Below are 57,671 nucleotides of genomic sequence, written 5' to 3' on the forward strand. Positions count from 1 at the left end.
AATTCAGGTTTAATTATGGAACACCTAAGCATCAACTAAATATACTGAAAAATTGGACTCAAATTTAATCTGATCTACTACAGCCCCCTTAATTTTTATACTTGGGTCTCTTTTATGTGAAAGATTTTTGATCAACTCCCTTAGCTTGCTCAAATAATCGGATATGTAATACCACTCCTGCTCAAAATCATCTGGATGAATGTTAAAGTAATCTACATAATATAATCCATCGAAGTCTAAACTGACCATCGAGCTGATAGTTCTGTGATTGCTCAGGCCAGGAGAGCGTTCAAACCCAGCATCATCAAGTATTTTGCCGTCTAATATAACACGCGGGTATCCAGCCAAACATTCAAGAGCAACAGCTTCATTTAATGCAGGACCAAAAATGAATGTGTCATCGTGGTATAAAAGTCCCGATGTAATAGCACCTCTTAGTAAGATGCCTCGTTTAACAAGCTCCAATTGCAAACGATGAACATCCAAAATAATGCTAGAAACGCCAGATCCATAAGGTTCATTTTTAAGGTATGAGATGACAATAGAATCTGAAAATTGTGTAACTTGTCGAGATGTTGGTGCAATTTTTCCTTGCATTGCAATACCATCACGGTAATTAACCCCTCTTGATATTTCGGATAATGCAGCTTTTAGCTTAGAAAATGACATTGCTTTTGAGTCTGAGCTTGTTGTATTAATACTTTCATTAACGTGCGATTTAAAACCAAGAATATCCAGAAATAAGCAGTACCGTTCTTGATAGTTGCCGACAGTCATATTATTCATCATCCAGAGTTGGACTCATCAATTTGTTGATCATATCAAATTTTTAAATCTTCCAAGATTTGGTAGAAATTAGCAAAAAAGCTATCGTCATCATCCTGTCACAAAACTTTATTATCGTATCCAGTATTCAATTTTCATGCTGGAGTCAATGTATGCTGGATGTCGATGCGATGTTGAAGGATTATTTTCCGGATACGGAGGCGCAGAGCGATAAGCCGCTGATGAAGGCGGCGTCTTCGATGTTGAAGAAGCTGCTGCATCAGGAGGAGATCAATCGTTTTATCGAGACGCACCGGCATTTGGAAGGATTGGAATTCAACGATGCGGTACTGGAGCATTTTAATTTTTCGTTCCAAGTGTCCAGCAAGGACCGGGCGCGGATTCCCGATCAACGCCGGGTGTTGATTGTGGCCAATCATCCCCTCGGCTCACTGGATGGATTGGCATTGTTGAAGCTGGTATCGGAGATTCGCACCGATGTAAAGATTGTGTCGACGAGTTTGCTGAATTGCATCGATCCATTGAAAAGTTTGTTTTTGCCAATAGATAATTTTTCCAAGGTGGCAAAGCATCGCGACAATTTAAACTTGATTGTCGCGGCGCTGGAGGCGGAGCAAGCGGTGATTGTGTTTCCCACCGGCGAAGTGTCGCGCATTTCTCCGTTGGGGGTTCGTGACGGTAAATGGAAATCCGGATTTATCTCGTTGGCCAAGAAAACCAAAGCGCCAATTGTGCCGGTGCATATCGGTGGCAAAAATTCTGCGATGTTTTATGGTTTGTCGAGTATTTACAAGCCACTCGGCACGATGATGCTGGTCAACGAAATGTTCAACAAGAAGGGCGGTGAAGTTTCGTTCCGTATCGGCAAGCCGATTCCGTGGGAATCGATCGCGGCGATGGATTTATCCAAAAAAGCGGCGGCAAAGTTGATGCGCAAGCAAGTTTACTTGCTCGGCGAAAAGAAAAAGAAGGAACTGTTCAAGCCGATTGAAAATATCATTCATCCTGTTCGCACCAAACTGATCCGCAAGGAGCTGAAAGCATCGCGGCTGATCGGCAAAACTCAGGATGGCAAGCATATCTATCTGTTCGACTATCTGCCGAATTCCAGCGTGATGCGCGAAATCGGGCGGTTACGCGAATTGTCGTTCCGCCAGGTGCAGGAAGGCACGGGCAATGCGCTGGATATCGACAGCTACGACCGCTACTACCGCCATCTGATTCTGTGGGACGAAGATGAATTGGAGATCATCGGTTCGTATCGCATCGGCGAAGCGGCAAAAATTCTCAAGACACGTGGCGCAGAAGGGCTGTACACGCATAGCTTATTTGAATTCAATCCGGCATTTTCGCCGTACCTGGAGCAATCGATCGAACTCGGGCGCAGTTTTATTCAACCTCGCTACCAGAACAAGCGCAGCTTGGATTATTTATGGTACGGCATCGGCGCTTATCTGTATCAGCACCCGGAAATTCGCTTTATGGTCGGGCCGGTTTCGATGAGCACGGCGCTGCCGGAAGTGGCGCAACAGACGATTGCAAACTTCTACCATCAGCTGTGCGGCAATGACCAACAGCTGGCCGCTCCCAGGATTCCGTTTGAATTTGATGCCGCAGCGGATTTTGCATCGTTCAGCAAAGCCGCTGATGAGACGGAGTACAAACAAGCGTATTCGCTGTTGAAAGAGAAGCTGGAGGCATCCGGTGTTAAAGTGCCGGTGCTGTATAAGCAGTACGTTGAATTATGCGAGCCGGGCGGTTGCGAGTTTCTCGGTTTTAATATCGACCCGCAATTCTCAAACTGCGTGGATGCGTTGATTCTGGTGCATGTCGGTGCGATTAAGGAGAAGAAACATCAACGCTATATCGAGAGTCACGCGGCCGCTATGCTAGAGCGGAATTCCGCATAGCGGTTACGATGGACACTCGCGATTGTTATGGACGATGGACGAATACTTGATTACATCCGTTTGATTTAGCGCGATCGGCCGCTTCCGTCGCGGCTTTCAATAAATCGGAAAAACCATCGGACGAATTGGATTGCAATTCGGCGACACCCAGGCTTGCGGTCACATGGATGCCGGAAGGGTGCAGATGCTCGATGGAGTGGTGTATTTTCTCGGCGATCATCGCCGCACCCGCAAGATCACAATGTGGCAGTAGCAGGGCGAATTCTTCCTCACCATAACGTGCCACGATATCTTCTCTACGAATGGAACCGGTGAGTGTCGCGGCGACTTCTTTCAATACTTTATCCCCGCTAGCGAGGCCGAAGTTATCGTTGATCGATTTGAAACGGTCGATATCCAATATAATCAGGCTGCATGCAATGCTGTGCCGGGCGGCCTCGCTCAATTTCGATGGCGCTGTTTCCAGCAGGAAATAGCGATTATACAAACCGGTGAGCGGATCCTTCATCGCCAGTTCGTGCATCTGGCTTTGCTGCATGATTGCTTTATTTAACAACTTCTTATTACTGATCAGCGTGTTGATTCTTGCCAGCAATTCTTCCTGAATCAGCGGCTTACTAACGTAGTCATTGACACCGGAACGTAGCAGTTCAACTTTACGCGTAGCATCATCAAGAACTGAAAAAACCAATAGCGGCACTTCTTTTTTGTCATCCTCAAGACTGCGAATCGCTTTTACAATGGCGTGACCGTTCAATCTTCCTTTCAGTAAAGTGTCCGCTAACACCAAATCGTAATCATTGTTTTGCAGCGCCAGTAATCCTTGTTCGCCATTGCTGAAATGATCTACCGTATAACCGCATCCGGTGAGCAATGCAGTCACTGCGCTTGCCATGGATGTGCTGTCTTCAAGATACAAAATATGACCGCTCATGGATTTGTTGCAGCGTTTTCTTGAGAACTGCACGGTATAACTGGTGATTTTATCCAGTTCATGTTTGGAAAATATTTCTGTTACACCGGCTGAAAATGCTTCGTCCTGAAATTCCTTATTGTCGTTTGCGGTAATCATCACCAGCGGAATTTGCCGGGTGCGGGAATCGGCGCGTAATTGCGATGAAAACATAGGACCATCCATGTCCTGCAAGTGAGTGGCGATGAATACCAGATCAAAAGGCTGTTTTCTCAGCAATGTGAGCGCTTCACCACCCGTAGAGACTTGTCTGGTACCCAATCCGCCCGATTCGATCGCGGTGGATAGCAGTTTTTGGTATGTTCTGGATGGTTCAACGATAAGTCCTTCCATATTTCGATACTCCCTCAATGACATCGAGCCGTTACAAGCGACAGCAATTTTGCGGTTTACGTTACGTTTTGCCAGGAACATGGATATCGACATTCCGGATGGGTTTTTTAGGAGATTTATTTTTTACTGAGTTCAATTGCTGAATCGGCGCAATCGCTTCAATGTGCACGGATTTGTCTGATTACCCATGAAGAGGTAAACTGCGGAGGAATTTTTGCTTGTTTTCTTATCAGGGCAAAAATCAATTTCTAAAAAAACTGAATAAAGGAGATTTTTTGATGAGAAGCATTGTAAAACTGTTCTGGGTGCTTTCGATATTATTCCTTTTCTCGTCTCAAGCGATTGCTTCGGACAGCTATGTTAATAACTCAGCCGAGAAATTTGCCAGCGGTGTAGCGAATGCAGTGACCGGATGGGTGGAACTGCCCAAGAATATTATTTTAACCAGCCAAAAAGAAGGACCGGTTTATGGGATTACCATCGGGTTGGGGATGGGTATCATGCATACGGTAGGCCGGAGTTTGATCGGTGTGCTGGATGCCGCGACTTTCTTTATTCCCACTAAACCATCGGTTAATCCACCCTTTATCTGGCAAGATTTTTCGCGCGAAACTTCCTATTGATTCATAGGTGAAGCAGTAGGCAACGTAGTCTTATTTATTTCGGCACCATAAAAGCAAAACGCCGTACCGGTTTACCGGTACGGCGTTTTGCTGTGCGTTTCAGAAATGCTGACGCTACTGTTCTATTGTTGCGCTTGTAATGCCGCGATTCTTTCTTCCAGAGGCGGATGCGACATGAATAGCCGTGAAAATCCGTTACTGCCGCCGGAGATACCAAAAGCAGCGAGTTGATCCGGTAAATGCGCTTGTTCATGAACCAGCTGCAAGCGGCGGAGCGCAGCAATCATTTTTGCTTTTCCAGCCAGACTGGCGCCGCCTGCATCGGCGCGAAATTCACGCTGACGGCTGAACCACATGACGATAATACTGGCCAGCACACCGAGTACGATTTCGGCAACGATATTAGTAATCCAGAAAGCGGGGCCGTGACCTTCTTCCGTTTTGAAGATGACACGATCAACGGTATGGCCGATGACGCGCGACAGGAAAATGACAAACGTGTTGACCACACCTTGGATCAGCGCCAGGGTCACCATATCACCGTTGGCGATATGACTGACTTCATGCGCCAGCACTGCCTCGGCTTCATCCTGGCTCATGGTGTTGAGCAGGCCGGTGCTCACCGCGACCAGCGCATCATTTCGCGACATGCCGGTGGCGAAGGCATTAACGTCCGGCGCATCGTAAATAGCGACTTCCGGCATACCGATTCCAGCCGCTGCCGCTTGCCGCTGTACTGTAGTGAAAAGCCAATGTTCTTGCGCGTTTCGCGGCATTTCGATCACTTGAGCACCAGTGAAACGTTTTGCAGTCCATTTGGACAAAGCAAGCGACATGAACGAGCCGCCAAAGCCGAATACCGCTGCGAATATCAGCAGGGAGTTGATATTCAGACCGGTTCCTTGCGCATCGAGGATTTTCTCAACGCCAAGCAATCGCAATGTGATGCTTAGAACAACAACAATCGCCAAATTAGTTGCTAAAAAAAGAAGAATTCTTTTCATTCTTTTACTCCATGGTGTTTATCGAATACAAAACAAGACTGGTATTGATATATGAATTCCTTATCAATTTTCAAGCAAATTATAGTCAAAATTTCCTGATCAAGCCGGGTGATTGTAAGCGAGTTGATGCAGGCACCCGGCTTGGTTTTAGGCGTGCAATTTTCTGAAGAGTTCGCAGAAATTTATTGTGCAGGATTCGATTGCGTGGATTTAGGCTGGGTATTTCTGACGATCTGAAAGAGAATCTCGCCTTCCTTGATCATGCCCAAGTCGCTACGGGCGCGTTCTTCAATGGCTTCAAGTCCTTGCTTCAGATCGTTGACTTCGGCTTCGAGCATGTTGTTACGATTCTGCAGTTGCAGATTCTCCGCCCGCGCCGTAATAACCTCCTGATCTACTTGCCAAACCCTGAGCCAGCTTGCTTTTCCAAGCCATAAAGGGTATTGCATTGCGGCAATGGCAACGAGCAGGAGGAAACTCAATAGCTTCATTATTTGAGTTGGTAGAATGCTCTCCGGCCGGCATAGCTGGCCGAATCTCCCAGATCTTCTTCAATCCGCAACAGTTGATTGTATTTTGCGAGACGATCGGAACGGGACAATGAGCCGGTTTTAATTTGCAGCGCGTTGGTAGCAACAGCAATATCAGCGATGGTGGTATCTTCAGTTTCGCCGGAACGATGCGAAACGACCGCTGTGTAACCGGCGCATTTCGCCATCTCAATCGCAGCAAAGGTTTCGGTCAAGGTACCGATCTGATTCACTTTGATCAAAATGGAATTGGCGATATTGCGTTTAATGCCTTCCTGCAGAATTCTGGTATTGGTCACGAAAATATCGTCACCGACCAATTGGATCGATTTACCTAATTTCTCGGTCAGTAATTCCCAACCGTTCCAGTCAAGTTCGCTCATACCATCTTCGATCGTGATAATCGGGTATTTATCCACCCACGACGCCAGATAATCCGCAAACTGCGCGGAGGTCAGTTGTAGGCCCTCGGATCCTAAATGGTATTTACCATCGTGGTAAAACTCCGAACTGGCGTAGTCTATGCCGATGGCAACGTCTCTACCCGGTTGATATCCTGCTTGATCGATGGCTTGCACGATCAATTGCAAAGCGGCTTCATTGTTTTCCAGATTGGGGGCAAATCCGCCTTCATCGCCGACGGTTGTCGGCATGCCTTTGTCATTGATGAGTTTTTTTAACGTGCTGAAAACTTCCGCGCCACAGCGGATCGCATCGCGGAAATTGGCAATTCCCAGCGGAACAATCATGAATTCCTGCATGTTGATATTGTTGTTGGCATGCGCGCCGCCATTGATCAAATTCATCATCGGCACCGGCATCGACATCGAAGCCGCGCCGCCGAGGTAACGGTACAGCGGCAAGCCGGATTCTTCCGCAGCCGCTTTCGCAACCGCGAGAGATACCGCCAGAATCGCATTGGCGCCAAGCCTGGATTTGTTTTCGGTGCCGTCCAGGTTGATCAGTTCTTGATCGATGAAGCTTTGATCGACGGCATCCAATCCCATGAGTGTTTCGGAAATTTCGGTATTCACATTCTCCACGGCTTTCAGCACGCCTTTGCCCGAATAGCGCTGCGCATCGCCATCGCGTAATTCCACCGCCTCCCGGGTGCCGACGGATGCGCCGGAAGGAACCGAAGCGCGTCCTAGCACGCCGGATTCCAGCAATACATCCGCTTCAATGGTTGGATTACCGCGAGAATCCAGAATCTCGCGGGCGATGACATCTACTATTGCACTCATGCTACATTTTCCCTGTTGTTGACGGTTGTTAAATGGTTGTGGTTATTGTTCTATCTTTGGTATGACGGGTGGTAATTTCTAGTCTTTTCAGCTGTGCTGCCGGAAATTTTCTGTTGAATTAATTGGTTCGTACGGCATGTATTTTTTCATCTCCGGCAAGCTGATGCTCCTGGGTAAAACGAATCGCAGCCTGAACGTAGGATTTGAACAGCGGGTGACCTAACCGGGGTGTGGACGTGAATTCGGGATGAAATTGACAAGCAAGAAACCAGGGATGATCGATTTCCGGGAGTTCTATCATTTCACACAAGTTCTCTTCCTTGGAGAAACCGCTGATGCAAAGCCCCGCTTTTTCCAATTTTGGAATATAAAAACTGTTAACTTCGTAGCGGTGACGGTGACGCTCGCTAATGGTATCTGCGCCATAGGTTTTCCAGGCCAGCGAATCCTTTTTCAACATACATTCCTGTCCGCCCAAGCGCATGCTGCCGCCGATATCGGAATTCTCATCACGCACTTCGATTTGTCCGTCGCGCGTCCGCCATTCGGTGATCAAGCCGATGACCGGGTAGGGTGTATCCGGATTAAACTCGGTGCTGTGCGCGCCTTTCATGCCGGTTTTGTTGCGTGCATATTCAATCACCGCCAATTGCATGCCCAAACAGATCCCCAGATATGGAATGCGGTGGGTGCGGGCAAAATTGATCGCCATGATTTTGCCTTCCACGCCACGCTTGCCAAAACCGCCAGGAACCAAAATCGCATTCATATCGATCAAGCAATCCGTGCCTTCTTTTTCGATATTTTCAGAATCGATATAGACGATATTAATCCGGCTGTTGGTATGAATTCCCGCGTGAATCAAAGCTTCGGAGAGCGACTTGTAGGACTCGGTCAAATCGACGTATTTGCCGACAATGGCAATGGTCACGGTATGTTTCGGATGTTCCAGCGCATACACCAATTTCTTCCACACGCTCAAATCAGCCGGTTTTGCCAGAATACTCAATTTATGGCAAATGATTTCGTCGAGCATTTGCTCATGCAGTAAGCCCGGGATTTTGTAGATACTGTCGACATCGATAGCGGAAATAACGGCTTCTTCCTGGACGTTGGTGAAAAGCGCGATTTTTCTGCGCTCTTCCTTGGGTACTTCACGATCCGAACGGCATAGCAACACATCCGGTTGAATGCCGATTTCGCGTAATTCCTTGACCGAATGCTGCGTCGGCTTGGTTTTTAATTCCCCGGCCGAACCAATATAGGGCAGTAAAGTGAGGTGAATGAAACAGGTATCCGTGCGTGGATTTTGCACCGCCATTTGCCGGATGGCTTCCAAAAACGGCAGCGATTCAATATCGCCAACCGTGCCGCCGATCTCGATAATCGCAACTTGCGCATCGCCCACGCCTGCTTGAATATAGCGCTTGATCTCATCGGTGATATGCGGGATCACTTGCACCGTGCCGCCGAGGTAATCGCCGCGCCGTTCCTTGCGGATCACGCTTTCGTAGATTTGCCCGGTGGTAAAGTTATTATGCCGCGTCATGCGCGTGCTGATAAAACGCTCGTAATGCCCCAGATCCAGGTCGGTTTCAGCGCCGTCTTCCGTAACAAAAACCTCGCCATGCTGGAACGGGCTCATGGTGCCGGGATCCACATTAATGTAAGGATCCAGCTTGAGCATGGTTACTTTAAGCCCGCGCGACTCCAGCAACGCACCTAGGGATGCAGCGGCAATTCCTTTGCCCAGGGAAGAAACAACACCGCCAGTCACAAAGACATACTTGGTCATGAGCGGTTATCGCAATGAGAAAAATTCATGAGATCGGTAAAATTGAATTGCATGGCTCCGAGCGGATAGGGCGTCCAGTATTTATTAACGAATTTCAGCGAGTAACGTATTGATCGTTTGTTCAGTTTGATGCCGGTAACTGCTACCAAAAAGATTCAAATGATTAAGAATATGATAGAGGTTATAAACCAATTTGCGAATATTATAACCGGAATCCAAAGGATAATCATACCGGTAAGCAGAATAAAAATCGGCGGGGAAACCGCCGAAAAGTTCGGTCATGGCAATATCCGCTTCCCGGTCGCCATAATAGACCGCCGGATCGAATAATACCGGATTTCCACTATCGTCATAAGCATAATTGCCGCTCCATAGATCGCCATGCAACAGCGCGGGAAGCGGCGCTGCACCAGGGAAAAATTTATCCAAATCGATCAATAATTGTTCTCCCAGTTTTTGCAGTTTGCCGTTATGCCCATTGGTTTTGGCCAGATCCAATTGAAAACCAAGCCGCTGCATGCGCCAGAAATTGACCCAGTCGGAGGATAGCGTATTGATTTGCAGGGTTTGCCCGATCGTATTGTCGCGCACCCAGCCGAATTGTTTTGAAGTTGTGCGATGCATGGCGGCCAATTGCATGCCTAAATCCGCTGCACGGCCGCGCCCGCCGCCGTTTAAAGATAGATATTCCAGAACCAGCCAGGCCGCCTGATCATTGTGGCCATAGCAGACAGGTAACGGAACGCGCAATGTTTGCGACTGATGAATTTCCACAAGACCGGCGGCTTCCGCCTCGAACATGATCAAGCTCTCAGCGGTATTGAGTTTGACAAAATAGCGTCGCGCGCCATCCGTAATGCCATAAGTCTGATTGATACAGCCGCCGCCAATCGAGCGGGATTCTTTTATTTTGAAAAGTGTATTTGTGACAGCGGAAATTTGTGCACTGATGTCATGCCATACCTGCATGTTTCACACTTTCCACGATAACCATGCCTGGGCTTTCTGAATCGCTGCCTGCACTTGCTCCGGTGCGGTGCCGCCGGTGTGATTCCGGCTATTCATCGAACCTTCCAGCGTCAATACGGTAAAAATATCGGATTCAATGCGTATCGAGAATTGCTGCAATTCATTCAACGCAAGCTTACTGAGATCGCAGCCTTTTTGTTCCGCATACTGCACCGCTTTCGCCACGATTTCATGCGCATCGCGAAAGGGAATCCCTTTCTTAACCAAATAATCGGCCAGGTCCGTGGCGGTGGCGTAACCGCGCAATGCCGATGCACGCATAGTTTCCTGATTGACACGGACACCGCCCAGCATGTCGGCATAAATCCGCAACGTGTCCACCAAGGTGTCGACGGTATCGAACAGCGGTTCCTTGTCTTCCTGATTATCCTTGTTGTAAGCCAGCGGCTGCGCTTTCATCAAGGTGAGCAGCGCCACCAGATGACCGTTGACGCGCCCGGTTTTGCCGCGCACCAGTTCCGGCACGTCCGGATTCTTTTTTTGCGGCATGATGGAAGAACCGGTGCAGAAACGGTCGGCCAATTGAATAAAACCGAACGCCGGATTCATCCATAAAATGAACTCTTCCGACATGCGCGACAAATGCGTCATGATGAGCGCTGCACAGGCACTGAATTCGATCGCAAAATCGCGATCCGAAACGGCATCCAGTGAATTCTGACAAACAGCTTCAAAATCGAGCAGTTGCGCAACCCGCTCGCGATTGATCGGATAACTCGTGCCAGCCAGCGCGGCGGCGCCGAGCGGCAGCTGATTGACCCGTTTGCGGCAATCGGCCAAGCGCTCAACATCGCGTTTCAGCATTTCAAAATACGCCATCAGGTGATGGCCGAAAGACACCGGCTGCGCCACTTGCAAATGGGTGAAACCGGGCATGATCGTATGAATATGCTGTTCCGCCAAATTGAGCAAAGCGTGTTGCATAGCTTTGATCAGACTGATAATTTCGTCGATTGCAGTGCGTAAAAACAAGCGAATATCGGTCGCCACCTGATCATTGCGTGAGCGGCCGGTATGCAGCCGTTTGCCGGCATCGCCGACCAAGGCAGTCAGGCGTTTTTCAATATTCAAGTGAACGTCTTCCAGTTCCTGCAACCAGACAAACTGATGACTATGGATTTCGTCACGGATTTGCTGCATCCCTTGCTGGATAGCGGTTAAATCCGCAGTGCTGATAATGCCCTGTTCCGCCAGCATCTGCGCGTGCGCCAGCGATCCCTGAATGTCGTATTCTGCCAAGCGTTGGTCAAAGCTCACGGAAGCGGTATAACGTTCCACCAGGGCTGAAACCGGTTCGTTGAAACGGCCCGACCAGGTTTTTTTATGGTCATCTTGTTGCAATGCAGGGTCATTATTCATTACGTAGCTCTTTATTCCTTTGTTTTCTGATCAAAACATTAACAGGCGGCATTATAAAACATAAATACCCAGCCGGTTATTTTGTGCTGGTGCGATTTTTGCCCATTTTCCGGTCCGCAGCGCGCAATCATTTCAGTTAATTGATACACGCCACTTTTCCTTCTATACGTATTAGTGGATAATTCGCGTTTTCCTCTGCCACCCATAACACAAGGAGTTATTCATGTCGGATTACAATAGACAAAATCCAAACCAACAATCTAAAGCTGATAATTTATTCTCACAATTCAATTCGAAGTTCGAATGGATGGCACAGATCCCGACGATGCAATTGCCTGCAAAGTATGCCGGTGTATTGATTGGGCTTATCATCGTGGTCATCGCATGGAAAATGATCGCCGTCAGTAAAGTGGAATCCGATATGGCGAAGAAACTTGAAAGCGAACGCGCGATTATCACACAACAAGCCCGGGAATACGCCGATCAGCAATACGTGAAGGAAGAAGAACGCTTCGGACAAGTTTTATCTTGGGCGGTACGTGGCGAATTAATCCGCAACAATATTGACCAGATCGATCAATATTTGAGTGAAATCGTCAGAATGAAAGATACCGAACGTGTGGTATTGATCGGTGAAGATGGGCAATTGCTGGTTTCCACCGATAAACGCCTGGAAGAAACAAAAGGCACGGAAATATTTCCGAAAGAAATTCTGAATCTGCAAAAGATTTCGGTTAAATCGGATGTCGGTGGTAAAAAAATTCTGGTTGTTCCAGTCATGGGGCTGAACAAGAAAATCGCCACTTTGGTAGTCAGCTACAAACAACCTAAATTCTAATAAAGAATAACCGCGCACGCGGTTTAAGACGGGTTGCAATGAATGAAAGGCTTTTGCGATGGCAGAAGCCTTTTTTATTGGATACGGCGGATTTGTGCACCCAGCGCGGACAGTTTTCCTTCGATATTTTCATAACCGCGATCCAAGTGATAGATACGGTCAATCACGGTTTCGCCTTGCGCGATCAATCCGGCAATCACGAGACTGGCCGAAGCGCGTAGATCGGTTGCCATCACATTGGCGCCGTCCAAGTGAGCAATGCCGGTGACGATGGCGGCGTTGCCTTCGACTTCGATACTGGCATTCATACGCTTCAATTCCTGCACATGCATCAGGCGGTTTTCAAAAATGGTTTCGGTAATGATGGCGGTACCGTCGGCAATGCAATTCAACGACATGAATTGCGCCTGCATATCGGTCGGGAAAGCCGGGTAGGGGGCGGTACGCACATTCACGGATTTGGGTTTGGTGTGCATTTTCAGATTGATCCAGTTTCCGTTGGAATCAATCCGCGCACCGGCTTCGGTTAATTTATCCAGAACCGCATCGAGAAGATGCGCATCGGTATTTTTCAAGTGAATTTCGCCGCCGGTGGCGGTAGCCGCGACTAGAAAAGTACCGGTCTCAATACGATCGGGCATGACCGTGTGCTCCGCGCCATGCAGCGACGGTACACCTTCAATGGTGATGATGTCGGTGCCCGCGCCTTGAATTTTCGCGCCCATTGCTTTCAGGCAGTTAGCCAGATCGATAATCTCCGGTTCTCGCGCGGCATTTTCAAGAATTGTCGTGCCTTCGGCGAGAGTTGCCGCCATCATCAGATTCTCAGTGCCTGTGACCGTCACGATATCGAAAACGATACGTGCGCCATGCAGTTTTTTCGCTACCGCATGAATGTAGCCATGCCGGATATGAATGTCTGCGCCCATTGCTTGCAGGCCTTTGATATGCAGATCTACCGGACGCAAACCGATGGCGCAGCCGCCCGGCAGTGAAATCTCCGCTTCACCGGCACGCGCGAGCATAGGTCCAAGCACCAGAATGGCAGCGCGCATGGTTTTAACCATCTCATACGGCGCCACGAGATGAGTCAGCGTAGCGGCTGACAACGTTACCTCACCGGCACCAGATGCGCTAACGGTTGTTCCCATTTGCTTGAGCAGTGACAGCATGGTGGTGATGTCATGCAATGCCGGAACATTATTGATTTTGAGCGATTCTCCGGTGAGCAGGGCGGCGCACAACAGCGGAAGCGCGGCGTTTTTTGCGCCCGAAATGGAAATTTCGCCGTGTAGCGGCACGCCCCCCTGGATAATCAGTTTTTGCATATCATGAAAAATTCAAATGAAGTTTCGATTAAAATTCCGGCCTGGTTGAAATGTGCCCGAGTTCACTGCATCATACCGTAATAGTGCGGTTAAGGTTATGCGCGGGCGCCAACTATAACAAAAAATACGGTATCAATTTCAACAGGAGAAAAAATGACAAAGCAAATCATCCATACCGCCGATGCGCCACAAGCAATTGGCACTTATTCGCAAGCCGTGCGGGTGCGGGGAGGAGGATATACCATCTATCTGTCGGGGCAGATCGGATTGAATCCGGTCAGCATGCAAATGGCGGACGGGATCGAAGCACAGATCCAGCAGGTGTTTTCCAACCTGAAAGCGGTGGCGGCAGCCAGTGGCGGTAGTTTGAACGATATCGTGAAGCTCAACATATTTCTCACCGATCTTGGTAATTTCGCGCTGGTCAATGAAATCATGTCCAGTCATTTTTCCCAGCCCTATCCGGCGCGTGCCGCTGTCGGTGTCAAGGCGTTGCCGCGTGATGCGCTGGTGGAGATGGATGCAGTCATGGTATTGCAAAGCTGATCAGTCAACTCGGTGACTGCCAGCACGCAGGTGCAGGAGAAATTATCCCGTTTGGGTATCGCTACCGAACTGGATTTGATTTTGCACCTGCCGATCCGTTACGAAGATGAAACGCATCTGTTTCCCATCGCTGATGCGCCGCCAGGACAAACGGTACAGGTTGAAGGCGTTATAATTCACACTGAAGTGGTTTTTCGTCCCAGACGGCAACTGGTTTGCCAGGTGGAGGACAACAGCGGTGTTGTAGTGATGCGCTTTCTGAATTTCTACGGCAGCCAAATCAAAACCTATGCGGTGGGAAAGCGTGTGCGCTTATTGGGCGAGATTCGCAGCGGTTTTTTCGGCGCCGAAATGGTGCATCCCAAATGCCGCATCGTTCGTGCCGGAGAATCGCTGGCCGATACAATGACACCGGTTTATCCCACGACAGCGGGTTTGACGCAAACAATTCTGAGCAAATTGATCGCACAGGCTTTGCGGAATGCGCAGCACATGCTGACCGAAACCATTCCTGACGGCATTATCCGGAAATACCGGCTGATGAGCCTCCCAGATAGCATTCAGTGTCTGCATAATCCGCCGCCTGAGGTATCGATAGAAGCATTGCAAACACGCACGCATCCGGCATGGCGGCGGGTCAAATTCGACGAATTGCTGGCGCAGCAATTATCGATGCGCTTGCACTACCGGCAACGGCGCAGCCGTTCCGCACCGGCGTTGGCGCAAAAAAACACACTGCAACAGCAATTTCTCGCGCAGCTGAATTTTACGCTGACAGCCGCGCAAATCAGGGTTTGCGCGGAAATCAACCGCGATCTGGCCTCTGCGTATCCGATGCAGCGCTTGCTGCAAGGCGATGTCGGCAGCGGTAAAACGATTGTGGCCGCATTAGCGGCGTTACAAGCGATTGAAAACGGTTATCAGGCGGCCATCATGGCGCCGACCGAGATTCTTGCCGAACAGCATTTTCAGAAATTAACCAGCTGGTTTGAGCCGTTGGGGATCAAAGTGGCTTGGTTGTCCGGCAGCCAGAAGAAGAAACAAAAGCAAGCCGTGCTCGAGGACATCGCATCCGGCGCCGCACACTTGGCTGCCGGTACGCACGCGCTGTTCCAGGAGCAAGTAGTCTTTCATCAATTGGGTTTGGCGATTATTGACGAGCAACACCGCTTCGGCGTGCAGCAGCGTCTGGCGCTTCGAATGAAAGGCACGCAATCCGATCAAGTGCCGCATCAGTTGATGATGAGCGCGACACCGATTCCACGCACGCTGTCGATGAGTTATTTCGCCGACCTGGACGTGTCGGTCATCGACGAATTGCCGCCGGGCCGCTCGCCGGTCGTAACCAAATTGATCGCCGGTAACCGCCGTGACGAAGTGATTGCGCGTATCCGCCATGCCTGCGAACAAGGCAAACAAGTCTATTGGGTTTGCCCGCTGATCGAGGAATCCGAAACGCTGCAGCTGCAAACCGCGATGGAAACATTTGAAAATTTGCACGCGGTATTTCCGGATTTAACGGTGGGTTTGGTGCATGGACGCTTGCCCGCACAGGAAAAAGCCGCGGTAATGACCGCGTTCAAGCAAGGAGAAATCCAATTACTGGTTGCGACGACCGTCATCGAAGTCGGCGTGGATGTGCCGAATGCATCGCTGATGGTGATCGAAAACGCCGAACGCATGGGTTTGTCGCAATTGCATCAGTTGCGCGGCCGTGTCGGGCGTGGATCGGAAGCCAGCATTTGTATTCTGATGTTTCAGCAACCCTTATCCGAAATCGCCCGCAAGCGGCTCAGAATTATTTTCGAGCATACCGATGGCTTTGAAATCGCCCGTCAGGATTTGAACTTGCGCGGTCCCGGCGAATTCCTGGGAGCGCGGCAGAGTGGCGTGCCGATGCTGCGTTTTGCCGATCTAGAGCAAGATGGAGAACTCATCACGGCAGCGCAAGCCACCGCGGAAGAAATGCTCAACCGCTATCCGGAGTTGGTACAACGGCATATCGAGCGGTGGCTGGGGGATAAAACTGAATACTTGCGGGTATGAATGCGCATGGATTGCTGGCAGCGATACGCTACTATCTTCTTTCGGTTAAGATGAAATGAATCAAACAATAAAGGATCATTACTGTCATGATTGTTAAGGATAAAGTTTCATGGACACGGCTGCTGTTTCATTTCAGAGGCAGTAGTTTCATGGTGACGTGGCCGCGTATCCTCATGGTGACTATCTCCGCGATGATCGTGACCTATATTGAACTGTACTACAACATTCAAGCGTACACGCTCACAACGACGCCATTCTTGCTGGTCGGTGTTGCGCTGGGTATATTCCTGGGTTTCCGCAACAGCGCTTCATACGATAAATTCTGGGAAGGGCGCAAGCTTTGGGGCGCGCTGGTCAATACGTCGCGCAATCTGGCGCGCCAAACATGCTTTCTGATCCAATCTCCACAGGATAATGACGCCATAAGGCAATTTCGCGAAATGTTTGTCAAACGCATGATTGCGTATGTGCATGCCTTGCGCTGTCACTTGCGCAAGGAAGATTCCGCCGAGGAAATCAAAAAATTTCTCGCACCGGAAGATTTGGCTCAAGTGCTCCAATCGACACACCGCCCGCTGGCCATTTTGCAACAATTGGGCCGGGATCTTGCAATTGCACGCAAACGGCAATGGTTAAGTGAATTCAATCACCCGGCGATGGATGCGCAAATCAACGAGCTCACCCATATTCTCGGCGGCTGCGAACGCATCAGAAATACCCCGCTACCGTTCAGTTATTCCGTATTGATCCACCGTATCGTCGCTTCCTATTGCTTTTTCCTGCCGTTTGGATTGGTTGAAACCACCAGTATGCTGACGCCGATCGTTGTGCTGCTGATTTCATATGCATTCTTTGAACTGGATGCCATCGGCGATGAAATCGAGGATCCTTTCGGTTTGCAACCGAATGATCTGCCGTTGACTGCAATTTCACGCAATATCGAAATTAACTTGCTGGAATTGATCGACGCCCCCGACCGGCCGGTGCCTCTCAGTCCTGTGGATGATATTTTGATGTGATGACTAATTTGCAGACATAGATAATCTGTAAACTGCAAAAGCTAAAAATATTGATAGCAAATTATCAGAATACAGCTATAACTTATTAAAAATACAAGAATTTAAGTGTTACGGTTACTAGATGAATTTAAGTTAAAATTTTTAGTAATCAAACTTTTAATAAAAATAAAAACAATCCAATTAAAATTGATCTCATTGATACTCAATTGATTTCTTAATAAAAATTGTTAATATATAATTGATTGATTTCAATTTTGATCAAAGATATCGTGTCTTTTCGTAAATTTAATTTTAATTCAATTCTTTTGCAAAGGTATTCCGCTTCTGCAAAACAAAGCTGTGCGCGCCAAATCGGAACATATTACTCCAACGGGAAATAGAGATGCCAATTGATGCTAAAACCCACTCAATGGATACTGAGAGTACTCTGCAAATTGCCATTAGAAGTGCTTTGAATGGAGATGCAGTTCTCTTTCTTGGAGCTGGTGCCGCAAAAGCCGCTCACAAATTGAATGGAGATTGCCTACCAACTGGACAGGAGTTGTCCGATGCATTGGCTAAGGATTGTGGACTCAATGGAGGGTACTCACTTGATAGTATTACTGAGCATTTTTTAGATGCTCGGAGCGAAACCTCACTTATCAATGCTTTGCGAAAACAACTTACAGTCGCGACCATAGATCCTGAGCTGACTACGCTGGCTTCACTTCCGTGGGCACGAATTTGGACAACAAACTATGACGATGCATTTGAAAAAGCATTGGATAGCAGAAAAGTTTCCCATTATTCACTTACAACCGCTGCCGAAACGCGTAATGCACAAGGTAACAAGCTTCTGTTGCTGCATATTAATGGCTCTCTGGCGAAACTAAAACAGGCTCTAACGCCGGACTTCATAGTAACTTCTCAGAGTTATGCTACTCAATCTTTTTTGGATTCGGATTGGTCAGTGATCTTCCGCAATGATCTCCAGCGATCCAAGGCAATTATTTTTGTTGGCTATTCACTAGCCGATATTGATGTTGCCCGGTTGATCTTTAATCCAGAAATTTTTCGATCAAAAATTCATTTTATTGATCGAACAGAAATTGACCCTGTACTCAAAACGAAACTTTCAAGATTTGGCACCGTTCACCCAATAGGACTCGAGGCTTTACGGCGATCAATTGAAATTGAAAGCGCCTCATGGACAAAACCCGATCTTATCGAAGAGTATCAGTGCTTTTCAAGATTAGAAATAGAAGATGGAGGTAAAGATGCCTCTTCAGATGACGATTTTTATGACCTAATCTTGCGTGGAGTACCTCAAGATAAATTGATGCTCGCTCAAGCAGAAACGCCCATGGTTCCTAGCTACACTGTTATCAGAACTTTTGAGGATAAGTGCATTAGAGAGCTTGGAGAAGCGGGAACAATTGTTGCAATAGTAGGAGCATTCGCTAACGGTAAATCAATTGCGATTCGATCTATATGTTTAAAACTAGCAGCCCAAGGACGTGAGGTATTTTTCCTTGAACATCCCAATGATTTAGCAGAAGCTGAACTCCAACGTATGTGTAAAAGAGATAGGGATTTTGTTTTAGTAATAGAAAACTACTCACGCAACTTGTTGTTAGTCGAATGCTTCTCACGGTATGCTCGTGCTGAGTGTACACTGCTGATATCTGAACGAGCCGAAGTCCATGAGCTGCGTTTACCGGCGCTAATTGACAAAACCAAAGCACACCGTTATTTATTCGTTCATGATGTCGATGTGCTAGATAATGAAGAGATTGATCGGTTATCAAAACTTCTTAGTTTTCGAGGTTTGTGGGGGGAGCGTGCAGGATTAAGTGAAATCCAAAGAAATGCTTATCTTAAGCACGATTGTGGCAGTCAGATGCAAGCAGTGCTAATTGATGTTGCGAACTCTCCACAAGTAAAGGCAAAACTTAACGAAATCGTTGAGCATTTTAAAGCTATTAATGGTGGACTCCGGGTCCTGATTTCTTTGTGCTTATTGCAGGTGATTGGAGAGGAACCTCGCATTTCAATCGTATCGGAACTATTGCACTTGTCGCATGAATCTTTTCGCGATTTAACTCGTGATGAAATTCCACGTCAAATCGTCATTGTCCAATCCGACATCGCACAATTCCGGTCGACAATAATGGCCACGGCAGTACTTAGTGGCATGGTAAATTCCGCTGTCATTACTGAAGTCATTGTCGAATGTGTCCGAAATGCTGAGCATGCGCGGCGTGCAGATTCATACTTTGGTAATCTAGCGAAAGAAATGATGAGATTTGGCACACTTGAGCGAATTCTTCCTGAAAAGGGAAAACGTGCAGCTTTGCAAAATTTGTATGAAGAACTAAAAAATATTCCCTCTATCCGAGAGAATCCCCAATTTTGGCTTCAATACGCCATGGCGCGCCTAAGCCTGGGTGAGTTAGATGTCGCACGTCGTTTCTTTGAACAAAGTTATTCTTTCGCCAAGAAAATTGGTGAATACGATACATATCAGATTGATAATCACTATTGCAGGTTGCTTTTCCTAGAAGCAGAAAATGCAACTGACAGTGACGAAGCCTTCAAGTCCGTTAATGAAGCTCTCTCAACACTGAAAAAACAAGTTCTTCGTGAAAATCGCTACTATCCCTATAGATCTGTCTGGAACCTGGAAGGAGTTGCAAAACGGCATGGCACCAAATGGACTGACGAGCAAAAAAAGGGTGTTATAGCAGCCGCTCAATATTTGATGGAAGCATCAAATCGGCTTGATAGTCATACAGCTCGTTCAGTTGCAGTACAAGGTGGAATTCGACGCTTGCAGGTCGTGGTTGAAATACTTTCATATTGAATCTTCTTAAATACTTACAATTAATCTCTTCGCGCTCAATTCCTCGCTGCTCGCGGCGAGGTGCTTTATTGGATCCACTGATTAATTTGATAGTCTCAAAGTTTAAAAACAAAAAATCTAATTCGATAGAGTTACAAAATAAGATCATCTCTATGGTCTCAAGTCCGCTTTTTTTCTACTTTATAAGAATAGATTTCTATTAATCGGGTTTTGCAATTCCCTCTCTGAGACTGATGTATAATGCCGCTTAACAATTCTCAGTATGGCTTTGCCAGATCTAAGGTTAAGAATTTCTAGCATGCAACACTCTCATTTTGTAGCTTTGCCGCAATGAACAAAGCGCATCCGCTGGCATGGCATTCCACACTGACTTCTGTTTCATACCATCAACGTAACTGGTTACAGGATCGCGGGTCATTGACGCGCCGCATTCAGGATCGCTGCGGACAATTTCGTGTACAACGCGTATTTCAGTCATTCAGCAGGATTTATGGGGATGAATTGGATGTGATGGGGTTGCGCGCCAGTGAATTGGCCATGGTGCGTGAAGTTTATTTATACTGCGGAAATACGCCGGTGGTGTTTGCGCATTCGGTGGTGGCGCATAAAAATCTGCGCGGTGCATGGCGAGGTTTGAGCGGATTGGGCAATAAATCGTTGGGAACGGTTTTGTTTACCAATCCCAGAATCAAGCGCACGCCGCTGGAATTTAAAAAAGTCAGCCGTGGCCATTTCCTTTATGATCGTGCGTGCACGCGCTTACCGGAAAAACCGGCCAATCTGTGGGCGCGGCGCTCGTTGTTCACGCTGCACGGGCAATCGATTTTAGTAACCGAAGTTTTTTTACCCGCTATCTTGAATTTACCGCGATGAATTTAGCAGATCGAATTAAAACCTATGCGCAATTGATGCGGCTTGATAAACCGATCGGTATTTTGCTGTTGCTGTGGCCGATGTTGTGGGGGCTCTGGTTTGCCGCGCAGGGATTACCCGATGCGCAGATTCTGGTCATTTTTGTGCTGGGCACGGTGCTGATGCGTTCGGCGGGCTGTGTGATAAATGACTACGCCGACCGTAAAATCGATCCGCATGTCGAGCGCACCAAGAATCGCCCGATGGCGGCAGGCCGGGTAAGCTCCAAGGAAGCTTTGCTGCTGGCGGCGGGATTGAGTATCTGCGCATTTCTGCTGATTCTGCCTCTGAATCAACTGACCATCCTGCTTTCGGTACCGGCGCTGTTTCTGGCTGCAAGCTATCCGTTCACCAAGCGTTTTTTTGCCATGCCGCAAGCGTATTTGGGTATCGCATTCAGTTTCGGCATTCCGATGGCTTTTGCCGCGCAAACCGACAGCTTGCCGCCGATCATCTGGGTTTTGATGCTGGCTAATCTATTCTGGGTGATTGCATACGACACCGAGTATGCCATCGTCGATAAACCGGACGATTTGAAAATCGGTATCCAAACTTCCGCGATTACTTTTGGGCGCTTTGATGTGCTGGGTGTGATGGTGTGTCATACCTGTTTCATCGCGATCATGCTGATCATCGGACAAACGCAGCAGATGAATTGGGCGTATTACGCCGGATTATCGGTTGCAACCGGATTAATCGCTTACCAATATACATTGATCCGGCATCGCGACCGGGTTCTGTGTTTCAAGGCATTTTTGCATAACAATTGGGTGGGGATGACGGTGTTTACCGGGATCGCGCTCGATTTTGTCATTTTTCCGCATTAAGGATTCAATCCATGCAATATAAAGATCTCCGGGATTTCATTGCGCAACTGGAAGCAATGGGTGAACTCAAGCGCATTCAAACGGAAATTGATCCGGCGCTGGAGATGACGGAAATCTGCGACCGTATCCTGAAAGCGCAAGGCCCGGCGGTTTTATTTGAGCACCCCAAAGGGCACAGCATACCGGTGCTGGGCAATCTGTTCGGCACACCCAAACGCGTGGCGCTGGGTATGGGGCAGGAATCGGTCGAAGCGTTGCGTGAGGTCGGTAAATTATTGGCGTACTTGAAAGAACCCGATCCGCCGAAGGGATTGAAAGATGCCTGGGATAAATTGCCGCTATTGAAGCAAGTATTGAATATGGCGCCGAAAGAATTGAGCAGTGCGCCGTGTCAGGAAATCGTGTGGGAAGGCAACGATGTCGATCTGAGCCGCATACCGATCCAGACCTGCTGGCCGGGCGATGTTGCCCCGCTGATCACCTGGGGTCTGACGGTGACCCGCGGACCGAACAAAACCCGGCAGAATTTGGGCATTTACCGCCAGCAAGTCATCGGTCCGAATAAAGTCATTATGCGCTGGCTGGCGCATCGCGGCGGGGCGCTGGATTTCCGTGAATTCAGCCTGCTGAATCCGGGTAAGCCGTATCCGCTGGCAGTCGCTTTGGGCGCCGATCCGGCGACCATACTCGGTGCCGTGACACCGGTGCCGGATACATTGAGCGAGTACCAGTTCGCCGGGTTGTTGCGCGGCGCGAAAACCGAAGTGGTGAAATGCATCGGCAATGACCTGCAAGTGCCGGCCAGCACGGAAATCGTGCTCGAAGGCGCGATTCACCCCGGCGAAACCGCATTGGAAGGGCCGTATGGCGATCACACGGGTTATTACAACGAACAGGAAACTTTCCCGGTTTTTACCATCGACCGCATCACCATGCGGCGCAACCCGATTTATCACTCCACCTATACCGGCAAACCGCCGGATGAACCGGCGATTCTTGGTGTGGCGCTGAACGAAGTCTTCGTGCCGCTGCTGCAAAAACAATTCCCGGAAATTACCGACTTTTACCTGCCACCGGAAGGATGCTCGTACCGCATGGCGGTAGTCAGTATGAAAAAACAGTACGCTGGGCACAGCAAACGCGTGATGTTCGGTATCTGGAGCTTTTTGCGTCAGTTCATGTACACCAAGTTCATCATTGTCACCGACGACGACATCAACGTGCGCGACTGGAAGGAAGTGATCTGGGCGATCACCACCCGAGTTGACCCGGTGCGCGATACGTTGCTGGTGGAAAATACCCCGATCGATTACCTCGATTTCGCCAGTCCGATTTCCGGATTGGGCGGCAAGATGGGGCTGGATGCTACCAACAAATTTCCCGGCGAAACAAACCGCGAATGGGGCACACCGATTGCGATGGATGATGCGGTTAAGCAGCGGGTCGATGCGATTTGGAATGAGTTAGGAATTTGAGAGAAATGTTTTCTAATTCAGAGAATATTTTTTGGTATGTAAATCAAACAGGGATAATTTTTGAAATTATTGGTGCAGTAATTATTGTCATTTCAGCTTTCAGAACAAGAAAAAAGATTAAAGATGTCCCAGATTCTTGGGAAGCAAATCTCACTGAGAAGTTAAGAAACATAATATCAAACCAGGCTTTTACTGAGCTGTGGGGTTTTGGTTTCTTGGCAATAGGATTAGTGATGCAGTTTATAGGTGGTTTTGAGTAATACCATGCGCGAAATTGGGCATACCATCCTGCTATTGACGATGAGTAATGTGTTCATGACCTTCGCCTGGTATGCGCATCTGAAGGAATTAAATCACAAACCGTGGATTATCGCCGCGCTGGTGAGCTGGGGCATTGCGTTTTTCGAGTACATGCTGCAAGTTCCGGCCAACCGGATCGGTTACACGGTATTGTCGGTCGCGCAGCTCAAAATTTTGCAGGAAGTCATCACGTTGACCGTGTTTGTGCCATTTGCATTGTTTTATTTGAAAGAACCGCTGAAACTGGATTATCTCTGGGCCGCATTATGCATGGTGGGCGCGGTTTATTTCATGTTCCGCGCACGCTGACCGGATTTTGATGTTCTGAACAATTTAAAATCCCTATTTTTCGATAGAACATCGGTTGCGAGAAATAGTACAATGTTGAGTTATTGGGATAAATAAGCCGGTGGGATTTTGCGATGAATCCGGTAAACCGGCGATCAAGGATTGCGAATAATTGAATCAGACAGACAGGCATTGCACACTAAATCCAGAATGAAGTTATCTATTATCCCAAGTATATTTATCCTGGTATTAGTTCTCGCTTTACCGCTCAACGGATGGAGCAGTTGCGTCGTTCCCAAAACCGAAGGCGAAGGTGAAATTGAAAGCGAACCTAAACCCATCGTCAAACCGCAGAAGAAACCTGTGTTCATCGAGGCCGACCGTTTAACCGGCTATTATAAACAAGAAGTCGAAGCGACCGGAAATGCGGTTTTGCAGCAAGGTGACAATACCCTTACGGCAGACCGTGTCAAATATTACGAACAGACCGAAGATGCTGAAGTTGAGGGGAATATCCGCCTGGAAAGACCGAAAGATATTCTGCAAGGCAAGAAACTCGAACTCAATATGAAAACCGAAGTCGGTCAATTGACCGAGCCGCGCTATTCGATGAAAAAAGGAAAAGGGCGCGGCGCTGGCGATATCTTGTATTTTGAAGGCAAAGATCACTACCGGATCAAAGAGACCAACTACACCACTTGTCCTCCTAAAAAAAGGGATTGGTATCTGCGCGCGGATGAGCTGGAAATCGACAACGACAAAGAAGTGGGTACCGCAAAGCATGTCAGCGTTGTGTTTAAAGATGTGCCGATTCTGTATTCTCCGTGGATAAATTTCTCCTACAGCGGCCGGCGAAAAAGCGGATTGCTGTCGCCTGTCGCGGGCTATAACGCCAAAACCGGCTTTGATATGGGGTTGCCGATCTATTTGAATATCGCACCCAATATCGATGCCACGATCACACCGCGGATTATGACGATGCGCGGCTTTTTGCTAAGCAACGAGCTGCGTTATATCGGTAATAACAACATGAACGGTCATTTGCTGTTCGATATTCTGCCGATGGACATTAATACCAACCGGACCCGCTGGGGCGTTTTATTCACGCATTCGCAGAATATCGGCCGGGGCTGGCAGGGTTTTCTGAATTATAACGAAGTATCGGATGACCGGTATTTTCGCGAACTTACTCCTAATTTGGCACAGACCAGCTTGACTAACTTGTCGCAACAAGCCGGTGTTTCATACAACGGTAGACTGGGTAAGGACGGTGCATTGCAATTCACCGGATTTGCACAGCGTTTTCAAACCCTCCAGGATCCGTTTGCGCGGTTTGTTTCTCCTTACGAGCGATTGCCGCATTTTGCTTTGAATGCAGTCAAATATAATGTCGGCAAAATGGATTTCGAGATGAAAAGCAGCTGGACGAATTTTTATCATCCGACGCTCGTCGATGGCAATCGCCTGGTTTTTTATCCCAGTGTCAGTGTTCCGTTGCGCAATGAATTCGGCTATATCACCCCTAAATTCGGGCTGCACTATACCCACTATAATCTCGATTCAGCGCCGGTTGAAGGTAAAAGCAACAACCTTGACCGTACCGTGCCGATTTTCAGCTGGGATAGCGGCATTGCATTTGACCGTCAAGTCAGGCTATGGGATACAAAATTTGTTCAGACGCTGGAACCGCGCTTGTTCTATGTTTACGCGCCTTACCGGAATCAAAGCTTCTTGCCTAATTTCGACTCCGCCGTCAATGACTTCAGTTTTGCGCAAATATTGACCGAGAACCGTTTCAGCGGCGGTGATCGCATCAATGACGCCAATCGTGTCGTGACTGCGCTGACCTCGCGCTTCGTGGAACAGGAGACGGGCATCGAACGATTGCGCCTTGCTGTCGGGCAGCAATTCAATTTTAACGACCCTAAAGTTCTATTGCTTCCACCGCAAGTCACCAGCGGCCGGTCGGACTTCATTGCCGCGATATCCGGACGTCTGACACCGACCATCAGTGCCGACTCGAATGTCCAGATGGACGAATCGAAATTATGGATTGAAAAGGTCCGTACCGGTATCAGCTACCAGCCGGAAGCCGGTAAGGTGCTCAATCTGGGCTACCGGTTTACCCGCGGTGTATTGGAGCAAGTGGATACTTCGATGCAATGGCCGCTGGGCGGAAATTGGCATGGCGTTACCCGGGTCAATTATTCGTTGCTGGATGATAAAATTCTGGCCGGTTTGGCCGGTTTTGAATATAACTCGTGTTGCTGGGCTTTACGGGTTGTACTGCAACGGTTGACGACCGCGACACAAACGACCACCACCGCATTTTTTGTGCAACTTGAGTTAAAAGGGTTAATGGGACTTGGCAATAACCCGTTGCAGGTACTGCAACAAAGCATTCCCGGCTATACCAGCGTTCATTAAGCGTTGATTTTTTCCTATCGCATTTATCCAGTGTTGTCATTTTATGCATAAAAGCAATTATTTTTGCATTCCCTTGCTGCTTACCGTATTGCTATCGGCACCCGTTGCCGCGCAGGAGTCGATGTTTGTCCCGGCGGCCAAAGCCATCGATCATATCGTCGCCGTGGTGAACGAAGATGTGATCACGCGCCAGGAGCTTGACGATGCGGTGAAGATGGCGATTGGCCGTCTGCAACAGCAAGGCGTGCAATTACCGGATCAGCGCAGCCTGGAAAATCAAGTACTGGAATCGGTCGTCATGAAACACATCCAATTGCAGCATGCCAAGGAAGTTGGTTTGGCGGTTGGTGAAAGCGAATTGGATGAAACCATACAGCGGATTGCGGCGGATAATAAATTATCCTTGCCGGAATTTCATGCGGTACTGGAAAAGGATGGCATCAGCTACAACAAATTCCGCGATGAAATCCGCGAAGAAATGATCATGGCGCGGCTCAAGGAACGGGAAGTAAAGCATCAGGTGAATGTGACCGAAGGGGAGGTGGATAATTACCTCCAAACACAGAAATCCACTTCCGAAGGCCAAGACGAATACCGCCTTGCGCATATTTTGATCCTGGTGCCGGAAAATACCGCGCCGAGTCAAGCACAGCAACGAGCGGAGCGGGCAAAATTGGCATCCGATAAGCTTCAACAGGGTGTGGAATTTTCCCAGGTCGCAGCGGAATTTTCCGATGCAGCCGACGCCAAGACCGGCGGCATTATCGAATGGCGCCCAATCACGCAAATGGGCCCAACTTTCGCCGAGCTGTTGGAACAGCTGCAACCCGGCGATGTGACACCGGTGGTGCAAAGTCCCAGCGGTTTTCATATTTTCAAGCTGCTTGGCCGGCGTGCTCAGGAAACACCCACCGTCATCATTGACCAAACCCATGCACGCCATGTATTGATTAAGATTAACGAGCTGACTTCGGAAAGCGATGGCAAGCAAAAGATTCTTCAGATTAAGGAGCGGCTGGATAAGGGAGAAAACTTTGAAGAAGTCGCGAAACTGTATTCCGAAGATACCAGCGCTTCTTCCGGCGGCGACCTCGGCTGGCTCTCGCCGGGCGACACCGTGCCAGATTTTGAACGGGCCATGAATGCACTGCTACCGGGGCAGGTCAGCGATCCGGTCCGGTCGCAATTTGGCTGGCACTTAATCCAAGTGCTGGAACGCCGCTCGCAGGATATCAGCCTGGACCGGCGCCGTCAGACTGCAAGGCAAGCGATCCGCTCACGCAAAGCCGATGTCGTGGTGCAAGAATGGCTGCGGCAGCTGCGCGATCAAGCGTATGTGGAATACCGTTTGGACGATGATCATGAACACTAAAATTATTCCCTCACTCGTACTGACACCGGGTGAACCGGCAGGAATCGGCCCCGACTTATGCGTGCAAATCGCGCAGCAACCGTTATCGTGCCGCTTGGTTGCTGTTGCGGATGGTGAATTACTGATGGCGCGCGCGCAGCAGTTGCAGCTTCCGCTGAAACTGATCGATGCCGCCACAACGCCGCCAGCGCCGCATGAAGCCGGCAGCTTGCAGCTGATGCATGTGCCTCTGGCGCAAACAGCGATTCCGGGCACATTGAATCCAGAGAATGCGCAGTATGTGCTCGAGACGCTCCGCCTTGCGGTTGCCGCCTGCCAGTCTGGTCAGTTTGACGGCATGGTGACGGCCCCCGTGCATAAGGGGGTGATCAACGATGCCGGCATTCCATTCACCGGACATACCGAGTATTTATCCGAATTGCTGCACAGTCCCGTCGTCATGATGCTGGCGGGCGGGAATATGCGTGTGACACTGGCAACCACGCATTTACCGCTGAAAGATGTGGCCGCGGCCATCACGGCGGATCGCATCGAAAGCAAACTGCGCATCATTCAACGCGATCTGATCACGCGCTTTATGTTGGAAAATCCGCGCATTGCTGTCGCCGGGCTTAATCCGCATGCGGGTGAGTCGGGGCACTTGGGCCGGGAAGAAATCGATGTCATCATTCCGGTGTTGAATAAATTACGCGCCGAAGGCATGCAGTTGACTGGCCCGATACCGGCGGATACCTTGTTCAACCCGGCGCAACTGAAACAATTCGATTGCATATTCACCATGTACCACGATCAGGGTCTGCCGGTTCTAAAACATGCAAGTTTTGGCGGCGGCGTGAATATTACCCTGGGATTACCCATTATTCGCACATCGGTCGATCACGGTACCGCATTGGAACTGGCTGGAACAGGACGGGCGAATCCTGGCAGTCTGCTGACAGCGATTGAAACGGCTATGCAGCTAGCAAAGAACCAAACCCAATTTCTCCGTCATGCATCATAATCCACGCAAGCGTTTTGGCCAGAATTTCTTGGTCGATCAGCATATTATTGCGCAAATCGTCGCTGAAATTTATCCGCAAAAAAGCGACCGGATTATTGAAATCGGCCCGGGATTGGGCGCACTGACGCGCCCTTTGTTGCAGGCTCTGGATCACTTGCACGTGATCGAAATTGACCGGGATATTGTGAGCAAGCTGAATCAAGCGTTTACTCAGGAAGAATTGACCATTCATTCCGCCGATGCATTGAAATTCGATTTTTCCGCATTGGGCAGCAAACTGCGCATTGTCGGTAATCTGCCTTATAACATTTCAACACCGCTGCTATTTCATCTGAGTCAATTCTCGGAACATATCCTGGATATGCATTTTATGTTGCAAAAGGAAGTCGTCGATCGCATGGTCGGTTCACCCGCCACAGCCGATTACGGGCGGCTTTCCGTCATGCTGCAGTACCGTTTCGATATGGAATATGTTTTCAGTGTTCCGGCGGAATCATTCCGTCCCGTACCAAAAGTTGAATCGGCTATCGTTCGCATGATTCCGCGCGATTCGTCCGCGCGCATCGTTAAGGATGAAGCGTTATTTTCACAAATTGTCACCGCGGCATTTTCACAGCGCCGCAAAACCCTTCGCAATACGCTGCAACAACATTTAACAGCCAGTGATTTCAGTGCCTTGGGAATCGATCCGGGGTTGCGCGCCGAGAATTTGTCGGTGGAGGAGTTTGCTGCGATTGCGAATTTCCTATCCTGACGGTTGGCAGTGCATTCTTGTCGATTCGATGGCAGGTACTCCTTAACTGCACGCCGCGCTAGAGCACTGCGGGTTTATTGGGAAGTTCATTGGTATCTTTTTCCGGATCAAATGGAAAATATTTCTGCAACTGCATGCCAACTGCACGAATACCCGCGATGACGCCAGCCTCGAATTGTTGTTGCCGGAATGCCGATTCCATCGTCCGGCAAATATCCTGCCATTCCTGTTCCGGGACTTTGGCGTGAATACCGCGATCGGCGATGATTTCCACCATGCGGTCGGCCAATAACAAGTAAATCAGCACGCCGTTATTGTGTTCGGTATCCCAGACCCGGATTTTTGAGAACACTTCAATCGCGCGTTCCCGCGCGGTCTGATCTTTGAGCAGCGGCAATGTATTCAGCGCCGCTTCCACGGCAAAACAAATTTCACCGCCATGTGTCATTTCCGATTGCACAATCGCCTGTTCGATCGCTGCAAGCGATGCGGCCGGGAATGTGCGGCGTTGGATCAATTGTCCGGTTAATAAATGGCGCAGGATACGAGCAAAATTCATTTACCACCTCCCCGATGCGCCACCGCCGCCAAAACCGCCGCCCCCGCCACCAAAGCCACCACCGCCGAAACCACCACGATCAAAGCCACCGTGCCGGTAACTGCGATCTGACCAGCCGCCGCGCCCGGTTCGATAAATTCCTCCGCCGCTATTCAGAAAGAGATTGACGAAAAACGCCGCGATCGCAACCAGAATGGCAGCCGTTATCGACGCAAAAGACAACCATCCGATGAATCCCACGCCAATACCGGTGACCATTGCACCAGCAAGACGGCCAAGAAAAACTTGTAAAATTCTTCCCAGCACCATCGCTCCGATCAGGAGGGAAATAAAATTCTCAACCGGAGAATGCTCACTCGCAGCGCTATTACTGCTACGGGAGTTCTTAGGAAGCGGCAGCGGTTCGCCCTGAATCAAATGGATGATGGCCTCGATTCCGGCATCGATGCCATTGGCAAAATGCCCCAGTTTGAAATGCGGCGTCATAATATCCGCGATAATGCGTTTGGCCATCGCATCCGGTACCGCACCTTCCAATCCATAGCCAACTTCGATGCGCAAGGCGCGGTCGTTCTTGGCGATAAGTAATAAAATGCCGTCGTCGACGCCCTTACGTCCTAATTGCCACGCTTCCGCCACACGCATGGAATACTGCTCAATGGTCTCAGGCTGTGTAGTCGGAATGATTAATACCGCAATCTGATTGCCTTTGGTTTTCTCAAATGCCAGCAATTTCTGCTCCAGATGCATGACTTCACTGGCGGAGAGGGTTGCGGTCAAATCGTTGACACGTGCTTTGAGCGGAGGAATGGCTGCATCGGCCATAGCGATTGCAGCGCTAAACAGCGTGGTTATGAGCAACCATGCTGTTATTCCCGTCCGGATCATTCTAGTGAGTATCATAGTGACTTATTTAGCCGCCGGTACGGGCGCAGCGAAATCTACTTGGGGCGCAGCCGATATTTCTTGTTCATTTTCCACGGTGAAACTGGGTTTGGTCTGAAAACCGAACATCATTGCCGTGAGATTGCTCGGGAAAGAGCGCACCACGATATTGTATTCCTGCACCGCCTTGATATAACGATTGCGCGCCACGGTAATGCGATTCTCGGTGCCTTCCAGCTGTGCCTGTAAATCGCGGAAATTCGCATCCGACTTTAATTCGGGATAATTCTCGGTGACGACCAGTAATCGAGAAAGTGCACTCGATAATTCACCTTGTGCGTTCTGGAATTTGGCGAAAGCTTCGGGATTATTGAGCAGCTCCGGGCTAGCTTGAATACCGCCGACTCTGGAGCGAGCCGTCGTGACGCCGAGCAGCACATCTTTTTCTTGCGCGGCAAATCCCTTAACCGTATTGACCAGATTAGGCACCAAATCAGCGCGGCGCTTATATTGATTCAAAACTTCCGCCCAACTGGCTTTAATTTGTTCATCAGTGGCTTGCAGCGTATTGTAACCGCAACCGCTTAACAGAAGCGCATAGAGAATTACCGTGAGCGATAGAAAAGCACGCATATCCTGCTCCTATGAAATTGAAATTATCTTATAAATGGAGATGAATGTAGCAATTACAATCTTTATCGCTATTTGCTTTCATCAAAACCGGAAAGTAGCAATATCTTACTCATTCTATCGTTTAAATTTTGTAGATAATTATCTGTTGCAGCGAGGAAAGTACAACCTAGGCTTTCTGATAATCACACAATTACCCAAATTCGTGTATCCGCATCTATTGGAAAATGCCGGCCGGCATATTCACCTTCGCTATGAATGGTCTGGTTCGAAAAGCTACGAATGGTCGGAATATTGTTTTAGTCCGAAACCGAAACCAGCCTGAACAACGCAGTCAAAAAAACCTACCGGCTCGTAAAAGAAGCATTTCCGCTGTATTACTCAGCCAGTCTGCATGTAAACTCCCTCTGTAAGTAGACTATAGTTTTGAGCAAAGCCGGTTGTTTCCAATGGGAACGGTTAGGAGCCGAAAGGTGACTATGATCCGGTTCGAATCCGGCGGCAGATAAGACGAATTATCAATGAATGGTACGGAAGGTTATGAATTTTCTTCTATTCGCCCTGGAATCACAGGATTGGCCACAAATGCGGCCATGGTTAAATAGACCCGAAGCTTACGGAATTCCATTGAACTATAAAACGTTAGAGGATGTGCTATCGGGAAAATTAGGGGATTACTCAGCCTGCCAGATATTCACACCCCAAAAAACTCAATTCGACGATAGGGTTTTATTGTCGCTGCTTTTCAAAACAATCGAGCCAACTTTGCGTGACATCATGGAAAAAATGACGCCGGAAGAATTCGGTTATGGCGGCATATCTCCAAGTGAGATAGGCCCAGGTTTAAAAGAGCGACGCGGAATGATTCTTTTAATTAAAGAAAATATACAAGAACTTGAGCTTAAAAAAGGCGCTAATGCTAAAAAGCTTGCGGCTTTAAGTTGATGAGCCATTGTTAAATTATGTTTAAACCTTCCTTAAGTAACATTCTTAATCGAGATAGACAAACCATAGATTAAGAAAAAACTTACGGTCGGCGAGGTAAATATGCACGAGTAACCATTTACCTCATCTCCACGTATGGTTTGTCATGGATTAATGGAAGCAATTTGTGCTTGTCGTAGGGTTTCAGATTGCGTATCCATTAATGGAACCGTCCACCGCCATGAGGCAAGCATGGTTGCATCGGTTCTTTTTTTATTTATGTCTAGCGTTAAATTTTCGCGTTATTTGGTACTTCGTCACTCAACTTATTAAGTGCGTTTTTATAAAATACTCTCTTGATAGTTACACTGTACTTGGCGCTTTTTTCAGCTCTTCCTCACATCAGCATGTAAAATATCATTTATTTTATAGTTTAGGATTTAAGCTGTGCTTATTAATTGCGTTGCTTACGAGAACGGTGAGCGCTTAGTAGCTAATCTTAGGGTAGAGGATATCAGTGCTTACCTTAAACGACCAGGATGCTTTGTTTGGGTTGCCCTTCGGGATGCGACGATTGAAGAACTTGACAAGATGAAGGAAGAATTCAATCTCCATGAGTTAGCTGTAGAGGATGCGCGTCATGGTCATCAACGCCCAAAGCTTGAAGAGTATGGCGAATCAATGTTTGTGGTTATGCATTTACTTGATCTGAGCAAGGAAGAAAACACCTTAGGTGAAATACATATCTTTGTTGGTCCTAACTATGTTTTGTCGGTTAGGAATAGAAGTCAGCAACATTTTTTTGAAGTACGGGAGCGTTGTGAGCGGGAGCCGCATCTCCTTAAACAAGGATCAGGATTTGTCTTATATGCTTTGATGGATGCGGCAGTCGATCATTATTTCCCAATTATTGATCAACTGGAATCGGAGCTGGAAAAAATTGAAGAGCAAATCTTTACCCAAGGAGCCATTCGAACCAACATTGAGCGGCTCTATCAGCTTAAGCGGAAAATCATGATTCTAAAGCATGCCGTTGCTCCACTTATTGAAGCCGCGGGCAAGTTATCTGGTAACCGGTGTCCTATTTTATGTTCCAACTTTCGAGATTACTTTCGGAATGTTTATGATCACTTAGCGCGGATTGATGCATCCATTGACACTATTAGAGATACTATCGGTACTGCTATGCAGGTAAATCTTTCGATGGGAGCTATCGAAAACAATGAAGTGAGCAAGCGACTTACCGCGTGGGCTGGAATTTTTGCCGTCGCTACAGCTTTAGCCGGGATTTGGGGAATGAACTTTGAACGTATGCCAGAACTGGATTGGGAATACGGCTACCCAATGGCACTTTTGATTATTTGTTTGGCTTGCTTCTTTCTTTATATCCGCTTTAAGCGCATCGGTTGGTTGTAAATTTGTTTCAGATCATTTGTCCCAACGTTTCAAAGTAATTGTCCGCCGTCAATAATGACTTACTAATTTTTTGCCCTGCATTGCGCAAAGGATAATCTATTTTACATAATACAAATTATAAGCAATTGAACCGCAGGAAAATAGGGCGTAGAAAGAGCGATAATGTCACTTTGCTTTTAAGTAATTTGCTAAATGTTTTTCGGCGTGAAAATTTAAACATCCACTAAGCGCCCGACAAAATAGCCGCAGTTCTTCCGGATCAACGCCTGACAAAATCAGGCGTTTTTTTTCGTCTGCAGCATGGCGGTAGTATTTACGCTTTCGGTTTTTGTTGCGGGTATAACGGATTTGCCAGTAGATGTTGCGAAGCTTTGTGAATATAGGCATTGATGAAACTCCGACAGTGAAACATATGGAGTTTAGCGGTATTTAAAACCAATTATAAACCTGTAGAATGAAATGGTTTATCAGGTATAGATAGTGATAACATCAATGCAGTGAGAGTGAGTTTAAAAATGGAAAAGATACTTTGGATAATTTCGGTTACGGCTTTAATATTTATTATCGCCATAGTGACAATTTATTTCAAAATCTATGCATCAAATGAATGGTCAGACAACATAAATGAATGGAGTGGATTTGGAAATTTTGTAGGCGGAACATTAAGCCCCTTACTAGCTTTTTCAGCATTAATAGCATTAATTTTTAGTATTCAGAATCAAATTAAAGAATTTAAAAAATCAAATCAGCTGCTCATAGAACAAAATAATTTGATTAAAAATCAAACTGAAGAAGCAAACAATTCGCGCATGAGAGAAGTTGAATTAAAGAAAGTTGATATTGTAAATAAGTGGATTTTATTAGCTGATGAAGCACGATTTGAACTTGTTGCAATTAAACATAATTAGCACGGTAAATTAACAGCCAATCCCTATGAAAGAATAGCTGCAGTACCAACAATTTTATTTATCGCAAAACCTATCGTGGAGGATTTCTCTAAGCTCTCTTTCTTGGTACCAAACCAAGCGAGTGGCGAATGTTCAAAGTGGAGCAACATACAAAGAATTAGAATCATGATACATGGCTACAACTCTGTGCAAGAGCTATGGCGAAAACGGAATGAAATTGAAAGGCCGATTAGAGAAAAAATTATACAACAACATTCCACGGAATCATATGCATATGTCACGCTTGAGCAAGCAGTAGAATGTGTAGGCAAAGCTGATCTCAGCGTACTGATAGATATAACTGAGAAAGTCATAAGACAAACTGATGATTTGCTAGTTGAGTTAGATGACTTTGTTGCTAATTTCCCGGTATATGCAAAAACTCGCATAAACTTAGAAATTATCAGAAATTATGGTTCAGTTTTGAATTATTCGAAATATGGAAATAAAGTACCTCCCATTCTACGAAAGTCACAAAAAGCCGATTATTCTTCAGTTACAGAGCTATTTGGCCTCACCACTGACCAATTGGAAGAACGATATTCAACTGGTTACGAAGATATACCATAACTTAACAGATTTGTTGGATTTGGTGAGTCGCCACCAAGACCTCGATTAGTAGGGATCGGGCAGCATGCCCCTTGCGGGTCATACCCTTCGCGCCGGTCGGCGGCGCGACCCTTGGGCTTTCAGCGGTTTAAAGTTGCGGTGTTTTGTTCGGCAAAGGGGAAAGTCTGCTTTCCAGCCAGCGGCGGGTCATCCGTGATTAGTTTTCTATTGGGTATCTGAGTATCGCCGCTAACACACTTCCAGAAGTTTGAATGCTTGTTTGCTTCAACCAGTCCGGCTGAGCGATGTGACAACGGGCCAGCCGGTTGGAAAAATTCCGTCACTTTGATATCCAGCACTTTTTCATACTTCCGGACAGTGCGCTTTGAATGCACAATGTATAGGAAGCGCCAGCCGTAATACTGACCGGTGAATAGCATTCCCAGCGCCGAGTTCAGCACGCTGACATCCCCGGAATAGTTGAGAATCGCGGTTTGTGCGATTTGTAGTAATTCATCAGGTTTTTTCATGGCACTATTAATTTTCAGGTGCTCCGAAGCCATATTCTTCAAGTTCGGTATTGATGTCATCAAGTAGAAGTTGTGTTCTTTCGGTTTCTTCCAGAGACATGCCGCCAAGTTGCAAGGCCAAGTTGTAATCTGATCGTAATTTCATAAGTTCGTTGAATCTTTGCTGTGATAGTTCCATTTTCTAATCTCCGTTACATTTTCTTAGGTGAAAGCCAGCCGTAATTGATGGCCGCATTGCAGGTATCCGGAACGATATTCAAACGTTGCGCCTGGTAGCCGTAGCAGATGCAGTTTGATTTGCTGGAAACACAGGCGGCGACTTGTCCCCAGTCGACTGAATCCGACAACATCGACAGCGAATGTTTGACCGGTGCATTGTCGGTGGCCGGTTGCGCTACTGGTATGATGGTCGGTGGCGGTATATCACTCCCCTGCTTCGCGGTTTGTTCGGTTTTTGGTTCTTCCTGCTTGGCCAAGTTCGAGCCGATAGGGTTTTCCAATTTGCTGCTAATTGTCGTGTACGTCATGAAGCCCATCGCGGGGACGGCGAAGAGCATAAACACAGTCGCATAGACCATTTTCGGCACAGAGCGTTTTTGCTTTGGCAGGTGCTTAGTTGCTGAGTAGAATTCATTGAATACCGATTTGTCCAGCTTGTACGGTTTCGATACTGCCCTGTTTTGGTTGGTCGGCATGATCGGGTTGGCGCAGTATTCCGGCCATTCATAGGAGTATGTCCCGCGCCAGTCGGTGAACAGGTGAATATGCTTGTCGACGTTCAGCAGTACATGCGGATGCAAAAAGTGTGGATCTTGTGTCAGAAGCAGGAAATCAAGCGCGTGCTTGCGGTGTTTTCTCAGGTATTGGAGGAATTCCGGAATGGTTTTAAGGTGCAGTGCCGGCCACACGTCGGCGGCTTCGTCCACCACGATCAATGAATCCTCTTTAAGCGTTGTCAGCTCATAGACACCTTTGCGGCCTTCCACCGGCTCGGCTTCATTCCAGCGGTTTAAATCGTCATTGGTCAAATCGATGTGGCTGAATTTCAGATCCGGTATGCCATTGGTGTAAACAATTCTGCCTTTTTTCAATTCTGGCTTGATAAAGCTGGAAACGGCAAAGACGGTTTTTCCGGTGCCAGGCTTGCCGGTAACAAGGGTTATGCTCATTTCGGTATCACTCCCAGTTTGGGCAACAGTACGAAAGTAAGCCGGAAGCTGATCGCTCCTACAATGATGCCGATGCCTTGACCAAAACCGGCCAATCCGACGACCTGGAGAGCAAAAGACGGAAAAGCGTTGTAGTAGCCTTGCGCCATAGAAAAAAGCTGTGCCAGGACGGATTCCGACAGCACCATAAGTGATAAGGCCAACGCCGACACCCATGAGAGCGCGAACGGCCAAATAACCAATGCCAGCAGAAAGAAATGCACCTAAAGGAATTAAGATATTGAACATAGTTTTCTACGTGGTAGAGCCGCCACGTACCCCCGCAATGATATAAATGCCGATTAAGGTAGAAATGAGCAGCACAAAAGGATTGATCATGACGGCCGTATCGCATACCGGCTGCGTGGGTATGTGCATGGTCATGTGCAATAAAGGCACGTCGATATTGGGCGGACATGATCCGGAACCCCAGCTTGTTGAACCGAAAGTGTTAGGTACGTTGTAAGTGGGTAGCGTGGCTTCCGGGACGGTATCGAACGAAATAGTAAAGCCGGACGGCTGTTTCGTGTCCGGCTGGTTGGTGTAGCTGGTATTGGTCGTGCTGCTTATCTGCGTGTTGTTGGTGTCGTATTTGATCGTTGTTTTGGTTTCTTTGATGATGACGCGGCCAGGGTTGTCGCTTGTTCCAGCGTCTACGGGTTCGATTTCAGTCATAGTGTCCTCACGCCCGGTTACGTTGCCGTTTGAATCCTTTGTGGGTACGGAATCAAGGCCGAGACCTTTTTTCTGACCCGGTGTGAGCGTTGGAACCGAATCAGTAGGAAGCGGCTCATCAGCTTCGATCAGGTGAGGAGTCACACGGTCGTCATTAAGCTTAGGGGCTGCGTTGTTCCAATCTGATTCAGTAGTAGGAACAGGAGTGCCAGCAGGAGCAGGAACCCATTTTGTAAGGCGATACATATCAGCATAACCGTTGACGAAACCATCGGATTTTTGAGACATCTTGAATTTATAACCGAAACCACCTTCTACCACCGCATCTTCACTACAAAGCCGATTTGGTGAATTGCAAGCGTAATAATTGGCTTTACACTGGTTTATAGTGCCCTGCATCGTTGTCGAATGGGAGCAGATCCAAAGATCAGTGTCAGGATTTGGCAAAGTCTCGACAGGAGTAGTAAACCAAGCCCCAGCTTGGTTACAAATCATTGTAAGTTCACAGACCAAAGTAGCCGCGGTCAGCGTCAAACCGACTGGACCAGCTTTTTTTGCTAGACCAACCATCGCGGAACCCAAACGAGCAGTATTAATATTTGCAGTTTTGACAATGTCCATTGCAGTTATGCCCTTGGACGTTTGCACGAGCGCGGTGGATGTTGTCGTTATGCCTTTGGGTGCGCTGGTTAAAGATACTTTTGAGGAAGTACCGTCCAGATTCGTAAATGCTTTGGAGTAGGTGCCGTCAGCGCCTTTGATCCATCCGGCCAGATCGACGGCGCCGATTTCTGAAAAGCACAGCGATGGATAGAGAAAGCACAGAAAAGCGGTTAAGCGGTAAAAATGAGCCCTAAAGCCCCCAGGAAGGCCAGCATGTAGCCTAAGTCGTATATCCAGAGTTCCATTATTGAAACGCCTTGATGATTACCCGGACAGCGAAACCTGCAACCAGAACACCGGCGAGCTGCCAGTAAAAGGCGGTTTGATCGAGCAGAGTTACGTCACAGGGAATGTCAGTTGCGGCACCCGTGATAGCTGTCGTCACATCGGCGGGTACGGCTGCAAAGCTGATGGCTGGCAGCATTAAAAAGCAGAAGGTTAAAGCTACCGCCAGGGAACCGCGCGGATTGAAGGAACGGCGCATAATGTCGCCCTTCCCTAGATATTCGCCTTCGATGGCTGGCGAAAAGAAGGATTTGATATTGCGACCGACTGCCATCACGGCGTCTACAGATTTGCGGTACAGGTTTTTGATGGTTTGAAACATAGTTAAAGCTCCTTTGATTAATTGGTGCGGGATTGCACCCCATAAGACCCAACGCGGGACTTATGGGCTGGAATCACTCCCCTACTACTTTGAGTTGTGGTTGTTCATCTTCCAGGCTGTACCAATCCGGCATAGATAGGGGTTTCAGGTCGACAATCCGGACTTTCACGGGGAATTGCTCGATATTGCGCGGTTCCATGATGTCCATGCCGTATTCACGCAGGATTTTTGCGTGTCTGAAAAGTGTTGCCCGGTGCGCCATATTTGATAAATCTTGACCAGCTAACCATGCGGCAGCATAAATGCGACTCTTTGCGGGTATAGCGTCGAGGATGTCCGGCTCATCACTGCGATCGATACGATTAAAAATTTCCGTTTCATCCCGGAAAATCTTGATCAGCTTTTCATCAGTGATGTTTTCCAGCTTGTTCAAGCCTTCATCAAATAACAGCCGTTTTTTTAGTTCGATTTCCACGCGCACTACTCCTTGCTCTTTGCACCACAAGTAAACCGGATCGTCTTCACTGCAACCGTGTTTCAACATTTCAATGTGCTTGAGCATGTGACGGGTGTTTGACCACCAGACGGACTCATCCCCTGCCCGGCCTTTTTTCATTCTTGAAACAGACCGAGTTGCAAGCCATCGGATAAGGTGACGGGCTTGAGATTCTGAACCCGTCGCAAAGTTACAGGTGATGTCCAGACGAGATACTCGCGCACCAAATGATTCTGTGACATGCGTTGAAGCCCCCATTGTTCCGGAAGTAAAAGCTGGTAAGCCTCGATCCAGACAAATTCGATTAGCTTTATCAAGGGTTTGTTGCCATCCCAGGTTGAACAGATTGTCTTGACGAGAAAACCGGCCGACGTTTCCACTGAGTGATACATGCTTACCGTCACTTTTAAGCCTGATACTTGTTTCAAATGATCCCGGAAAAGTCGCGGGGCAAACTCTTTCATGGCGAGCATTGCCGATGGCGTCATAATTGACGATGATTCCGTTGCAATAGACTGGGAGTTGTTCGTCAGTCGTATGAAGTTGAGAAATGGTGATCCAATCGATAAAGATTTCATTTGCCATGTCCTTAACCGGGTATCTAAATTTGAGTAAAAAGTCGCAAATTGCGACTGAACGGACTAGTGTTACTATCCGATTAAGCAACTTTTGCCGGTTGAGCGGCGATGTTAGAAACACCGGTCACCATGTTTTTAATCTCGCCAAAGTGCAAGACCTGCTCAATGGTCAGATCGAGGTAAACGGGATCTTTCAGATTTTTGAAGTGGTGGAATATGGCGGGGTCTAGTTCCATTGTGGCCGGTACGGTGCCATACCCTTCTTCTTGATTGTAGGTGCCTTGTGAAACATTCTGAACTTGAACTATATGATTACTTGAAAATCATAAAGCGAGTAAATTCTTGCGCAATATCGAGCAAGTAATTGATTGCTGTAAATAGGAAAAACATACTATAAATATGAAAAAGTACATTGAAGATGCAGAAAAAAAGTAGGAATACAGACTGTAATTAGCGAAGATACTAGGAGTTTCAGCTAGTTATATAAGATTAATAAAAGCTGGAAAAAGCGGATTATCGGCTGACATGTGCATAGTATTGGCCGATTTTATTGGAGCTGATCGACTGGAAGTTATCGCAGGAAGTAATTTAGTTACGGAAAAAGAAAGATTCTTGAAAGCTGTTTCCGGAAAGTAAAATGAAAAACAATTTAATCGAATTGACCAGATGTCGCACAATTGGTAAGTTTTAAATTCTCACTTCAAGTATTTCGGAAGTACAAAATCAAGTTTCGCTTTTGGTCGATACTGGTAATCGCATGACTAATGGTTCATTTAAAATTCTGACTTATAATATCCATAAAGGGTTTAGCGCTACTAACTTGCGTTTCATTCTGCATGAAATCAAGAATTCGTTACGCTACGTCAATGCCGATATAGTTTTTCTGCAAGAAATACACGGTGAACATGCAATATCGAACAATCGATTCATTGACTGGCCCAATAACCGGCAATTTGAATTTCTAGCCGATCAAGTCTGGCACCATTATGCTTATGGTAAAAATGCTATTTATAAGTCAGGTCATCACGGCAATGCGATTTTGAGTAAATATCCCTTTGTTGAATGGGAAAATATTAATGTTTCATTATTTAAATCAGCGAGCCGGAGTTTGTTACATGGGACCATTCAAATTCCCGGAACGGATGAGAGAATTCATGTCATCTGCGTACATTTAGGATTATTTGAACAAGAGAGAGAGCGTCAGCTCTCAACACTGGTAAAACGCATCAATTCACATATTCCAGCAAACGAGCCACTGATTATTGCCGGTGATTTTAATGATTGGCGCGGTCGTGCCGAGCATTTTTTACATCAGGATTTAGGAGTTAAAGAGGCATTTAAAATTACCCATGGTGCTTATGCACGAACATTCCCTGCCTGGTTGCCCATGTTATCCATGGATCGAATTTATTATCGTGATCTGGATATTGTTAGTTGTGACTACCTTCAAGGGCAACCATGGCGTCATTTATCCGATCATATTCCATTGCTTGCAGAGTTTCGATTAACTTAACCATTCAGCTTGCTGATATCAAAGAAAAAATTAGTGATTAAATATTGTACTCAATGTTTAATCACAGATTCAGTTATACTTTCCTCGGCATTTGACTGTAAGACAGGCTGCGAAATTGGCGCAGGAAATAGTTCCGGTTTATGCTCCAGCGCGATGTCAAGCACTTGATCAATCCATTTAACTGGATAAATGGTTAGCTGACTCTTTACATTAGCTGGAATTTCGGTCAAGTCTTTCACATTCTTTTCAGGAATAATAACTGATTTAATACCACCGCGATGTGCCGCCAATAATTTTTCTTTTAAACCGCCGATTGGAAGCACTTCACCTCTGAGGGTAATTTCTCCAGTCATCGCGACATCAGCTCTTACAGCAATATTTGTAAGAACTGATACCATTGCGACACATATGCCAATCCCAGCACTCGGCCCGTCCTTGGGCGTTGCTCCTTCAGGAAGGTGAATGTGAATATCATTCTTTTGGTAAAAATCTTCCGCTATTCCTAGCAGATGAGAACGGCTCCGGACCACCGAAAGCGCTGCCTGAATAGATTCTTGCATCACTTCACCAAGTTGCCCGGTTGTGATAGTTTTTCCTTTTCCTGCCAGCACCACTGCTTCAATAGTGAGTAATTCACCGCCAACCTCGGTCCAGGCCAGGCCAGTTACCTGCCCAACTTGATTTTTTTCTTCTGCTACGCCATAAGTATAACGTCTTACGCCTAAGAATCTGTCGAGATTACGAGAAGTAACGGTAATTTTATTTTTACCTTTTTTGAGCAACATTGCTTTCACGGCTTTGCGGCAAATTTTTGAAATTTCCCGCTCCATTGCACGCACGCCCGCCTCTCTCGTGTAGTAACGCGCAATATCCCGCAACGCAGATTCCGAAACAGTCAGTTCATTTTCCTCAAGTCCATGATTTTGCATCTGTTTTGTTAATAAGTAGCGTGTCGATATATTCAGCTTCTCATCTTCCGTATACCCTGATAATTGAATGACTTCCATGCGATCAAGCAGCGCGGGTGGAATATTCAATGTATTTGCAGTGGCTACAAACATCACATCGGACAAGTCGTACTCTACTTCGATATAGTGATCGACAAACGTGCTATTTTGTTCAGGATCAAGAACTTCCAGCAGAGCAGATGCTGGATCTCCACGGAAATCCATACCCATCTTATCGACTTCATCGAGCAAGAATAGTGGATTCTTGACACCAACCTTGCTCATATTGTGCAAGATCTTACCCGGCATTGATCCGATGTAGGTTTTTCTGTGGCCGCGAATTTCAGCTTCATCGCGCACACCACCTAATGACATGCGCACAAATTTCCGGTTTGTGGCATGAGCGATCGATTGCCCTAATGAAGTTTTACCAACACCCGGAGGACCAACCAAGCAAAGAATCGGTGCCTTCAGTTTACTGACACGTTGCTGAACCGCAAGATATTCAACGATCCGTTCTTTTACTTTTTCCAAACCATAATGATCTTTTTCCAGTCTTGCTTCTGCCGCTTTAAGGTCCTGATTGATCTTACTTTTCTTTTTCCAAGGCAAAGTTACCAGTGCATCAATATAATTACGCACTACCGTTGCTTCGGCAGACATTGGGGACATCAAGCGCAGTTTTTTTAATTCCGATTCGGCCTTGGCGAGCACTTCTTTCGGCATTTGAGCAGACTTGATTTTTTTCTCAATTTCATCGATGTCTGCACCATCTTCGCCCTCGCCTAATTCTTTCTGAATAGCTTTTACTTGCTCATTAAGATAGTAGTCACGCTGACTTTTTTCCATCTGGCGCTTAACTCTACCGCGAATACGTTTTTCAACTTGTAAAATATCTAATTCAGTTTCTAACAATCCTAATAAATGTTCCAGGCGTTTAGATACTTCAAAAATTTCAAGTACTTCTTGTTTTTGCTCAAGTTTTAACGGTAAGTAGGCAGCAATCGTATCAGCAAGACGGCCGGCATCATCAATGCCTCCCAACGAAGTAATGATCTCCGGCGGAATTTTTTTATTGAGTTTCACATATTGATCAAACTGAGTCAGAATAGCGCGGCGCATCGCTTCCACTTCCGGATTTTCCGTGGTATCGGATCGGATTTGCACTGCTCTGCCAGAATAATGAGTTTCAGAGTCAACTAACTCCTGAATACGAGCCCGGTGATTACCTTCCACCAGAACCTTGACGGTACCGTCAGGCAACTTCAGCATTTGCAACAAGCTGGCAATACTGCATACATCGTAAAGATCTTCAGGAGCAGGGTCATCCTTTGACGCTACTTTTTGGGCAACCAGCAGAATATTCTTATTCGACTCCATAGCCAGTTCCAGTGCTTTGATGGATTTCTGTCTACCGACAAATAATGGAATAACCATATGCGGAAAAACAACTACGTCTCGCAAAGGCAATAGCGGCAGTATCAACTGTTCAGAATCTTCAATTAAAGAAGTCATATCCACTCATTAAATAAATTCACAACTGATTAATAAAATATGTGCACAAACTAGAAATACAAGATGACTATCAAAAACACCAGCACATGTTAGCTATCTGTAAATACTTCATATAATGTCGGTATCAATATGCTTGGTTCTTTACAGATAGCATTACCAATCAAGTTTTTTCAATTACTTGGAACGCTTAGCAATTTTTGGTTGATCCGAGTAGATTAAAATTGGTTTGATATCATCATTGGTCGAGTTATAGTCAATGACTACTTTTGTCACATTTTCGAGCGACGGAAGATCATACATAATATCCAGCAATATTTCTTCAAGAATTGAGCGTAAACCACGCGCACCGGTTTTACGTGTTAAAGCCTTCTTAGCAATGGCTTTAAGTGCTGGCTCCCGGAACTCTAAATCAACGCCCCCTTCCATATTGAACATTTTCCAATATTGTTTAACGAGTGCATTCTTCGGTTCCGTTAAAATTTGAATCAATGCCGCTTCGTTGAGCTCTTCCAATGTGGCAACCACTGGTAAACGCCCAACAAACTCGGGGATCAAACCAAATTTTACTAAATCTTCAGGTTCTACTTGTTGCAGCACCTTATTCATATCTTTGCGTGTATGGCTTTTTACATCGACGCCAAAACCAATTCCACCTTTTTCGGTACGCGCCCTGATCACTTTATCGAGACCGTCAAATGCGCCACCGCAAATGAACAGAATATTGGTTGTATCGACTTGGATAAATTCTTGATTAGGATGCTTCCGTCCACCCTGAGGAGGAACCATCGCAATGGTGCCTTCGATTAATTTCAATAATGCCTGTTGCACGCCTTCACCGGAGACATCACGTGTAATGGATGGGTTATCCGATTTGCGTGAGATTTTATCGATTTCATCAATGTAAACGATACCACGTTGCGCTTTCTCGGCATCATAATTACATTTTTGCAGTAATTTCTGGATAATGTTTTCTACGTCTTCACCGACATAACCTGCTTCGGTCAAGGCCGTAGCATCAGCCATAATGAAAGGAACATCCAAGAGCCGGGCTAAGGTTTGCGCCAGCAATGTTTTACCCGAACCTGTTGGACCGACAAGCAGAATGTTGCTTTTTGATAGCTCGATATCATCGGTTTCATCCGATTTTGTTACATTTCTCAGCCGCTTATAATGATTATAAACTGCAACAGAAAGAATTTTCTTCGCGGACTCCTGCCCGATTACATATTGATCAAGTATCTGGCAGATCTCACGAGGTACCGGCAAGTTTGATTTGACTAACTTGGTTGCCTCATCACCTTGCATTTCTTCGCGAATGATGTCATTGCATAAATCGATACATTCATCGCAAATAAAGACCGAAGGGCCTGCAATCAGTTTTCTTACTTCATGCTGACTCTTGCCACAAAAAGAACAATAAAGAAGTTTCTCGCTACTAGCTTTGTCTGGCATATTTTTGTCCCACCGTAATCGAGTTTAGGTAACCGTGTTTAAACAAATTTTGCACAAGCATTCGTCAACTTGCGCTTACATCTCTTTGTGCCAATACCGCATCTACTAATCCATAACTTACAGATTCCGTAGCGCTCATAAAATTATCACGATCTGTATCTTTTTCGACATCGGAGACCGGGCGCCCGGTGTGTTTTGCCATGATCTCATTTAATCGAGCTTTAAGATATAATATCTCACGTGCATGTATCTCGATATCCGAAGCCTGCCCCTGAAAACCTCCAAGCGGTTGATGAATCATGACGCGTGAATTCGGCAAACAATAACGCTTACCTTTCGCGCCCGCCGTTAAAAGTAATGCTCCCATACTTGCTGCTTGACCGATGCATAAAGTACTGACATCCGGTTTTATATACTGCATTGTGTCATAAATGGCCAAACCGGCGGATACCATTCCTCCCGGAGAGTTAATATAAAAATGAATATCTTTTTCTGAATTTTCAGATTCAAGAAATAAAAACTGTGCAACTACCAGATTTGCACTGGTTTCGGTAACGGGGCCGACCAGGAAAACAACTCTTTCCTTTAATAAGCGCGAATAAATATCATAAGCACGCTCACCGCGTCCGCTGGTTTCTATCACCATGGGAATCAATCCCAGGTTCCTTGGTTCCAGATCATGCATATTATCAAAAATTTGCTTCATTTCAGGATATCCCCATCAGCTCGTCGAAAGTTACGGTTTTGTTGATTAATTTTATTTTTCCGAGCGCCCAATCCACTACATTTTCTTCCAGAGCTAATGATTCTGCTTCTTGTAATCGTTCTGAAGAAGCATAATGCCATTTAACAACCTGTTCCGGATTTTCATAACTTTGTGCTGCATCTTCTATAATTCTGCGAACCTGTTCCGGAGCTGCTTTCAGCGCATGCACTTTTACTAGTTCCGCCAGAATCAACCCCAGTTTTACGCGATATTCCGCTTTTTCTTTAAACAGATCCGATGACAGCGATATTTCCTTGGATTTCATTCCGCGTGCTTCCAAATCGCTTTTCGCGTTTTGCAGCAACCTTTCTTTTTCTTGATTAATCAATACATTTGGTGCATCGATCTGGGTCGTGCTCAATAACACCTGCATAATTTGTTCTTTTAGTTTTGACCTGGCTCGCTTGGAAACTTCACGTTCAAGATCTTTTTGTATACCCTCGCGCAGCTTTTGAAGATCTCCATCGGGGATACCTAACGATTTGGCAAATTCGGCATCGATAGTTGGCAATACCGGTTCTGCCAATTCATTCAATGTAACTTCAAAAGTAACGGTTTTTCCAGCAATTTCTTTACCATGATAATCTTCAGGAAAAACCACATCAAATGATTTACTGCTACCGGCTTGCATATCAATGAGCGCAGCTTCAAAATCCTTTAGAAATTTTCCATCGCCCAGAATCAAGTACACATCGTTAGATTTACCACCTGCAAAATCATTTCCATCGATGGTGCCGTGATAATCGATCTTAACCCGATCGCCCTTTTTTGCAGGACGATTGGCCGGTTGATAGGCCACGCGCTGTTTACATATCATATCAAGCGTCTTGTCGATATCCGTTTCACTAACTTTCACAGTGGGCTGCTCAATACTCTGGTTACTTAAATCACCCAATACGATCTCGGGGTACACTTCAAATATTGCGCTTACGGTATATTGCGAGTCGTTGCCATCAGCCGCTTTAGCTTCAAAGCGCGGATAGCCGGCCACTTGCAAGTTCTGCTGCTGAACAGTGTCTTTGAACTCTTTATGCACCGCATCGTTCAATACATCTTGCTGAACCTGCACTCCATACATTTGAGTAATTATTTTCAATGGGACTTTTCCAGGGCGAAAACCATGCAATTTGGCTGTTCTCGCCAGCCGCTGCAAGCGGTTATCAATTTCACTCTGTAATTTCTCCAGAGAAATTGTAATATCAAAACGACGTTCTAGTGCACCGAGGTTTTCTACATTTGATCCCATTCAAGTTCCCGACTGATTAAATATTTTTCAATATATTGCAATAACATCCGGTTATTTCTTGATATACCGGACAACCGGATAAAAAGATTGCTGCTAAAGATAATTTGGTGCGAAAGGGGGGACTCGAACCCCCACACCTCTCGGCGTCAGAACCTAAATCTGGTGCGTCTACCAATTCCGCCACTTTCGCAAGTCAATTTATTGTAACGATTATACCTTTTAATCCCGCTGATCGCAGCCAGATCATTCAATTACCGTACTAATTAGCACGGGACAGTTTGCCCGCTCACACCTTTGCTGTCCGGCCCCATCAAATACAGATAGGCTGCCATTAAATCTTCCGGGCGGCGCATCGTTTGTTTGACTTCGCCAGGATGCGTCATAATCCGTTGCGGTGAATTGACAATCCCGGGCACAATAGAATTCATGCGTAAATTGGGCAATGTTTCCCATTCATCGGCTTGTATCTTCATCAAAGCGTGAACCCCTGCGTTGGCTACGGCAAAACCACCCCAATACGCCGAAGGATTCAGTCCGTGCGAATTGGTTGTCATGATCACACTCGCATCCGGTGAAGTTTTCAATAAGGGCAAACACGCTTTTGTGAGCGCGAAGCGCGCGATCAGATTTACCTGAAGCAACGAGCGAAACTGTGCAACCGACTGATGTTCCAACGGACTTAAACCTGGCAGCAAGGCTGCATTATGCAAAATTCCATCCAGCCGGCCGAGTTGTTCCACAATCGCTTGCGCCAGTGTGGCGAAATCTTTGTCCTCGGCTTTTTCGAGATCAAGTGGATAAATAAGCGCTTGCGCTTTACCGAGTGCTTCAATCTCATCGTAAACAGTTTCCAGCTTTTTAACTTTACGCCCATGCAAAATCACGGTAGCGCCATGATTTGCATACGCCAAAGCTGCCGCACGCCCCAACCCCTGTCCTGCGCCAGTCACCAGAATAACGCGATTGAGCAATAAATCTGCAGGTGGTGAGTAGTTTTCTATTTTATCCATACCGTAGAATTTATCACGACAATACATTTTCAGATAAAAATATAACGCCTGATAAGTATCTCTATTCCTCCAATCGAAATTCCAGTTGCATAAAAAAACAGACTCCAAGAAATATTGGAGTCTGTTTCGGTATCAAAACTCTAAGTTGCGCTGGAATAGTAATTATTACATATCCATGCCACCCATACCGCCCATACCGCCCATGCCACCCATACCGCCGCCGGCTGGTGCTTCTTCCTTCGGCAATTCAGCGACCATAGCATCAGTAGTCAACATCAGGCTGGCAACCGAAGCCGCATTTTGTAACGCAGAACGGGTTACTTTGGTAGGATCCAGCACGCCCATTGCAACTAAGTCACCATATTCACTGGTTGCGGCATTGTAACCAAAATTACCTTGCCCTTCCGCAACTTTGTTGACCACAACAGAAGGTTCATCACCGCAGTTAGTGACAATCTGGCGCAATGGCTCTTCAAGAGCACGCAGTACGATTTTAATACCGGCATCTTGATCATGATTGTCGCCTTTGGTTTTCTTTACAATCGGGATCGTGCGCAACAGTGCTACGCCACCGCCCGGTATCACGCCTTCCTCAACCGCTGCACGGGTTGCATGCAGTGCATCTTCAACACGCGCTTTTTTCTCTTTCATTTCAACTTCAGTTGCAGCACCGACCTTGATCAATGCAACACCGCCCGCCAGTTTGGCGACACGTTCTTGCAATTTTTCTTTATCGTAATCGCTGGTCGCTTCTTCAATTTGCGTGCGAATTTGTTTCACGCGCGCTTCGATCGCTTTAGCATCGCCCGCGCCATCAATGATGGTGGTATTTTCTTTGCCGACTTCGATACGTTTTGCTTGTCCCAAGTCATTGAGCGTTGCTTTTTCAAGTGTCAGACCTACTTCTTCCGCAATCACGGTACCACCGGTCAAGATGGCAATATCTTCCAGCATGGCTTTACGGCGATCACCGAAGCCAGGCGCTTTAACCGCGCAAGTTTTAAGAATGCCGCGGATATTGTTGACCACCAGAGTAGCCAGCGCTTCGCCATCGACATCTTCCGCAATAATTAACAGCGGTTTGCCTGCTTTTGCGACTTGTTCCAATACCGGTAATAAATCGCGGATGTTGGAGATTTTTTTGTCGTGCAGTAAAACAAATGGATTATCAAGCAGTGCAATTTGTTTTTCCGCGCTGCTGACAAAATAAGGCGATAGATAACCGCGGTCAAATTGCATACCTTCCACGACTTCCAGCTCATTTTGCAATCCGGAACCGTCTTCTACCGTGATCACGCCTTCTTTACCGACTTTTTCCATTGCATCGGCAATGATTTTGCCGATTTCGGTATCGGAGTTCGCGGAAATACTGCCCACTTGCGCGATTTCTTTCGCTGTCGCACAGGGTTTCGACAGTTTTTTCAATTCGCCGACAGCTGCGGTCACAGCTTTATCAATGCCTCGTTTGAGGTCCATTGGATTCATACCGGCTGCTACATACTTCATGCCTTCTTTGACAATCGCTTGCGCTAACACGGTTGCCGTGGTGGTTCCATCGCCTGCTACATCCGACGTTTTGCTGGCCACTTCCTTCAGCATCTGTGCGCCCATATTTTCGAATTTGTCTTTTAATTCGATTTCTTTCGCCACTGACACACCGTCCTTGGTAATCGTTGGCGCGCCATAAGAGCGATCCAACACCACATTACGGCCTTTCGGACCCAATGTCACTTTAACCGCATCAGCTAAAATATTAACACCGGCTACCATTCTATGACGTGCTGAATCACCAAACTTCACTTCTTTTGCTGACATAACTTTTCTCCTAATCTCTCAACAACATATTGTCTTTAGCGAATATTGAACCGGTGCAATTAGCCTTCAATTACACCCATGATATCTTCTTCCCGCATGACCAAAAGTTCTTCACCTTGAACTTTGACAGACTGTCCGGCATATTTTCCAAACAATACTTTGTCACCCACTTTAACTTCCAATGGACGCACTTTTCCATCATCGCCGACCTTTCCTTTTCCTATTGCTAGAATCTCACCTTGATCAGGTTTTTCTGCGGCGCTGTCTGGGATAACAATACCTGAAGCGGTTTTGCGTTCATCTTCCAATCGCTTGACAATCACACGATCATGCAAAGGGCGAATTTTCATACTGTTTTCTCCTGTTAAAATTAAAAAGCCAAAATTTATGAAATACTCAGTATTTCATGTATAAATCTCTAATAAGTCAGAATGCTGATACGCGAGTGAGATGGCATTAGCACTCATTAACTATGAGTGCTAATAATAGGGGCTTTGACTCGGAATTTCAAGATCAAGTTACAAGAATATTTTCTAATACATTGTAATAAATAGAATAAAAATAGATTCTGTATGAAAAATTCTATTTTTGTTTTCTACTTTTGCGAACGCTAATTAAAGGCATGGCGGTTTTTCCGGCATTTATTCCGCGATGACTCCACCACCAAGACATACCCTACTTTCATAAATCACGACCGACTGTCCCGGTGTGATGGCCCATTGCTGTTGCGCGAAATCGATCTGGCAATAATTTTGCGACAATTCTGTGATGGCACATGGAGCATCAACTTGGCGGTAGCGTGTTTTGGCGGCATAGACCCAATTGCAGTGCGGCTGCTTGCCGCTAATCCAGGTCAAATCGGTAGCTTTCAGCGATGGGTGGAGCAGATCCGGATGATCATGCCCTTGCACTGCAATCAACACATTCCGGGCCATATCCTTGGCGGATACGAACCATGGCTCATCGTTGCCATCGCGTGTGCCGCCGATGCCGAGCCCCTGCCGCTGTCCGATGGTGTAATACATCAATCCTACATGCTGACCGATCACTTTGCCTTCAGGTGTTTGAATTTCGCCCGGTTCGTGCGGCAGGTAGCGATTGAGAAACTCCCGGAAAGGGCGTTCGCCGATGAAGCAAATACCGGTGCTGTCTTTTTTGGAAGAATTGGGCAAGTTCAATTCCCGGGCGATCTTCCGCACCTCGCGCTTATACAGATGTCCGATCGGAAATAAGGTATTGGCGAGTTGTGTTTGATTGAGGCGATACAAAAAATAACTTTGATCTTTAGTACCGTCTTCGCCTTTTAGTAATTGAAATATGCCGTTAACCTCACGCACCTGCGCATAGTGGCCGGTTGCAATATAATCCGCCCCCAGTTTATACGCATGATCGAGAAAAGCCTTGAATTTGATTTCGGCGTTACACAACACATCGGGATTAGGCGTCCGCCCCGCTTGATACTCGGCCAGAAAATGGGAAAAAACCCGGTCTTTGTATTCAGCGGAAAAATTGACCACTTCAATCGGAATATCGATGACATCCGCAACCGATACCGCATCGAGAAAATCCTGGCGGGAAGAGCAGTATTCATCGGTATCGTCGTCTTCCCAGTTTTTCATGAACAGACCGACAACATCGTAGCCCTGCTGTTTCAGCAAGTAAGCCGCCACAGACGAATCAACACCGCCGGACATGCCAATGACAACACGGTATTTTTTCATCGCATCACGACTCATAGTGTATCAGCAGCTCCAGCGGATAGCGTTTGCCCGCCAGATGGTCACAAATACATTGCATCACCAGCGGACTGCGGTGCTGCTGAATCATCCGATTCACTTCATCCAAACTATACCAAGAAGCCCGCAAAATGCCCGTGTCCAGTACACGCTCCGGATCGTGATGCGTCACATGCCCGCCGAACGCGAAACGGATATACGTGGTATCGACGCGATGCGAGTGCCAATGATAAATACCCACCAGATATTCGGGAACAAAGGTATACGCGGTCTCCTCCAGCGTTTCCCGGATAGCGCCCTGAATAATGGACTCTCCCGGATCTAAATGCCCTGCCGGTTGATTTAAAAATAAACCGGCGCCGGCTTCGGGTTCTTCCTCAACAAGCAGATATTTACCATCGTGTTCAACAACGGCCGCAACCGTCACATTGGGTTTCCAGATCATCATTTCGGGTATGTAGAATTAGTATGTGCGATATCGCGCGATCAATATGCTGTGAGTGTAAATACTGCGTATTATCGCATTGCCACTTTGAAATCTGGTGAAATCAGATAGAATTTTTACGATCCTGCTGCTGAGATAACTGAATTGAGGAAAATTGCTGCAATATCTTGTCCAGTTGCGCAACGTCAAAAGGTTTGCTGAGATGCCCATCCATCCCGGCGGCAAAACATTCTTGTTTGATGTGATCCAACGCGTGGGCTGTCAAGGCTACAATGGGTACAGGCGTTAAATTTTTTCGCTGTTCAAGTGCACGTATTTGCCGCGTCGCTTCAAATCCGTCCATGACGGGCATATTACAGTCCATCAAAATCAAATCGAAGCGCCGGGAAGAAAATGCGTCAATCGCTTCGACACCATTATTGACCAGCGTTACTTCACAGTTTAAACGCTCCAGCATCGCTTTACTGACTAACTGGTTAACATCGTTATCTTCGACCACTAAAATACGGGGCCGGTCTTCAGTCGCAGTTTGGGATCGCGTTTGCGGCAATTCATTGGGTTTCGCTAGCGCGGCGTCGGCAATTTCATAGCGTAACGGCAGGCGTGCGCAGAACCTGGATCCCGCGCCGATTTCACTGGATACTGTGATGGAACCTCCCATCAACGATAACAAATTGCGGGTGATGACGAGACCGAGTCCGGTGCCGCGAATATGCTGCGTAGCTTCACCGACTTGCGAAAATTCCTGAAACAACCGTGCCTGATTCTCGGTGGAAATGCCAATGCCGGTATCCGTCACCGTCAGCTCCAACACAATACCGCTGCGATCCGCAATCTCTGTGCAACTGATTAATAATTTAACCTCGCCTTGCTGAGTAAACTTGAATGCATTGCCAAGCAAATTAAATAAAATTTGCTTGATCCGATCCGGATCGCCAATCAAGTTACGGGAAGGATGACAATCGAAACTGACTATGAAATTTAACGATGTTTCTTTTGCTTTGGTGCGAAATAATGCATGAACTTCATCGATCAACCCCGGCAAATCAAACGAACGGTTAACGATACTCAGTTTGTGCGCCTCTATTTTGGCGAAATCCAGAATATCATCGATAATCCGCAACAGAGTCCGCCCGGAATTACGGATGACATTCAGATGGTTGATTTGCTCCGGGTTTAGCGGAGTCGTTGCAAGTATCTCCGTCATCCCCAGCACACCGTTCATCGGTGTGCGGATTTCGTGACTCATTGCCGCCAGAAAAGCCGATTTTGCTCTGTTGGCATTCTCCGCTTGCAGCCGGGCTTGCTCCAAATCCACCGCTTGCTTCTCCAATTGCACCGCCTGCTGCCGTGCAATCCAATAATTTTCATGCTGCAACTTACCGTTGTGCACGGAAAAAACAAAGTAAGCAAGTCCAATGATCAACATCACCCAGCCGCTATCATCGGGAATAAATAACACGAGACTGATCAGGCTGGGTGCATAAACCAGCAGAGCAAAGACGAGCATAAGGCGGATGCGAGGTGAAGTCGCTGCGATACCGCCGGCAATAAAACCCACGGTGGAAATAACCGCCAGGATTACCCCGTTATCAATGGCATGGATCGATAGAAAAATCCAGCTCAGAAAAACACCCCATGTGAATGAGGTTGCAATATAAACCGCTGAGATTGAACGCTCAATCCGGGATTTATTATTTAAATGCGAACCGGTTACTTGTTTATAAATGACTAAGCGCAGTATTGCTAAAACCAGGAAAATGATTGCGAAGACAACGTTATACGGCTGCGCGCTCAGTACGGACGATGTCAATATAATGGCACTGCAACAGAGCACATAAAACATTCCACCCCACCGCATGCGCCCCGCCATATCCCGATTGGTGCTGATACGTACCCGTTCAAGATTCGCCACCTCCGGATCCGACCAGAAACTTTTGCTTTGCTTCAAAATACGTTAATTCCTACGTCCAAATGACATCGACTCCACGAATTGCTGCTGATAAAGAATTTGGAAATCAGAAAATTCAATATCAATTCATAAAATTAAAATGAAGCAGTAAGATAAATCTGAAAATGACCATCATAAAGAATAAATTAATTTAGTTCCATCGGGAGCTTGCTTTATTCGCAATTTAGCGCATAGAAACTAGCCAAAAAGCACACTAATCGGTATGATGCGACCTGCAAGTCAATGGAGGTGTGGCCGAGCGGTTTAAGGCAGCAGTCTTGAAAACTGCCGTAGGGGTGACTCTACCGTGAGTTCGAATCTCACCGCCTCCGCCAGGAACCTGTTTTACACCGTCCAAATACATACACGAAACCCGCATGAATCCTAGAGTTTAGCGGGTTTTTTGTTTTGTGCTGTACATTCCCATCTATTGCAATCCACTACATTTTGTTGGTATATTAAGGGCAAAAATACCAACACACAGGAAAATGTACCAACAATACTGATTTTTCTTATAAGAATCAGGCATGTTTTGTCGGTATTACCTTAGTGAATATATCAACATTCAATAAAATATACCAACACATCGCGATACCATGAAACTTACCGATACAGCGATAAGGAAAGCAAAGCCGCAAGCCGCGCCGTATAGGATGGCGGACGGCGGCGGCATGTATATTGAGGTAAACCCTAACGGCTCTAAATACTGGCGGATGGCCTACCGCTTTTCTGGCAGGCAAAAAACTCTAGCACTTGGTATCTATCCCGATGTAACCTTGGCCGAAGCACGTGAGCGACGCACTGAGGCAAGAAAGTTGCTTGCTAATGGTGCCGATCCAGGCGCAGTAAAGCAAACTCAAAAGAAGCAATCCAAGATTGCAGCGGCCAATTCGTTTGAATTGATAGCGCGTGAATTTCATAAACTAAAAACGCCCACATGGTCAACCAGTCACGCGACAGACTGGATAAAAACGCTTGAGCGTGAAATCTTTCCAAAATTTGGCGATTCACCTATAGCAGAAATTGATGCACCTGAAGTACTAGACGCTATACGGGCAATCGAAGGACGTGGAGCCCATGAAGTAGCTGCAAGAGTATTGCAAAGAGTGCGTGCGGTATGTGCTTATGCAATCGCAACCGGACGGGCACGGCATAACCCGGCTTCAGAAATCAAGGGCGCACTTGCACCGCAACCCAAAGTAAAACACTTCGCGGCATTGACGGAAAAAGAACTGCCGGAATTCTTGCGCGCAGTAGCAGCATATCCATGCTATCCGTTAACCAAAGCAGCCACACGTCTATTAATGCTGACATTTGTTCGCACTGGCGAGGTAAGAGGCGCTAAATGGTGTGAGTTTGATCTTAACGATAAGATATGGACAATACCAGCGGAACGCATGAAAGCGCGTGAACCGCATGTTGTGCCGCTATCACGTCAAGCGATAGAAACACTAATGGAATTGCACCAGCTTACCGGGCATGATGAGCATTTATTCCCCAGTCGCACTGGCAACGGCAGAACAATTAGCGAGAACACAGTATTAAAGGTTATTGAACGCCTTGGCTATAAAGGACGCATGACCGGGCACGGTTTCCGCACCATCGCTTCTACATACCTTAACAGCGTAGGCATGATCCGGCCTGACATAATCGAGGCGCAGCTAGCCCATACAGACGGCAACGCAACACGGGCGGCATACAATCGAGCTGATTATATGGAGTATCGCACCGCCATGATGCAATTTTGGGCAGATACATTGGATGCTATGCAGGCAGTTGAGAAATTGCCTAAATGGATTGATTACGAACTACATAGCTTAGATTACCGGGCGGCGCAGGTGATACCGATGCGCGCCAAGTTATAGAGCAACACCGCGCCTGACGGATTCAGGCAATAAGCGGGGTTCCAGGTGTTTCCGCACCTGATAACCCCTAACCACAACGCAAACTAAATAGGAGTTTGAATCATGGCTGATAAAGATTCTACCAGCAACACAGAAAAAACAATTGCAATAGACTGCGATTCGTTCAACAAAGCGACTTTGATGTTATCAAGGGCACACGGAATTCTTGATGCGCTTTTTACATTGACCGCGCATGGTACACACGAAGAGCTCATGGAGCATTCTTTAACCAGCAACATTGATGCGGCAATGGTATCGATTAAAGAAGCCCAGGAATTGTTAATCAGAGAATAAAGCAAGACTCAAGCAATAGCCACCCCTAGCCCGACGGGGCGAAAAGCGGAGACCTTCACCGCCGGGGTGGACTTCATGAAGGGCATTTGAAGGGGTGTGCAGTGAATGAAGTTTTATTAAACCGTCTTAAAAGACAAGTTACTTCCGATCTTGTAGATTTTTTACCAAAAGGATGCTTTAAGCTTGAACAAAATTTAAGCGTCAACAAAAAAGAACTTTCTTGGGGTGAGAAATGGGAGATTATGGCCGCTCATTTTGGAAATAAACTTCTTTATGAATCGGATAGCAACATCAAAAACCTAAAACCAAGGCAGTATGCAGCAGCAGAAGTTTTATATGCCATCGGAAATTTAACTGATCCCGAAATCGCTGAGGCGGAATCAAAAAAGAACCTTCATGTAGCAATTCAAGAATATCTCGAATATTTGGAAGAGCAAGAAACGAAGCCTTTCAAATCATTATTGCAGGCCGGTGTCGAGCCACAAAAAGAATTAAAGCCAATAAGTTCAAAGCATGAGCCGCATACGGCTGTAGGTAAGCTAACTGTTGAAGCTGCGGTGGAAATTGAGCGCTCAACCGGAAGATGCGCAACAAAAAAAGCCGTGATGGAAAAACTTCAAGAATGGGCTGATGGCGGCTGTCACCCTGATGTATTACTGAGATCCAATAAAACTTGTAAGAGTGTTACTTGGCTGACGGGGAAGAGCGATAAAAAAGAATTCACTATTGAAGCATGTGCAAAAACACTTGAAAAATGGAATCGAGAGCGACTTTAAGCAGAATCTAAGGACAGTAAGCAGACACTAAGCCCGCTAAGTACAGCGGGCTTTTTTTGTGTCCGAAAATGCGC

55 protein-coding genes and 2 tRNA genes are annotated in these 57,671 nt (G+C 46.9%); 25 read left to right on the forward strand and 32 right to left on the reverse strand.

The genetic code is table 11. The annotated features are described in order from the left end of the window. Positions 1-24: 24 nt before the first annotated feature. A complete protein-coding gene (locus ABD07_RS10845; RefSeq protein WP_160818280.1) occupies positions 25-789 on the reverse strand; it encodes a hypothetical protein in 765 nt (254 codons plus the stop codon). A 149-nt stretch (positions 790-938) separates the two neighbouring features. Here ABD07_RS10845 and olsF point away from each other — a divergent pair, with 149 nt between their 5' ends. Beyond that, the gene (gene olsF / locus ABD07_RS10850) at positions 939-2,696 is read left to right on the forward strand and encodes a bifunctional ornithine lipid synthase OlsF (RefSeq protein ID WP_160818281.1); all 1,758 of its coding nucleotides are present in this window, start codon (positions 939-941) and stop codon (positions 2,694-2,696) included. 25 nt (positions 2,697-2,721) lie between these two features. On the opposite strand, the gene ABD07_RS10855 is transcribed toward olsF, so the two are convergent. Further along, the gene (locus ABD07_RS10855; protein ID WP_160818282.1) at positions 2,722-4,002 is read right to left on the reverse strand and encodes a diguanylate cyclase; all 1,281 of its coding nucleotides are present in this window, start codon (positions 4,000-4,002) and stop codon (positions 2,722-2,724) included. Between the two features lie 278 nt (positions 4,003-4,280). Between ABD07_RS10855 and ABD07_RS10860 the strand changes: the two genes are divergently transcribed. Beyond that, entirely contained in the window at positions 4,281-4,625 is a 345-nt protein-coding gene (locus ABD07_RS10860) for an exosortase system-associated protein, TIGR04073 family (protein ID WP_132429067.1), read from the forward strand. Positions 4,626-4,747: 122 nt separating this feature from the next. Here the strand turns inward: ABD07_RS10860 and htpX are convergent, their stop codons facing one another. From htpX to argH, 6 genes are all read right to left on the reverse strand, one after another. Next, complete coding sequence (gene htpX, locus ABD07_RS10865) at positions 4,748-5,629, reverse strand: protease HtpX (protein WP_108697187.1); 882 nt, start codon at positions 5,627-5,629, stop codon at positions 4,748-4,750. A 182-nt stretch (positions 5,630-5,811) separates the two neighbouring features. Beyond that, positions 5,812-6,120, reverse strand: coding sequence for a cell division protein FtsB (gene ftsB / locus ABD07_RS10870; protein WP_160818283.1), 309 nt, complete (start codon positions 6,118-6,120; stop codon positions 5,812-5,814). After that, positions 6,120-7,403, reverse strand: a complete 1,284-nt coding sequence (gene eno / locus ABD07_RS10875) for a phosphopyruvate hydratase (protein ID WP_160818284.1) — start codon at positions 7,401-7,403, stop codon at positions 6,120-6,122. The genes ftsB and eno overlap by 1 nt, the downstream gene beginning before the upstream one ends. A gap of 118 nt (positions 7,404-7,521) precedes the next feature. Next, on the reverse strand, positions 7,522-9,198 hold the full coding sequence (locus tag ABD07_RS10880; RefSeq protein WP_160818285.1) for a CTP synthase: 1,677 nt from the start codon (positions 9,196-9,198) through the stop codon (positions 7,522-7,524). A gap of 84 nt (positions 9,199-9,282) precedes the next feature. Beyond that, entirely contained in the window at positions 9,283-10,167 is an 885-nt protein-coding gene (locus ABD07_RS10885) for a fructosamine kinase family protein (RefSeq protein WP_160818286.1), read from the reverse strand. 3 nt (positions 10,168-10,170) lie between these two features. Further along, positions 10,171-11,586, reverse strand: coding sequence for an argininosuccinate lyase (argH, locus tag ABD07_RS10890; protein ID WP_160818287.1), 1,416 nt, complete (start codon positions 11,584-11,586; stop codon positions 10,171-10,173). Positions 11,587-11,893: 307 nt separating this feature from the next. On the opposite strand from argH, the gene ABD07_RS10895 reads away from it, so the two are divergent. Beyond that, complete coding sequence (locus ABD07_RS10895) at positions 11,894-12,424, forward strand: hypothetical protein (RefSeq protein WP_240142524.1); 531 nt, start codon at positions 11,894-11,896, stop codon at positions 12,422-12,424. A gap of 74 nt (positions 12,425-12,498) precedes the next feature. On the opposite strand, the gene murA is transcribed toward ABD07_RS10895, so the two are convergent. Beyond that, entirely contained in the window at positions 12,499-13,752 is a 1,254-nt protein-coding gene (murA, locus tag ABD07_RS10900; protein ID WP_160818289.1) for a UDP-N-acetylglucosamine 1-carboxyvinyltransferase, read from the reverse strand. Positions 13,753-13,905: 153 nt separating this feature from the next. Between murA and ABD07_RS10905 the strand changes: the two genes are divergently transcribed. The 13 genes from ABD07_RS10905 to rsmA all read left to right on the forward strand — a co-directional run bounded on the left by ABD07_RS10905 (position 13,906) and on the right by rsmA (position 29,560). Further along, on the forward strand, positions 13,906-14,298 hold the full coding sequence (locus ABD07_RS10905; protein WP_160818290.1) for a RidA family protein: 393 nt from the start codon (positions 13,906-13,908) through the stop codon (positions 14,296-14,298). Between the two features lie 12 nt (positions 14,299-14,310). Further along, positions 14,311-16,344, forward strand: coding sequence for an ATP-dependent DNA helicase RecG (gene recG, locus ABD07_RS10910; protein WP_160818291.1), 2,034 nt, complete (start codon positions 14,311-14,313; stop codon positions 16,342-16,344). 86 nt (positions 16,345-16,430) lie between these two features. Further along, positions 16,431-17,363 (forward strand): bestrophin family protein, encoded by a 933-nt coding sequence (locus ABD07_RS10915; protein ID WP_160818292.1) that lies wholly within the window; start codon positions 16,431-16,433, stop codon positions 17,361-17,363. A 382-nt stretch (positions 17,364-17,745) separates the two neighbouring features. After that, a complete protein-coding gene (locus tag ABD07_RS10920) occupies positions 17,746-20,205 on the forward strand; it encodes an SIR2 family protein (protein WP_160818293.1) in 2,460 nt (819 codons plus the stop codon). A 330-nt stretch (positions 20,206-20,535) separates the two neighbouring features. Beyond that, complete coding sequence (locus ABD07_RS10925) at positions 20,536-21,078, forward strand: chorismate--pyruvate lyase family protein (protein WP_132428280.1); 543 nt, start codon at positions 20,536-20,538, stop codon at positions 21,076-21,078. Beyond that, complete coding sequence (gene ubiA / locus ABD07_RS10930) at positions 21,075-21,944, forward strand: 4-hydroxybenzoate octaprenyltransferase (protein ID WP_160818294.1); 870 nt, start codon at positions 21,075-21,077, stop codon at positions 21,942-21,944. Before ABD07_RS10925 ends, ubiA begins: the two co-directional genes overlap by 4 nt. A gap of 11 nt (positions 21,945-21,955) precedes the next feature. Continuing rightward, a complete protein-coding gene (gene ubiD, locus ABD07_RS10935) occupies positions 21,956-23,419 on the forward strand; it encodes a 4-hydroxy-3-polyprenylbenzoate decarboxylase (RefSeq protein WP_160818295.1) in 1,464 nt (487 codons plus the stop codon). A gap of 5 nt (positions 23,420-23,424) precedes the next feature. After that, entirely contained in the window at positions 23,425-23,679 is a 255-nt protein-coding gene (locus ABD07_RS10940) for a hypothetical protein (RefSeq protein WP_108697173.1), read from the forward strand. 4 nt (positions 23,680-23,683) lie between these two features. Next, positions 23,684-24,028, forward strand: a complete 345-nt coding sequence (locus ABD07_RS10945; protein ID WP_108697172.1) for a DMT family protein — start codon at positions 23,684-23,686, stop codon at positions 24,026-24,028. Between the two features lie 189 nt (positions 24,029-24,217). After that, positions 24,218-26,434, forward strand: a complete 2,217-nt coding sequence (locus ABD07_RS10950; RefSeq protein WP_160818296.1) for an LPS-assembly protein LptD — start codon at positions 24,218-24,220, stop codon at positions 26,432-26,434. A 43-nt stretch (positions 26,435-26,477) separates the two neighbouring features. Further along, a complete protein-coding gene (locus ABD07_RS10955) occupies positions 26,478-27,806 on the forward strand; it encodes a peptidylprolyl isomerase (protein WP_160818297.1) in 1,329 nt (442 codons plus the stop codon). Next, entirely contained in the window at positions 27,796-28,806 is a 1,011-nt protein-coding gene (gene pdxA / locus ABD07_RS10960) for a 4-hydroxythreonine-4-phosphate dehydrogenase PdxA (protein WP_160818298.1), read from the forward strand. Before ABD07_RS10955 ends, pdxA begins: the two co-directional genes overlap by 11 nt. After that, a complete protein-coding gene (gene rsmA / locus ABD07_RS10965; RefSeq protein WP_160818299.1) occupies positions 28,796-29,560 on the forward strand; it encodes a 16S rRNA (adenine(1518)-N(6)/adenine(1519)-N(6))-dimethyltransferase RsmA in 765 nt (254 codons plus the stop codon). The genes pdxA and rsmA overlap by 11 nt, the downstream gene beginning before the upstream one ends. Positions 29,561-29,618: 58 nt before the next feature. On the opposite strand, the gene ABD07_RS10970 is transcribed toward rsmA, so the two are convergent. The 3 genes from ABD07_RS10970 to ABD07_RS10980 are packed head-to-tail and all read right to left on the reverse strand — an operon-like array spanning position 29,619 to position 31,637. After that, the gene (locus ABD07_RS10970) at positions 29,619-30,119 is read right to left on the reverse strand and encodes a TPM domain-containing protein (protein WP_160818300.1); all 501 of its coding nucleotides are present in this window, start codon (positions 30,117-30,119) and stop codon (positions 29,619-29,621) included. Continuing rightward, positions 30,120-31,022, reverse strand: coding sequence for a TPM domain-containing protein (locus ABD07_RS10975; protein WP_205010685.1), 903 nt, complete (start codon positions 31,020-31,022; stop codon positions 30,120-30,122). A 6-nt stretch (positions 31,023-31,028) separates the two neighbouring features. Continuing rightward, on the reverse strand, positions 31,029-31,637 hold the full coding sequence (locus ABD07_RS10980; RefSeq protein ID WP_108697166.1) for a LemA family protein: 609 nt from the start codon (positions 31,635-31,637) through the stop codon (positions 31,029-31,031). 582 nt (positions 31,638-32,219) lie between these two features. Here ABD07_RS10980 and ABD07_RS10985 point away from each other — a divergent pair. Further along, positions 32,220-32,579 (forward strand): hypothetical protein, encoded by a 360-nt coding sequence (locus ABD07_RS10985; protein ID WP_160818301.1) that lies wholly within the window; start codon positions 32,220-32,222, stop codon positions 32,577-32,579. A gap of 426 nt (positions 32,580-33,005) precedes the next feature. Further along, a complete protein-coding gene (corA, locus tag ABD07_RS10990; RefSeq protein ID WP_160818302.1) occupies positions 33,006-33,974 on the forward strand; it encodes a magnesium/cobalt transporter CorA in 969 nt (322 codons plus the stop codon). A gap of 165 nt (positions 33,975-34,139) precedes the next feature. On the opposite strand, the gene ABD07_RS10995 is transcribed toward corA, so the two are convergent. After that, positions 34,140-34,361 carry a hypothetical protein gene (locus ABD07_RS10995; protein ID WP_160818303.1) on the reverse strand — a complete coding sequence of 74 codons (222 nt, stop codon included), beginning with the start codon at positions 34,359-34,361 and terminating at the stop codon, positions 34,140-34,142. A gap of 128 nt (positions 34,362-34,489) precedes the next feature. Between ABD07_RS10995 and ABD07_RS11000 the strand changes: the two genes are divergently transcribed. Further along, on the forward strand, positions 34,490-34,882 hold the full coding sequence (locus ABD07_RS11000; protein WP_160818304.1) for a hypothetical protein: 393 nt from the start codon (positions 34,490-34,492) through the stop codon (positions 34,880-34,882). A 165-nt stretch (positions 34,883-35,047) separates the two neighbouring features. Further along, entirely contained in the window at positions 35,048-35,491 is a 444-nt protein-coding gene (locus tag ABD07_RS11005) for a hypothetical protein (RefSeq protein ID WP_160818305.1), read from the forward strand. Positions 35,492-35,610: 119 nt separating this feature from the next. Here ABD07_RS11005 and ABD07_RS11010 read toward each other — a convergent pair whose 3' ends face one another. From ABD07_RS11010 to ABD07_RS11045, 8 genes are all read right to left on the reverse strand, one after another. Continuing rightward, the gene (locus ABD07_RS11010) at positions 35,611-36,000 is read right to left on the reverse strand and encodes a hypothetical protein (protein WP_160818306.1); all 390 of its coding nucleotides are present in this window, start codon (positions 35,998-36,000) and stop codon (positions 35,611-35,613) included. A gap of 7 nt (positions 36,001-36,007) precedes the next feature. Continuing rightward, positions 36,008-36,178 (reverse strand): hypothetical protein, encoded by a 171-nt coding sequence (locus tag ABD07_RS11015; RefSeq protein ID WP_160818307.1) that lies wholly within the window; start codon positions 36,176-36,178, stop codon positions 36,008-36,010. Positions 36,179-36,191: 13 nt separating this feature from the next. Then, positions 36,192-37,169, reverse strand: a complete 978-nt coding sequence (locus tag ABD07_RS11020) for a zonular occludens toxin domain-containing protein (RefSeq protein ID WP_160818308.1) — start codon at positions 37,167-37,169, stop codon at positions 36,192-36,194. After that, positions 37,166-37,372, reverse strand: a complete 207-nt coding sequence (locus ABD07_RS11025; protein ID WP_240142525.1) for a DUF2523 family protein — start codon at positions 37,370-37,372, stop codon at positions 37,166-37,168. Before ABD07_RS11025 ends, ABD07_RS11020 begins: the two co-directional genes overlap by 4 nt. 91 nt (positions 37,373-37,463) lie before the next feature. Continuing rightward, on the reverse strand, positions 37,464-38,504 hold the full coding sequence (locus ABD07_RS11030) for a virulence factor TspB C-terminal domain-related protein (RefSeq protein WP_160818310.1): 1,041 nt from the start codon (positions 38,502-38,504) through the stop codon (positions 37,464-37,466). A gap of 286 nt (positions 38,505-38,790) precedes the next feature. Further along, positions 38,791-39,153 (reverse strand): major capsid protein, encoded by a 363-nt coding sequence (locus ABD07_RS11035; RefSeq protein WP_160818311.1) that lies wholly within the window; start codon positions 39,151-39,153, stop codon positions 38,791-38,793. A 73-nt stretch (positions 39,154-39,226) separates the two neighbouring features. Beyond that, positions 39,227-40,234, reverse strand: coding sequence for a phage/plasmid replication domain-containing protein (locus tag ABD07_RS15050; protein ID WP_240142526.1), 1,008 nt, complete (start codon positions 40,232-40,234; stop codon positions 39,227-39,229). Positions 40,235-40,307: 73 nt separating this feature from the next. Further along, on the reverse strand, positions 40,308-40,463 hold the full coding sequence (locus ABD07_RS11045; RefSeq protein WP_160818312.1) for a hypothetical protein: 156 nt from the start codon (positions 40,461-40,463) through the stop codon (positions 40,308-40,310). Between the two features lie 521 nt (positions 40,464-40,984). Between ABD07_RS11045 and ABD07_RS11050 the strand changes: the two genes are divergently transcribed. Continuing rightward, the gene (locus ABD07_RS11050) at positions 40,985-41,740 is read left to right on the forward strand and encodes an endonuclease/exonuclease/phosphatase family protein (RefSeq protein ID WP_108697152.1); all 756 of its coding nucleotides are present in this window, start codon (positions 40,985-40,987) and stop codon (positions 41,738-41,740) included. A gap of 50 nt (positions 41,741-41,790) precedes the next feature. Here the strand turns inward: ABD07_RS11050 and lon are convergent, their stop codons facing one another. The 11 genes from lon to ABD07_RS11105 form a co-directional block, all read right to left on the reverse strand. Further along, the gene (lon, locus tag ABD07_RS11055; RefSeq protein WP_160818313.1) at positions 41,791-44,202 is read right to left on the reverse strand and encodes an endopeptidase La; all 2,412 of its coding nucleotides are present in this window, start codon (positions 44,200-44,202) and stop codon (positions 41,791-41,793) included. Positions 44,203-44,376: 174 nt separating this feature from the next. Next, on the reverse strand, positions 44,377-45,654 hold the full coding sequence (gene clpX, locus ABD07_RS11060) for an ATP-dependent protease ATP-binding subunit ClpX (protein WP_108697150.1): 1,278 nt from the start codon (positions 45,652-45,654) through the stop codon (positions 44,377-44,379). 64 nt (positions 45,655-45,718) lie between these two features. Further along, on the reverse strand, positions 45,719-46,360 hold the full coding sequence (gene clpP / locus ABD07_RS11065; RefSeq protein ID WP_108697149.1) for an ATP-dependent Clp endopeptidase proteolytic subunit ClpP: 642 nt from the start codon (positions 46,358-46,360) through the stop codon (positions 45,719-45,721). A 1-nt stretch (position 46,361) separates the two neighbouring features. Continuing rightward, the gene (tig, locus tag ABD07_RS11070) at positions 46,362-47,666 is read right to left on the reverse strand and encodes a trigger factor (RefSeq protein WP_160818314.1); all 1,305 of its coding nucleotides are present in this window, start codon (positions 47,664-47,666) and stop codon (positions 46,362-46,364) included. Positions 47,667-47,771: 105 nt separating this feature from the next. Further along, positions 47,772-47,856 (reverse strand) — tRNA-Leu (locus ABD07_RS11075). Positions 47,857-47,929: 73 nt separating this feature from the next. Continuing rightward, positions 47,930-48,676 carry a YciK family oxidoreductase gene (locus tag ABD07_RS11080; RefSeq protein ID WP_164502834.1) on the reverse strand — a complete coding sequence of 249 codons (747 nt, stop codon included), beginning with the start codon at positions 48,674-48,676 and terminating at the stop codon, positions 47,930-47,932. A gap of 165 nt (positions 48,677-48,841) precedes the next feature. Then, positions 48,842-50,491: a chaperonin GroEL gene (groL, locus tag ABD07_RS11085; RefSeq protein ID WP_108697147.1), complete on the reverse strand. Its 1,650-nt coding sequence runs from the start codon at positions 50,489-50,491 to the stop codon at positions 48,842-48,844. A 59-nt stretch (positions 50,492-50,550) separates the two neighbouring features. Next, complete coding sequence (groES, locus tag ABD07_RS11090) at positions 50,551-50,841, reverse strand: co-chaperone GroES (protein ID WP_090319884.1); 291 nt, start codon at positions 50,839-50,841, stop codon at positions 50,551-50,553. Between the two features lie 291 nt (positions 50,842-51,132). Next, on the reverse strand, positions 51,133-52,212 hold the full coding sequence (gene mnmA / locus ABD07_RS11095; protein WP_160818315.1) for a tRNA 2-thiouridine(34) synthase MnmA: 1,080 nt from the start codon (positions 52,210-52,212) through the stop codon (positions 51,133-51,135). Positions 52,213-52,216: 4 nt separating this feature from the next. Further along, on the reverse strand, positions 52,217-52,672 hold the full coding sequence (locus ABD07_RS11100; RefSeq protein ID WP_160818331.1) for an NUDIX hydrolase: 456 nt from the start codon (positions 52,670-52,672) through the stop codon (positions 52,217-52,219). A 103-nt stretch (positions 52,673-52,775) separates the two neighbouring features. Further along, positions 52,776-54,623, reverse strand: coding sequence for an ATP-binding protein (locus tag ABD07_RS11105; protein WP_160818316.1), 1,848 nt, complete (start codon positions 54,621-54,623; stop codon positions 52,776-52,778). Between the two features lie 245 nt (positions 54,624-54,868). On the opposite strand from ABD07_RS11105, the gene ABD07_RS11110 reads away from it, so the two are divergent. From ABD07_RS11110 to ABD07_RS11125, 4 genes are all read left to right on the forward strand, one after another. After that, a tRNA-Ser gene (locus ABD07_RS11110) sits at positions 54,869-54,958 on the forward strand. A 261-nt stretch (positions 54,959-55,219) separates the two neighbouring features. Beyond that, positions 55,220-56,488 (forward strand): tyrosine-type recombinase/integrase, encoded by a 1,269-nt coding sequence (locus ABD07_RS11115; protein WP_160818317.1) that lies wholly within the window; start codon positions 55,220-55,222, stop codon positions 56,486-56,488. Between the two features lie 102 nt (positions 56,489-56,590). Then, entirely contained in the window at positions 56,591-56,821 is a 231-nt protein-coding gene (locus ABD07_RS11120) for a hypothetical protein (protein WP_160818318.1), read from the forward strand. Between the two features lie 101 nt (positions 56,822-56,922). Continuing rightward, complete coding sequence (locus tag ABD07_RS11125) at positions 56,923-57,597, forward strand: hypothetical protein (RefSeq protein WP_160818319.1); 675 nt, start codon at positions 56,923-56,925, stop codon at positions 57,595-57,597. Positions 57,598-57,671 lie beyond the last annotated feature (74 nt).

It is taken from the genome of Nitrosomonas oligotropha, from assembly GCF_009833085.1.
In the GTDB taxonomy this organism is placed as follows: domain Bacteria; phylum Pseudomonadota; class Gammaproteobacteria; order Burkholderiales; family Nitrosomonadaceae; genus Nitrosomonas; species Nitrosomonas oligotropha.

Bases quoted from the DNA above. Each gene is read 5' to 3' on its own strand.
- ABD07_RS10845 (WP_160818280.1), bottom strand. From the start codon at position 789: ATGATGAATAATATGACTGTCGGCAACTATCAAGAACGGTACTGCTTA.
- olsF (WP_160818281.1), top strand. From the start codon at position 939: ATGCTGGATGTCGATGCGATGTTGAAGGATTATTTTCCGGATACGGAG.
- ABD07_RS10855 (WP_160818282.1), bottom strand. From the start codon at position 4,002: ATGGAAGGACTTATCGTTGAACCATCCAGAACATACCAAAAACTGCTA.
- ABD07_RS10860 (WP_132429067.1), top strand. From the start codon at position 4,281: ATGAGAAGCATTGTAAAACTGTTCTGGGTGCTTTCGATATTATTCCTT.
- htpX (WP_108697187.1), bottom strand. From the start codon at position 5,629: ATGAAAAGAATTCTTCTTTTTTTAGCAACTAATTTGGCGATTGTTGTT.
- ftsB (WP_160818283.1), bottom strand. From the start codon at position 6,120: ATGAAGCTATTGAGTTTCCTCCTGCTCGTTGCCATTGCCGCAATGCAA.
- eno (WP_160818284.1), bottom strand. From the start codon at position 7,403: ATGAGTGCAATAGTAGATGTCATCGCCCGCGAGATTCTGGATTCTCGC.
- ABD07_RS10880 (WP_160818285.1), bottom strand. From the start codon at position 9,198: ATGACCAAGTATGTCTTTGTGACTGGCGGTGTTGTTTCTTCCCTGGGC.
- ABD07_RS10885 (WP_160818286.1), bottom strand. From the start codon at position 10,167: ATGCAGGTATGGCATGACATCAGTGCACAAATTTCCGCTGTCACAAAT.
- argH (WP_160818287.1), bottom strand. From the start codon at position 11,586: ATGAATAATGACCCTGCATTGCAACAAGATGACCATAAAAAAACCTGG.
- ABD07_RS10895 (WP_240142524.1), top strand. From the start codon at position 11,894: ATGGCACAGATCCCGACGATGCAATTGCCTGCAAAGTATGCCGGTGTA.
- murA (WP_160818289.1), bottom strand. From the start codon at position 13,752: ATGCAAAAACTGATTATCCAGGGGGGCGTGCCGCTACACGGCGAAATT.
- ABD07_RS10905 (WP_160818290.1), top strand. From the start codon at position 13,906: ATGACAAAGCAAATCATCCATACCGCCGATGCGCCACAAGCAATTGGC.
- ABD07_RS10915 (WP_160818292.1), top strand. From the start codon at position 16,431: ATGATTGTTAAGGATAAAGTTTCATGGACACGGCTGCTGTTTCATTTC.
- ABD07_RS10920 (WP_160818293.1), top strand. From the start codon at position 17,746: ATGCCAATTGATGCTAAAACCCACTCAATGGATACTGAGAGTACTCTG.
- ABD07_RS10925 (WP_132428280.1), top strand. From the start codon at position 20,536: ATGAACAAAGCGCATCCGCTGGCATGGCATTCCACACTGACTTCTGTT.
- ubiA (WP_160818294.1), top strand. From the start codon at position 21,075: ATGAATTTAGCAGATCGAATTAAAACCTATGCGCAATTGATGCGGCTT.
- ubiD (WP_160818295.1), top strand. From the start codon at position 21,956: ATGCAATATAAAGATCTCCGGGATTTCATTGCGCAACTGGAAGCAATG.
- ABD07_RS10940 (WP_108697173.1), top strand. From the start codon at position 23,425: ATGTTTTCTAATTCAGAGAATATTTTTTGGTATGTAAATCAAACAGGG.
- ABD07_RS10945 (WP_108697172.1), top strand. From the start codon at position 23,684: ATGCGCGAAATTGGGCATACCATCCTGCTATTGACGATGAGTAATGTG.
- ABD07_RS10950 (WP_160818296.1), top strand. From the start codon at position 24,218: ATGAAGTTATCTATTATCCCAAGTATATTTATCCTGGTATTAGTTCTC.
- ABD07_RS10955 (WP_160818297.1), top strand. From the start codon at position 26,478: ATGCATAAAAGCAATTATTTTTGCATTCCCTTGCTGCTTACCGTATTG.
- pdxA (WP_160818298.1), top strand. From the start codon at position 27,796: ATGAACACTAAAATTATTCCCTCACTCGTACTGACACCGGGTGAACCG.
- rsmA (WP_160818299.1), top strand. From the start codon at position 28,796: ATGCATCATAATCCACGCAAGCGTTTTGGCCAGAATTTCTTGGTCGAT.
- ABD07_RS10970 (WP_160818300.1), bottom strand. From the start codon at position 30,119: ATGAATTTTGCTCGTATCCTGCGCCATTTATTAACCGGACAATTGATC.
- ABD07_RS10975 (WP_205010685.1), bottom strand. From the start codon at position 31,022: ATGATACTCACTAGAATGATCCGGACGGGAATAACAGCATGGTTGCTC.
- ABD07_RS10980 (WP_108697166.1), bottom strand. From the start codon at position 31,637: ATGCGTGCTTTTCTATCGCTCACGGTAATTCTCTATGCGCTTCTGTTA.
- ABD07_RS10985 (WP_160818301.1), top strand. From the start codon at position 32,220: ATGCGGCCATGGTTAAATAGACCCGAAGCTTACGGAATTCCATTGAAC.
- ABD07_RS10995 (WP_160818303.1), bottom strand. From the start codon at position 34,361: ATGCCTATATTCACAAAGCTTCGCAACATCTACTGGCAAATCCGTTAT.
- ABD07_RS11000 (WP_160818304.1), top strand. From the start codon at position 34,490: ATGGAAAAGATACTTTGGATAATTTCGGTTACGGCTTTAATATTTATT.
- ABD07_RS11005 (WP_160818305.1), top strand. From the start codon at position 35,048: ATGATACATGGCTACAACTCTGTGCAAGAGCTATGGCGAAAACGGAAT.
- ABD07_RS11010 (WP_160818306.1), bottom strand. From the start codon at position 36,000: ATGAAAAAACCTGATGAATTACTACAAATCGCACAAACCGCGATTCTC.
- ABD07_RS11015 (WP_160818307.1), bottom strand. From the start codon at position 36,178: ATGGAACTATCACAGCAAAGATTCAACGAACTTATGAAATTACGATCA.
- ABD07_RS11020 (WP_160818308.1), bottom strand. From the start codon at position 37,169: ATGAGCATAACCCTTGTTACCGGCAAGCCTGGCACCGGAAAAACCGTC.
- ABD07_RS11030 (WP_160818310.1), bottom strand. From the start codon at position 38,504: ATGGACATTGTCAAAACTGCAAATATTAATACTGCTCGTTTGGGTTCC.
- ABD07_RS11035 (WP_160818311.1), bottom strand. From the start codon at position 39,153: ATGTTTCAAACCATCAAAAACCTGTACCGCAAATCTGTAGACGCCGTG.
- ABD07_RS15050 (WP_240142526.1), bottom strand. From the start codon at position 40,234: ATGGCAAATGAAATCTTTATCGATTGGATCACCATTTCTCAACTTCAT.
- ABD07_RS11045 (WP_160818312.1), bottom strand. From the start codon at position 40,463: ATGGAACTAGACCCCGCCATATTCCACCACTTCAAAAATCTGAAAGAT.
- ABD07_RS11050 (WP_108697152.1), top strand. From the start codon at position 40,985: ATGACTAATGGTTCATTTAAAATTCTGACTTATAATATCCATAAAGGG.
- lon (WP_160818313.1), bottom strand. From the start codon at position 44,202: ATGACTTCTTTAATTGAAGATTCTGAACAGTTGATACTGCCGCTATTG.
- clpX (WP_108697150.1), bottom strand. From the start codon at position 45,654: ATGCCAGACAAAGCTAGTAGCGAGAAACTTCTTTATTGTTCTTTTTGT.
- clpP (WP_108697149.1), bottom strand. From the start codon at position 46,360: ATGAAGCAAATTTTTGATAATATGCATGATCTGGAACCAAGGAACCTG.
- tig (WP_160818314.1), bottom strand. From the start codon at position 47,666: ATGGGATCAAATGTAGAAAACCTCGGTGCACTAGAACGTCGTTTTGAT.
- ABD07_RS11080 (WP_164502834.1), bottom strand. From the start codon at position 48,676: ATGGATAAAATAGAAAACTACTCACCACCTGCAGATTTATTGCTCAAT.
- groL (WP_108697147.1), bottom strand. From the start codon at position 50,491: ATGTCAGCAAAAGAAGTGAAGTTTGGTGATTCAGCACGTCATAGAATG.
- groES (WP_090319884.1), bottom strand. From the start codon at position 50,841: ATGAAAATTCGCCCTTTGCATGATCGTGTGATTGTCAAGCGATTGGAA.
- mnmA (WP_160818315.1), bottom strand. From the start codon at position 52,212: ATGAAAAAATACCGTGTTGTCATTGGCATGTCCGGCGGTGTTGATTCG.
- ABD07_RS11100 (WP_160818331.1), bottom strand. From the start codon at position 52,672: ATGATCTGGAAACCCAATGTGACGGTTGCGGCCGTTGTTGAACACGAT.
- ABD07_RS11115 (WP_160818317.1), top strand. From the start codon at position 55,220: ATGAAACTTACCGATACAGCGATAAGGAAAGCAAAGCCGCAAGCCGCG.
- ABD07_RS11120 (WP_160818318.1), top strand. From the start codon at position 56,591: ATGGCTGATAAAGATTCTACCAGCAACACAGAAAAAACAATTGCAATA.